Here is a 57,116-nt window from a genome sequence, read left to right as displayed (position 1 = left end):
GGGACGTTCATCGGAGATCATTGGCCCGGTGAGCGCTATTAACAGCGGCAGTCAGCCCGAGGAGCTGTATCGGCTGATGAATGAGGCGGCGCTCATCACAACAGCTGTCGGCCCGAATGTGCTGAAGCTGATTGCTCCATCTATCGCAGAAGGTTTAAGACGGAGAAACACTGCAGACACACTGAATATCATTGCCTGCGAAAATATGATTGGCGGAAGCAGCTTCTTAAAGAAAGAGATATACAGCCATTTAACGGAAGCAGAGCAGAAATCCGTCAGTGAAACGGTAGGTTTTCCGAATTCTGCCGTTGACCGGATCGTCCCGATTCAGCATCATGAAGACCCGCTGAAAGTATCGGTTGAACCATTTTTCGAATGGGTCATTGATGAATCAGGCTTTAAAGGGAAAACACCAGTCATAAACGGCGCACTGTTTGTTGATGATTTAACGCCGTACATTGAACGGAAGCTGTTTACGGTCAATACCGGACACGCGGTGACAGCGTATGTCGGCTATCAGCGCGGACTCAAGACGGTCAAAGAAGCAATCGATCATCCTGAAATCCGCCGTGTCGTTCATTCGGCGCTGCTTGAAACTGGTGACTATCTCGTCAAATCGTATGGCTTTAAGCAAACTGAACACGAACAATATATCAAAAAAATCATCGGTCGCTTTGAAAATCCTTTCATTTCGGACGATGTGACCCGCGTAGCGAGGTCACCTCTCAGAAAACTGGGAGAAAATGATAGACTTGTAGGTCCGGCAAAGAAAATAAAAGAACCGAATGCACTGGCAGAAGGAATTGCCGCAGCACTGCGCTTCGATTTCACCGGTGACCCTGAAGCGGTTGAACTGCAAGCGCTGATCGAAGAAAAAGGATACAGCGGCGTACTTCAAGAGGTGTGCGGCATTCAGTCCCATGAACCGTTGCACGCCATCATTTTAAAGAAACTTAATCAATAACCGATCACCCGTGACACAATGTCACGGGCTTTTTTTACTATCTCGCAATCTAGTATAATAGAAAGCGCTTACGAAAACAGGGGAAGGAGAATGACAATGAAACAATTCGAGATTGCGGCAATACCGGGAGACGGTGTAGGAAAAGAGGTTGTAGCGGCTGCTGAGAAAGTGCTTCATACAGCGGCTGAGGTACACGGAGGTTTGTCATTCTCATTCACGGCTTTTCCATGGAGCTGTGATTATTACTTGGAGCACGGCAAAATGATGCCCGAAGATGGAATACATACGCTTACTCAATTTGAAGCGGTTTTTTTGGGAGCCGTCGGAAATCCGAAGCTGGTTCCCGATCATATATCGTTATGGGGACTGCTGCTGAAAATCCGGAGGGAGCTTGAGCTTTCCATTAATATGAGACCCGCCAAACAAATGGCAGGCATTACGTCGCCGCTTCTGCATCCAAATGATTTTGACTTCGTGGTGATTCGCGAGAACAGTGAAGGTGAATACAGTGAAGTCGGCGGGCGCATTCACAGAGGCGATGATGAAATCGCCATCCAGAATGCCGTGTTTACGAGAAAAGCGACAGAACGTGTCATGCGCTTTGCCTTCGAATTGGCGAAAAAACGGCGCAGCCATGTGACAAGCGCCACAAAGTCTAACGGCATTTATCATGCGATGCCGTTTTGGGATGAAGTCTTTCAGCAGACAGCCGCTGATTATAGCGGAATCGAAACATCATCTCAGCATATTGATGCGCTGGCCGCTTTTTTTGTGACGCGTCCGGAAACGTTTGATGTCATTGTGGCGAGCAACTTGTTCGGTGATATTTTAACCGACATCAGCTCAAGCCTGATGGGAAGCATCGGCATTGCGCCTTCTGCGAACATCAATCCATCCGGCAAATATCCGTCCATGTTTGAACCGGTTCACGGCTCAGCTCCTGACATTGCCGGACAGGGCCTTGCCAATCCGATTGGCCAGATTTGGACAGCGAAGCTGATGCTCGACCACTTCGGAGAGGAAGAGCTGGGGGCGAAAATTCTGGATGTAATGGAGCAAGTGACTGCCGACGGCATCAAAACACGCGACATTGGGGGACAAAGCACAACGGCTGAGGTCACTGATGAAATCTGTTCGCGCTTAAGAAAGCTCTGATGAATCAGGCCGGGGCAGATGGCTGCCCGGGCCTGTCCATTTCCTTACGAAAATTTCCACGAAAGTCTAACCAAGCAGATCCAAATGCTGTATAATAATTTGGAATTCTTAGGAAAGCATCGGGTGAAGGAAGTTGAATGCAAAAACAATCACGTTAAAGAAAAAAAGAAAAATCACAACGATCGTTATACTCAGTATCATTATGATCGCAGCTCTCATTTTTACGATCAGATTGGTGTTTTACAAGCCTTTTCTTATTGAAGGATCATCAATGGCCCCAACGCTTAAAGACTCAGAAAGAATACTGGTTGATAAAGCAGTCAAATGGACTGGCGGGTTTCACAGAGGCGACATCATAGTCATTCATGACAAAAAGAGCGGCCGCTCTTTTGTCAAACGTTTAATCGGTTTGCCTGGTGACAGCATTAAAATGAAAAATGATCAGCTATACATAAATGATAAAAAGGTGGAAGAACCATACTTAAAGGAATATAAACAGGAGGTCAAAGAGTCGGGTGTAACCTTAACGGGTGACTTCGAGGTTGAGGTTCCTACCGGTAAATATTTTGTGATGGGAGATAACCGTCTCAATTCACTGGATAGCAGAAACGGAATGGGCATGCCTTCTGAGGACGATATCATCGGTACTGAATCTCTCGTCTTTTATCCATTCGGTGAGATGAGACAGGCAAAATAAAACTCAGTGCAACAAAGAACATGGGACGTAAGGAACCAAAACACGCGATAATAAAGCGCTGTAAGCGATTAAAAAATTTCTGATGAAACAGGGCGGAGCCGTTTTTCCGCCCCGTTTTTTATGATAGAGAGCGTTTTGAAGAAAAGGGCCCTGTTGAAATAAACAGAATCAGGATTGGCGAAGCCGTGAAGCGCATCGAATTGATAAATCTCAAGATGGGTATGCTGTTTTTCCCGCAGTTTTTTGATAAGAAGCGCTACGTCAAACGACGGCTCATAATTAGGGAAAAACAATAGGACCGGGCAGGCTGGCACGTGATGAAGAGAGTCGCGTATCCGGGAACCGTAATAACAAACCGATCCGCTCACCTCAGGCATACTGCTGCATTTCCATGCGATAGTAGCCCCCACGCTGAATCCAATCACAAAGATGTGCCGTCCGGCGTTTTGTCTGATCAAATTCTGGATGATGGTTTCTCCCGTTTTCAGCCGTTCGTGTTTTGTAAATTGTTCGTATGCCGTTTTTTCTTCTTGCAGTGTGTAGACTTCATCCTCGCCGAGCAGGTTGGGCGTCAACACATCATATCCAGCCATTTTGATCAGCCGGCCCATCTTTTTCATATGGCTGTTTACACCGTATATTTCGTGTACGAGAATGACAAGCGGTTTTGGGGACATAACGGCCTCCTTTTGTGTTTTTTCCATTATATCCTATCGTTTCACTTTAGGCTGAGATATAATGGTCAAAAAAAGGAGATATAAAATGAACTCATTATCTTTGCCTCACCGCTATCCATTTTTGTTTATTGATGGCGTGACGGATAGCGAGCCCGGCAAACATGCGGCAGCTTATAAGCTGATTAGTGTGAACGACTGGTTTATCACTGATACGCAAACAGAAATGCCGTTTTCACTTGTGATTGAAGCGCTTGCGCAAACCGCGGCTTTTACAGGAATTACAGATGAGAACAGCTTGGGATTATTGTCTTCGGTGAAGAAAGCGGAAAAGCTGGGAGAAGCTGTGCCTGGTGACCGGCTTGATCTTACGTTTGAAGTCACGCGCAATCGGCGCGGGTTTGTGTTCGGACATGCCAAGGCGTCAGTTGGAGAGCAGCCTGTTGCTGAAGCTGAAATCGGCATCTATATTGAAAAATGAAAAAAACCCTTCACAACATTTTGTGAGGGGTTCTATTTTGTGTCGTAATCCCGTTCGCTTTGAGAGTTATCTCTTTGCTGGCGTTTGTGTTTTTCATCATTCATATTTTCCTTCAGCTCTTCATTAGGAATCGGATCGGTTAAGTCGTTGTGCTCGGGGTTTTCATTTGGTTTGTTTTGCTGTTTTTTTTCTGTCATGTTTGATCACCTCACCGTTTGTTTTCCTCTTATCCATTCTCCTCAAACATAGGAAATCGCTTTTTTGTCCCGCTGGGTATAATGTATTAGAATAGAGAGAAGCACAACAAAAAGATAAAGAGAGGTACATATATGTCTGTTCAAAGAGAAGATGTAGATATCAAGCTGATCGCAATTGATATGGATGGTACACTGCTGAACGACGAGCAGCTGATCTCGGATGAAAACCGCAAAGCCATTCGTGAAGCGGAGGATAAAGGTGTGTATGTGGTGATCAGCACGGGCCGGACGCTGATGACGTGCAGGGAGCTGGCGGAATCGCTAAAGCTGTCATCCTTTCTAATCACGGCAAACGGCAGTGAAATTTGGGATTCGAATTTTAATTTGGTGGAACGGAAGCTGCTTCATACGGACCATATTCAAATGATGTGGGATTTGCGGAATAAGCACAACACCAATTTCTGGGCTTCTACGGTGAATAAAGTATGGAGAGGCGAGTTTCCGGAAAACATTACGGATCATGAATGGCTCAAATTCGGCTTTGACATTGAGGATGACGATATCCGAAACGAAGTGCTAGAGGAGCTGAGAAAAAACAAAGAGCTCGAAATCACAAATTCAAGTCCGACAAACATTGAAGTCAACGCGCTTGGCATCAACAAAGCTGCAGCCCTTGCCAAGGTTACGGAAAAACTCGGCTTTACAATGGAGAATGTGATGGCGATGGGCGACAGCCTTAATGACATTGCGATGATCAAAGAAGCGGGTCTTGGCGTCGCAATGGGCAATGCGCAAGACATCGTAAAAGAAACGGCTGATTATATCACGGATACAAATATTGAGGATGGTGTCGCTAAAGCGATTCGCCATTGGGTACTATAAAAAAAGAGAGTCCTAAGATGGACTCTCTTTTTTAGTTTGGCAGGTTTTCTTCTGGGACCATGGTAGGTTTTCTGACAAAAGTATTTCACAAACTGATATGATTCACTTATAATGAAATAAAGTTCAAAAATTCGGAATAGTCGTTCCGAATTTCGGGACAATAAATGACATAAAGCATATCGTTTGCTTTGGCAGGAGGGATTCTGTGTTTCAGATTGATTTAAACTGTGATTTAGGAGAAAGCTTCGGATCCTACAAGATAGGTCTTGACCAAGATATTTTAGAGTATGTGACATCAGCGAATATCGCATGCGGATTTCATGCAGGAGATCCTAGTGTTATGCGAAAAACCGTCGCGCTTGCAGCGGAAAAAGGCGTAAAAATCGGTGCGCATCCGGGCTTGCCGGATTTACTCGGTTTTGGGCGCCGCAATATGGCGATTTCTCCTGAGGAAGCGTATGATCTTGTCGTTTATCAAATTGGCGCGCTCTCTGGCTTTCTAAAAGCAGAGGGACTTCACATGCAGCACGTCAAGCCGCATGGCGCTTTATACAATATGGCGGCAGTCGATCAAAAACTGTCGGATGCTATCGCGAAAGCTGTCTATAAGATTGATCCAGGCCTGATTCTTTTCGGTCTTGCTGAGAGTGAGCTTGTAAAAGCGGGAGAACGGATCGGACTTCAGACCGCAAATGAAGTGTTCGCCGACAGAACATACCAATCGGACGGCACGCTGACACCGCGCTCCCAGCCGGACGCACTCATTGAAAGTGATGATGCCGCCGTCACCCAGGTCATCAAAATGGTGAAAGAAGGGGCGGTCAAATCTCAGCAAGGACATGATGTGTCATTAAAAGCAGATACAGTCTGCATTCATGGAGATGGAGCCCATGCGCTGACATTTGCGCAAAAAATCAGAAAACAGCTCAAAGCGGCTGAAATTGAAGTGACAGCTATTTCAGAACAGAAGTCAACATAAAGGAGGAACAATAGATGGAGCAGCAGAAAAAGACAGCAGGAAAAAAAGCGGGCAGCTGGTCATTGCTGATGGGCGCCGCCTTTTTAATGGCGACATCAGCAATCGGGCCGGGTTTCCTCACCCAAACCGCAACATTCACAAACACACTCGCAGCAAGCTTCGGTTTTGTCATCTTAATTTCTATTATTTTAGATATTTTCGCCCAAACCAATGTGTGGCGCATCATCGCAGTTTCTGGAAAACGAGGTCAGGAAATTGCGAATATGGTGCTTCCCGGACTGGGGTATTTCATCGCCATTCTCGTCGTGCTTGGCGGACTAGCTTTTAATATTGGGAATATCGGAGGGGCCGGGCTGGGACTTCAGGTGCTGTTCGGCATTACACCTGAAACAGGCGCTTTAATCAGTGCCGTTATCGCCATTTTGATTTTTGTCATCAAGGAAGCAGGAAAAGCGATGGACCGTTTTACGCAAATCGCGGGGTTCGTGATGATTATTTTAACGGTCTACGTTGCGGCGACGACAGCTCCTCCGGTCGGACAGGCAGTCGCAAATACATTCGTCCCGGAACACATCAGCATATTTGCCATTGTCACCCTAGTGGGCGGAACCGTCGGCGGTTATATCACATTTGCCGGAGGACACCGTTTGCTTGATGCCGGAATTAAAGGAAAGGAATCCATTCCGCAGGTGACAAAGAGCTCGGTTGTCGGCATTTTAATTACATCTGTCATGCGTATCGCTCTTTTTCTTGCGGTTCTAGGCGTTGTATCGAAAGGCCTGCACATTGATGAAAGCAACCCGGCGGCCTCTGTCTTCAAACTGGCTGCAGGAAATGTCGGTTATAAAATTTTCGGATTGATCATGTGGTCTGCGGCGATTACGTCTGTTATTGGAGCAGCCTATACATCTGTTTCGTTTTTCAAAACCTTTTCTCCAAAAATTGAAAAGAATTCACGCGGTATTATTATCGGATTTATTGTGATTTCTACGTTAGCTTTTATCACAATCGGCCAGCCTGCGAAGATCCTCGTCCTTGTCGGTTCACTGAACGGCTTAATTCTGCCGATTGCACTCGGAACGCTGCTTGTTGCCGCCTACAAGAAAAACATTGTCGGTGATTATAAGCATCCGCTTTGGCTGACAAGCACAGGCGCGCTTGTAGTGATTGTAATGGCAGTTATGGGAATCTACACGTTAATTACACAACTTCCTCAATTGTGGAGCTGATATAAGTGGAGCAATTAAACAAAATGGCGCCAAAGGATGTACGCGCCCTGATACGAGAGGGGAAAATAAACGGGCCGACCGCAGGCATGTCCGGCGGCTACGCCCAAGCGAATCTTGTGGTTTTGAAAAAGGACCTTGCGTTTGACTTTCTGCTGTTTTGCCAGCGAAATCAAAAGCCCTGCCCCGTGCTGGATGTGACTGAAGCAGGTTCGCCTGTGCCGTCTCTGGCTGCGCCTGATGCTGATATCAGAACGGACTTTCCGAAATACCATATTTACAGGCACGGTATCTTAACGGAAGAAGTATCTGATATTACGCCATACTGGGAGGACGATTTTGTCGGCTTTCTGATCGGATGCAGTTTCTCCTTTGAACAGGCACTGATCAATAATGGGATAGCTGTCCGGCATATTGATGAGGGGACAAACGTCTCGATGTATAAAACGAATATCGATTGTGTTCCGGCGGGGGCGTTTCACGGACAGATGGTTGTCAGCATGAGGCCGGTTCCTGAACGGCTGGCTGTACGTGCCGCACAAGTGACCTCGCGTTTTCCGGCTGTGCACGGAGGGCCGATGCATATCGGTAATCCGGGAGCAATCGGGATTCGCGATCTCGGGAAACCGGATTTCGGAGATGCCGTTTCCATTCGTGACGGCGAGGTTCCTGTTTTTTGGGCATGCGGGGTGACCCCGCAAGCCGTGGCTATGAATGTAAAGCCTGAAATGGTCATCACACATGCGCCGGGGCATATGCTCATCACAGATATTCGAGACGAGTCGCTTGCGGTGCTGTAACCTCTCGTCATCCTGATGAACGAGAAATAAAAGAGGTGAGAAAGATGACTGTACGATATCAAATCGAACAGCTCGGTGATTCTGCAATGATGATCCGATTCGGAGAAGAAATCAATGAACAGGTTAACGGCATTGTCCATGCCGCGGCCGCTTATATAGAAGAACAGCCATTTCCGGGATTCATTGAATGTATCCCGGCTTTTACAAGTCTAACCGTATTTTATGATATGTATGAAGTGTACAAGCATTTGCCTCAAGGCATAAGCTCACCTTTTGAGAAGGTCAAGCGCGATGTCGAAGAGCGGCTGGTAGAAATAGCCGAAGACTATGAGGTCAACCGCCGCATTGTAGAAATTCCCGTTTGCTATGGCGGTGAATTCGGTCCGGATTTAGAAGAGGTGGCGAAGATCAATCAACTGTCACCGGAGGAAGTAATCGACATTCATACAAACGGTGAATATGTGGTGTATATGCTTGGCTTCGCGCCCGGTTTTCCTTTTCTAGGCGGGATGTCAAAACGCATTGCAGCTCCGAGAAAATCATCGCCAAGACCGTCGATTCCCGCAGGTTCGGTCGGTATTGCGGGATTGCAGACAGGCGTTTATCCGATTTCAACGCCGGGCGGCTGGCAGCTGATCGGCAAAACGCCGCTGGCTCTTTTCCGGCCGCAGGAAAACCCGCCGACATTGCTGCGGGCGGGAGATATTGTGAAATTCGTTCGCATCTCAGAAAAAGACTATCACGCCTATAAGGAGGAGTCCAATTGAGCATGAAAGTATTAAAGCCCGGACTGCTCACAACGGTTCAGGATATAGGCAGAACGGGTTACCAAAAATACGGCGTTCTGGCCAGCGGCGCTATGGACACGGTTTCACTGCGCATTGCCAATCTGTTGATAGGAAACGGCGAAAATGAAGCAGGTCTCGAAATAACGATGATGGGGCCCGGTCCGTCGTTTCATTTTTCAAAACAGACACTGATTGCTGTGACAGGGGCGGACTTCACGCTGTGTATTAATGACGAGGAAGCGCCTTTATGGAAGCCTGTGCTCATCAAGGAAAACAGCACGGTCAGCTTTGGCCCCTGCAAACTCGGCAGCCGTGCTTATTTGGCGGCAGCTGGCGGCATTGAGGTGCCTGCCGTCATGGAAAGTAAAAGCACATACGTCAGAGGAAGCATTGGCGGACTTCATGGCAGAGCGCTTCAAAAAGAAGATGAACTGAACATTGGAGAGATGTCGGCTCTTTCGCAAACCATCCTTTCCCGCTTAAGTTCGCAGCTTGGAAAACAGGGATTTGCAGCACCGAAGTGGTCAGTCAGCCGCGGCAGATTTCTGCCATTGAAGAAGAATCCTGTCATTCGGGTGCTGGAAGGAAAGCAATTTGCCTTTTTCACAGAAGAATCAAAAACGCGTTTTTATGAAGAAGCATTTCGTGTCACACCGCAGTCCGACCGTATGGGCTACAGGCTCAAAGGAGAACCGCTCGAACTGAAGGCCCCGCTTGAGATGGTGTCGGAAGCGGTTTCATTCGGAACAGTTCAGGTGCCTCCTGACGGCAACCCGATTATCCTGCTTGCAGACCGGCAGACGACTGGCGGCTATCCGAGGATCGCGCACATCATATCCGTTGATCTTCCGATTGTTTCCCAAATCATGCCGGGCGAGCACGTTCAGTTTGAGCCTGTGTCCCTTCAGGAGGCAGAAGCGCTTGCGGTAGAACGGGAACAGCATATAAAAGAACTGAAAACGAGAATGAAGATGGAATGGCTGACATAGCAAAGGGGATGAATGATGCAGAATAAAAATAAAACCGTAGTCAAATCTATGGCGCTGCTTAATTTGTTTTTGCATAAACCAAGCCTAACCTTAAGTGAACTGGTGTCGCTGACGGGAATGCCGAAGACCTCTGTTCACCGGATGGTCAGCTCTTTGGAGGAAATGGGGTTCCTCAGTCGGGATGCGTCCGGCGCTTATTCGCTGGGATTGGTGTTTTTGGAATTCGGACAGCTTGTCGCTGACAGGCTGGATATCAGAAAAATAGCGAAACCGGTGATGGAAGAGCTGTGCCGGGAAGTGGATGAGGCCGTGCAGTTGATCATGAGGGACGGCAATGAAGCGATATACGTTGAGAAAATAGAAGGGACACAGACTGTGCGGCTGTATACGGCGATCGGCAGGCGTTCCCCCCTATACGCGGGAGCGTGCGCCAGAAGCATTCTGTCTTTTCTTCCCCGTGAAGAAATCGAAGCATACATCAAACAAACCGAGCTCATTTCGATTGGCTCCGGAACGATTACCGATCCCGAAAAACTGCTTCAGGAGATTGATGCCTCTGTGCAAAATGGCTATACTGTCAGCTATTCAGAGCTCGAAAACTATACGGCGGCGATCGGCGCCCCGATCTTTAACCATGAGCGCCAGGTGGCAGCCGGCATTAGCATTGCAGGCTTTGAAGCGAGATTTACAGAAGACAGGCTGCCCTATTTAACAGAAAAGGTGAAGGACGCCGCTTTACAGATTTCAAGAAAAATAGGATATACATAAGTAGCCAATCTTTTCTCTGCTGCGTACATTAACGTATCGACGTTCAAGAGTGGAGGAAAGAACATGGTGCTTCGATATACAGCTCTGGGCGATTCCTTGACGACAGGGAGAGGCTCCGGGCTGTTTTCACCCGGCTTCGTCCAGCGTTTTGGGGACATGATGGAAGCTGACTTGAAAACAAGAACGGCAATAAACATATTTGCCAGATCAGGCCTGAATACAGAAGAGATTTTGGGACTCCTGTCATATCCCTATGTGCAAAAATGCATTCAAGATGCTGATATGATAACGATCACAGGGTGCGGAAACGATCTCATCGATTCGGTCTTAGCCTACCAAACCTCTAAGGATGAAACGATTTTCAGCCGTGTATCCGCCCATTGCCATGAGAATTTTGAAAAGATGATTGCCAAAATCGCCGAGATTAAAGGAGAAAAACCTTCCCCGTACGCCATCCGAGTGTTCAACTTATACAATCCGTTTCCCGGCATTGAAATCGCCGGCAAATGGATCACATCCTTTAATTCACATTTAGAAACACTTGCATCAGCACCCCATGTCAAAATCGCGGATGCCTATAGCATCTTCAAAGGCAAGGAGCGGGAATATCTGTCCTTTGACGGTGTCCATCCGAACTGCAAAGGCTATCAAGCGATGGCTGAAGCCGTTCACAAGCTAGGCTATAAAGAACTATCAGTTTCATAAAAAACGCGCCTCATGACAGGCGCGTTTTTTATGTGTGATCGAAATATTAAAAGAAACTTAAAATTCTCTGTCTTCTGTTCTACAGACAAACAAAGTGCGCTAGAATAATGGAGGACGTAGGCAAATATAGCCATAACGTTCAATATTTCGTATATAAGGAAGGATGGTCCTTTTGTTTCGGATTTTTAAAATGTCTTTTGCGGTTATCATTATTATACTGGCGCTTATTGCTTTTAACTATACGGAACACACCTCTGTTATCCAATCGGTCATGCTCGTCTTTCTTGGCGCGGTCATGTTTATGCAGGGGCTTGAAGAACGCAAAAAAGAAAATGACGGCTCAGGCGCTTTTAATATTTATACCGCCGTTTTTGTATGGTCTGTCTCCCTTATCGGTTTTACACTTCATATTATATAAATCTATTACACATCCTGAAAATGCTCGACCGTCGGGAACGGGGTATAGAATCGATGAAGCAAGGCTTTCCACTCTTGATACTCTGAAGAACCGCGAAAGCCTTCCGTATGGTTCTCAAGTGTTTCCCACTCCACAAGAAGCAGATATTTATGCGTTTCCTCCATGCATTTTGATAACGAGTGAGTGATATAGCCCTTCATGCCGGAAATAATCGGCGCCGCTTGCCGGAATGCATCCTCAAACTCTTGTTCAAGGCCTTCTTTAATGTGAAGCATTGCTGCCTCTCTGACCATGCTATCCCTTCTTTCTGTCTTTTCAAATAGTCTACAGCAAACGATAGGAGATTTCTGCAAAATCGGTGAACTTTTCCTTCATTTTCAAAAAAATCTTGCACGCACCAATTCAATTAAGAGAAAATAACAAGTGGAAGGCAGGAGAAAGTCATGTTAAAAAAGTGTATTCTACTAGTATTTCTATGCGTCGGATTGATTGGGTTAATCGGATGCTCCAAAACAGATTCACCACAGGATCGCATGGAAGCATTCGTGAAACAGTGGAACGATCAGCAATTCGATGACATGTATCAAAGCCTGACTAAAGATGTCAAAAAAGAAATCTCCAAAAAAGATTTCGTCAACAGGTATAAAGCCATCTATGAGCAGGCCGGCGTAAAAAATTTGAAAGTCACTGCGGGAGAAGTAGATAAGGACGATCAAGACAACAAGACAATGAAACATATCCCGTATAAAGTCAGCATGAACACAAATGCCGGCAAAGTCAGCTTCAAGAATACTGCTGTGCTGAAATTAGAAAAAACAGATGACGAGGAGTCATGGAATATAGATTGGGACCCATCGTTTATTTTCAAGCAGCTGGCTGACGACAAAACCGTGCAAATTATGAGCATTGAACCGAAACGAGGCCAAATTTACGATAAAAATGGAAAAGGTTTAGCTGTCAATACAGATGTTCCGGAAATTGGAATTGTTCCCGGAGAGCTTGGCGATAAAAAAGAGAAAGTTATAAAAGAACTCGCCAAAAAACTTGATTTGACTGAAGACGACATCAAGAAAAAGCTGGATCAAGGCTGGGTAAAAGACGATTCGTTTGTGCCGCTCAAAAAGGTCAAGCCTGACCAGGAGAAGTTAGTTTCAGAAGCGACGTCATTACAAGGCGTAACAAGAACGAATGTCAGCTCCCGCTACTATCCGTATGGCGAAAAGACAGCCCATTTAACAGGCTATGTCCGCGCCATTACAGCGGAAGAACTGAAGAAAAAGAAAGAAGGAACGTACAGCGATACGTCTAACATCGGTATCGCCGGACTTGAAAATGTGTATGAAGACAAGCTAAGAGGCACAACTGGCTGGAAAATCTACGTGCCGCAAACCGGGGAAGTCATCGCTGAAAAGAAAGCAAAGGACGGCGAGGATCTTCACCTCACAATTGATATCAAAACGCAAACGAAGCTGTATGATGAACTGAAGGATGACAGCGGGGCGGCAGTCGCGCTGCAGCCGAAGACAGGCGAAACACTCGCCCTTGTCAGCGCGCCTTCCTACGATCCAAACGGATTTATTTTCGGCTGGAGCGATAAGGAATGGAAAAAGCTAAACAAAGATAAAAACAATCCGTTTTCAGCGAAATTCAATAAGACATACGCGCCAGGTTCTACCATTAAACCGATTGCGGCTGCTATTGGAATCAAAAACGGCGCCCTTAAAGCCGATGAGAAGAAAACAATCAAAGGCAAGGAGTGGCAAAAAGATTCGAGCTGGGGCGGCTATTCAGTGACACGTGTGTCTGAGAGACTTCAACAAGTCGATTTGGAAAACGCCCTTATTACGTCAGACAATATTTATTTTGCCCAGAATGCGCTTGATATGGGAGCGGACACCTTCACAAAAGGCTTGAAGACATTCGGTTTTTCAGAGGACGTTCCGTACGAATTCCCGATCCAGAAATCGTCTATTGCAAATGACAAGCTTGATTCAGACATTTTGCTTGCGGATACAGGCTACGGACAAGGGCAAATGCAAATGTCTCCGCTTCACTTGGCAACTGCTTACACGCCATTTGTTGACAATGGAGACCTTGTCAAACCGACGCTGATCAAAAAAGATTCACAAACAGCTGATGTTTGGCACAAGCAAGTGGTCACCAAGGAAGGAGCAGCAGACATTACAAAAGGTCTGAAAGGCGTTGTGGAAGATGAGCGCGGATCAGCGTATCAGCCTGTCGTGAAAGGAATCACAGTGGCCGGGAAAACAGGAACAGCCGAGCTGAAAACATCAAAAGATGATAAAGACGGCACGGAAAATGGCTGGTTTGTCGGCTACGATTACAAAAACAAAGACCTGCTTGTCGCCATGATGATCCAAAATGTGCAGGACCGCGGCGGCAGCCACTATGTCGTTGAGAAAGCGAAAAAGCAATTTCAATCGAATTAAAATGTCTTTTTAAAAGGAGCGAAAGGAAAAAGGGGATCTGAGGCCGAATGAACTAGTAAGGGGCAAAACCCGGTTTATACAAAGAAAAGAGGGATTTTGCATGCAGCGTATTCAATTGGCGGAGGATCTTCAATTTTCAAGAGTCATACACGGGCTTTGGCGGCTGAATGAATGGAACTATTCAGATGCTGAACTTCTGAGCCTCATTGAATGGTGTATCGATCACGGCATCACGACCTTTGATCATGCGGATATTTATGGAGGCTATACGTGCGAAAAGCTGTTTGGAAACGCCCTTGCCCTTTCGCCTGGATTAAGAGAAAACATAGAGCTGGTCACAAAATGCGGTATCGTTCTTGAATCGCCTGAACGGCCAGCTCACAGATCGCATCATTATAACACAAGCAAATCGCATATTTTGGCATCCGTTGAGCAATCGCTTATGAACCTTAGGACGGATTATATCGATGTGCTGTTGATTCACAGACCGGACCCGCTCATGGATCCGGAGGGGGTAGCAGAGGCGTTTCAGGCCTTGAAATGCTCTGGCAAGGTCAGGTACTTTGGCGTTTCAAATTTTAAAGATCACCAGTATCGGATGCTGGAATCATATTTGCCTGAGCAGCTCGTAACCAACCAGATTGAGCTTTCCGCATACGAATTAGAAAATATGCTCGACGGCACTTTGAACCTGTGCCAGGAAAAACGGATTCCGCCGATGGCTTGGTCGCCTCTGGCAGGCGGCAAAGTATTCACTGGAAACACGGATAAAGACCAGCGTGTCCGCACGGCGCTTGAATCCGTCCAAGGGGAAATCGGCGTTGCTTCATTGGACGAGGTCATGTACGCATGGCTGTTCACGCATCCGGCCGGCATCATGCCGATTGTCGGAAGCGGAAAGCGTGAGCGGATTTCCGCCGCGATAAATGCGTTGTCATACAAGCTTGACCAGGATCAATGGTTCCGCATTTTTACAGCCGTACAGGGTTACGATATTCCATAAAAAGCATCAGCTTACCAGCTGATGCTTTTTCAATATTGTCACACCGCATAGTGCCAAATTACCATTTATAAGTGATTGATTCTTGCTTGAAAGCGTTTTATATTAAAAGGAAACCTCTCTATATCCTCTACTGCATCTCCTTGCGACTTCATCCGCACATCAAGATAGTCTAGGAGGTCTTTTTTATGTATATGACTGCCAGAGAACAAAAGCTGTTAAAGCACTTATTATTACAAAACAGATATATAACCGTAACTGAGCTTGCTGAGCTGATGCAAGTCAGCACGAGAACCATTCACAGGGAACTCAAATCAATTAAACCGCTGATGGAAACCGTGGGGCTTACGTTAGATAAACAGCCCGGTAAAGGGTTGAAAGCAGTGGGAAGTCCCGAAGATAAACAAAAGCTGCTTACTGATTTATCATATGAACAGCATGAATACAGCGCCGACGAACGGAAACTGCTCATTCTTTGTTCGTTATTAGAGTCTCAGGAGCCAGTCAAACTGTACACGCTTGCTCATGATCTCCAGGTGACGAATGCCACGGTCAGCTATGACTTAGATGAGCTCGAGAAGTGGATTTCTCCCTTCGGACTGACACTGATCCGCAAAAGAGGTTTTGGCATCCAGCTTATAGGGCCGGAGAATGCGAAACGGAAAATTGTCGGCAACTTGATTGTGAACCGTCTCGACATCCAAATGTTTTTGGAAGCGGTTGAATTAAACATCAAAGGAAAAACCGATTCTTCAGAGAAAATGTTCGGGGTTGTCAGCAAAGGTGAGCTGTTAAAAATGGAGCGCATCTTATTTCAGCTCAAAGAAAAAATCGCTTTTTCATTGTCCGACAGCTCCTATATAGCGCTCGTCGTCCATCTGACGTATGCGATCGAACGAATTAAGCTTGGGGAAACCATCACCATGGAGCAAAATGAGCTTGAGGAACTGATGAATGCGAAAGAATACAGTTCCGCTCTTGAAATCGCGGGCGAGCTTGAACGTGCCTTCGGCGTGACGATTCCAGAGGCGGAGGTCGGCTATATTACAATCCATCTTCGAAGCGCCAATCGAAAATACAAAACAGAATACAAAGCGCAGGAAATTGAGCTGGAAACAGCCCTGCAAACAAAGCGGCTCATTGCTTTTATTTCAGACAAAATCAGAATGGATCTGACGAAAAACTACTCTTTATATGAAGGCTTGATTGCCCATTTGGAGCCGGCCGTCAGCCGCATAAAAGAAAATATTGAGATATACAATCCGATGAAGGAACAGATCAAGCGCGATTATTTTCTGCTTTATATGGCGATCGAAGAAGGCGTCGAAAAGTATTTTCCGGGCATGTCCTTTTCTGATGATGAAATCGCTTTTATCGTTCTTCACTTTGGCTCGGCTCTTGAAATCAAAAAAGAAGAAGCAAAAGTGAAAGCGCTTGTCGTCTGCTCAAGCGGGATCGGCTCCTCGAAAATGCTTGCCTCCAGACTGAAAAAAGAGCTGCCGGAAATTGAATCGTTTGATATGTCATCCCTGATCGAGCTAAAGGGGAAGGATGTTCAAGCCTATGATATGATTGTGTCCACTGTACCGATTCCTTATGAAAACATTGATTACATCATGGTCAGCCCACTATTAAATGAGGAAGACGCAAACCAGGTCAAGCAGTATATCAAGCGGAAGATTCCCCTTATTCTTAACAAAAAAAGAAGCCCGAAGGAAGAGGCGCAGCAAGCTGATGTACCTGACATGCTAGAGGCGGCGGAAAGCATAGGGCGGTATATGGAGGTTATCCAAGATGTTCTGCGCCATTTTACGCTAGCTCCACTCAAAACAAACCCGGACCATAGCATGCTTCTGCTAGAGCTTTTTCAACAGCTGAAGAAGGATGGCCTGATCCGTAATCCGGAAAAAGCCGCGGTTTGCCTGGCTGAGCGGGAGAAACAAGGGGGATTGGGAATCCCCGGAACAAACATGGCGCTTTATCATCTCAAAAATGATGAAATCGTCCTGCCTTTTTTCAAAATGTTTGATCTCAGCACCTCCTATGAAGTGGATGGCATGGACGGAAATACCCTCAGGATGACACGCATTCTCGTCATGATGGCGCCTAACTCATTATCTGCTGAAGGCTCGGAGATTTTAAGCGCGATCAGCTCGGCAATTATCGAGAGCGGAGAAAGCATGGCGGGGTTTCAAGAAGAAGGAGAACAAGAATTGTATCAGCGGTTAAACCGCATATTTTTCACATGGATGAAAGAAAAAAACATACTGTAAACCTGCATGGCACACGTCAAAAATTTGGCGTGTGTTTTTCTGTGGATGGGGAACAAAATAAGAAAATGTGGGACTATTTTATCATTCAGTATTGGAATAATTCCAAAATGAAATAGTTTTACAAGTTATCTTTTTTGGGTTAAAATGGGTGAGGTAAGGAAGAAAATCTAACAAATTATTGAAGATTCAAGAGAATATAGGAGATGACGATATGGAAACATTACAGCATCTGATTCTGCATGACATGCCGAATAGCGAAGATATAGAGGCTGTAAAAAGCGGAGACCATACACTGACATATAAAGGTTACCGTAAACGGATTAATCAGCTGGCGAATGCCATGCTTCAAAAAGGAATTCAAAAGGGCGACCGTGTTGCATTGCTTTGCAAAAACGGCCATCCCGCCTCAACTGTTATGTTCGCCGCACTTGAAATAGGTGCTGTTGTCGTACCTGTCAGCTGGCAGCTGAAACCATATGAAATGACAGGCATTTTAAAAGCAAGTGAACCGAAAGCAATGTTTTACGGAGCGGAGTTTAAAGAGACACTAGATGAAGTTCTTCCTGAATTGTCCTCACTGTGTGTAACAATGGAAACAGGAACAGCTTACGAAACATCTGCTGAATTTGAAGCGCTGTTTGCAGGTCCTGATCATTTGCCAGAGACGGAAATGGTTTCCCCTGATGATACAGCACTTCTGATGTTTACATCTGGAACAACGGGAAACCCGAAAAGATGCATGATTACACATGGCGGCATATACAGATATGTTAAAAAATCCAACAGCTCAATAGCACGTATGAAGGGTCTTCGCTTTCTCGCGTGCCATCCGATTTATCATACGAGTGCGCTCATTTGCATCATGCTTGGAACGTTTGCAGAAACAACCTTTGTGTTTACAAAGGATCAAGATCCTGTTCACATGCTGAAGGTCATTGAAGAAGAGAAAATTCAGACAGTGATGGCTCTTCCTGTGTTCTACACGTATTTGCTTGAGGCGTGGGAAACGCACCAAACTGACTTATCTTCGCTTGTTATTTTAATGACAGGCGGAACAAAAGTGCCGAGCAGCCTAATCCGCCGCTATCTTGATATTGGCATTCCGCTTGCGCATGGCTATGGAAGTACTGAGGCTTGGGGCATCAGCACATGGACGCCTGATATGGGAATGGATAAAGCGGCATCTGCAGGAAAACCTGTGGCAGGTGTTAAAGTCAAAGTGGAAGATCCTCTGACCGGAGAAGAACTTCCTCAAGGAGAAATCGGCGAAATCGTTGTTCATACTCCATTCTTATTTAAAGGCTATGAAGACAATCCTGAAGCAACAGCGAAAGTGCTGCAAAATGGATGGTTTAGAACCGGAGATTCAGGATATGTAGATGAAGATGGCTTTATTTTCATCACGGGACGCTACAAGGATGTCATTATTTACGGAGGCGATAACGTATATCCTGATCAGGTTGAAGAAGTTATCCAGCAGATCCCGGGAATCCTTGAAACGGCTGTGGTCGGTATTCCAGACCCGCTTTACGGTGAAAAACCGAAAGCTTTTATCGTGAAAAATGGCGGCCAGCGCATCACGGAAGAGGATGTCATCGCATTTTGTAAAGAACGCCTGTCCGCTTACAAAATACCTGAAGTTGAATTTGTTAACGAACTGCCGAAAAACAACCTTGGCAAGGTGAAAAAAGACGTCCTGCGCAATCAGGCTGTACATTCATAAAAGAAGAAGCCCGTCCACTTTATGTGGCGGGCTTCTTTGCAGTTGCACAGACGGAAAGCTCAGGCTTAATGTTCTTAAATTGTATATCAATGTCTTCGAAGCCGGCTGCTTTAAAGTCAGCAATCATCTGTCTTCCAAATGATTTGGTTTTTTCAGGACTGGCATCCGCTTCCCGCGGCTGCATCGTAATGGCTGCTTTGCCGCCTGGCTTTAATGCCCGATAAATCTGTTTCATGCCTTTTGTTTGGTCATTCCAAATGGTGTAGTTATTAACGGAAATCACTTTATCATAAAACGAGGCGGGGAGAGGAAATGTCTCGATGCTTCCTTGTATCAGGCGTACGCCCTTTGGTTTCACTCTGCGGGCGGCCAGCTTCAGCATGGCCTCTGACACATCAATCCCATGGAGATGAACATCCTTCTCGCGTTTCAGCATCTGCTGCATGCAGTATCCCGGGCCAAACCCGACTTCTAAAATGCTGTCCCCGCGCGTGATACCCAGCTGATTGATTGTCCACTGATTCAGTGTTTGATTTTCAGCAGCCATGATGTACCCGGCAATCATGCCGATGACGCCCTTTGGCCTGCTGAATCTTCTAGAAAGCATGTTAATCATTCAGCAACCAACCCCCTTTTTGAGTTAATTTCCTCCCAGCGTTCCATGTGAAACATTTTTCTGATAAAGCAATGCGAAGGTGCCAAGCCATGTTTATCCAAAGAGTGTGTGAGGTACACAACAAATAGACATGAAAACAAAGGAGGAGAATCATCATGGAAAATTATCCAAAAGAACTGCCGGCACAAACTCAAAGTCGCCAGCCGGGAATTGAAAGCGAAATGAATCCGAGTCCGGTGTATGAGTACGAGGATTATAAAGGAGCAGACAAATTAAAAGGAAAAGTAGCTCTTATTACAGGCGGCGACAGCGGGATCGGACGCGCGGTTTCCGTCGCTTACGCAAAGGAAGGCGCTGACATCGCCATTGTGTATAAGGATGAGCATGAAGACGCTGAGAAGACGAAGAAACGTGTTGAACAAGAAGGCGTAAAATGCCTGCTGATTGCTGGTGACGTAGGTGAAGAGGAATTCTGCAATGAAGCGGTTGAAAAAACGGTCAAGGAACTAGGCGGCCTTGACATCCTTGTCAACAATGCAGGTGAACAGCATCCGAAGGAAAGCATCAAAGATATTACGAGCGAACAGCTTCACCGCACATTCAAAACAAACTTTTATTCTCAATTTTATTTGACTAAAAAAGCAATTGATTACCTGAAACCGGGCAGCGCCATCATCAATACGACATCCATCAACCCGTACGTAGGGAACCCGACACTGATTGATTATACAGCGACAAAAGGGGCGATCAACGCCTTTACAAGAACAATGGCGCAGGCGCTTGTTAAAGATGGCATCCGTGTAAATGCAGTCGCGCCGGGTCCAATCTGGACGCCACTAATCCCAGCTACGTTCCCTGAAGAAACAGTTGCTCAATTTGGGCAAGATACGCCGATGGGCCGTCCTGGACAGCCTGTTGAGCACGTCGGCTGTTATGTGCTCCTGGCATCAGATGAGTCCTCTTACATGACAGGACAGACCCTGCATGTCAACGGCGGAAACTTTGTGACGACATAAGAGGGAGTGAGACATATGGGCATCACGAAAGAAGAAGTGAACAGCTACTATCAAAAAGCAGGGATTGTATTAACGGACGAGGAAGTAGACCAAATCCAGCTGATGGATTACGGCTTAGGAAAAGAAAGAAAAGTCGGGCTCCAGCTCTTCGTCTACGTCAATACAGACCGTTATTGTTCAAAGGAATTGGTGCTGTTTCCGGGACAGACTTGCCCGGAACACCGCCATCCGCCGGTCGACGGCCAGGAAGGCAAGCAGGAGACCTTCCGCTGCCGCTACGGAAAAGTGTATCTTTACGTAGAAGGAGAAAAAACGCCGCTTCCAAAGGTTCTCCCTCCTCAGGAAGACAGAGAACACTATACGGTCTGGCACGAAATTGAGCTAGAACCGGGCGGGCAATACACGATTCCACCAAACACAAAGCATTGGTTCCAGGCCGGGGAAGAAGGTGCCGTCGTGACGGAGATGTCATCGACGAGCACGGATAAACATGATATCTTTACCGATCCAAGAATATAAGGATGGGCTTAACAGCCCATCCTTTTTGTATTGAAAAAAACAGAATCATCGCTATAATGGGTAAAAAAGGAAAGAGGGCGAGGCAATGTTCACTTGCAAGGTAAATGAGCACATCACCATCCGATTATTGGAGCCGAAGGATGCGGAGCGGCTGGCCGAACTCATTATCCAAAATCAGCAGCGGCTTGGCAAGTGGCTGTTTTTTGCGGAAAATCCAAGCAGCGCTGAAACGTACCGAGAAACAATCATTCCAGATTGGCGGCGCCAGTATGCCGACCTGAACGGCATTGAGGCGGGGCTCCTTTATGACGGCAGCCTATGCGGCATGATCAGCCTGCATAACCTTGATCAAGTGAATCGTAAGGCGGAAATCGGATATTGGATTGCCAAAGAATTTGAAGGGAAAGGCATTATTACAGCTGCCTGCCGAAAACTCATTACGTATGCTTTTGAAGAGCTTGAGCTGAATCGTGTGGCGATCTGTGCGGCTGTCGGAAACGAAAAAAGCAGAGCGGTTCCGGAGCGGCTCGGGTTTCTAGAGGAAGGCAGGGCACGGGACGGCTTATACGTAAATGGCATGCATCACGACCTCGTCTACTACAGTCTGTTAAAGCGTGAATGGGAAGGCGAAAAATAAAGAGCACACTTTCTTGTTTAAATCTTCCCCGGATGTGGAAAAGTAACAGCGGAGACGTTAAAAAGGAGTGATTCGAGATGAATCAGCAAGACATTAAACAAAAAGTGCTTGATGTTCTAGATCACCATAAAGTAGGTTCGCTCGCAACAGTTCAAAAGGGCAAACCGCATTCCCGCTACATGACTTTTTTCCATGACGGGCTGACGATTTACACACCGACAAGCAAGGAAACTCATAAAGCGGAAGAAATTGAGAACAACCCCAATGTCCACATTTTATTAGGCTATGATTGTGAAGGGTTTGGCGACGCATATGTCGAAGTTGCCGGAAAAGCCAAAATTAACAATTCGGCAGAACTCAAGGACAAAATATGGAGTTCCAAATTAGAGCGCTGGTTTGACGGCAAGGATGATCCGAATCTGGTGATTCTTGAAATTGAACCGGAGGATATCAGATTAATGAATGCCGGGGAGAAAACACCGGTCTCACTAGACCTGTAAATAATAATTGTGTTTTCAGGGGCGATATGTTATTATGAATAGCTAGTAAGAAAAATAAGCAAATAAAAAAGAAAGTAAACTTCTTTTTTCTGTTTTGAGAGAGAAGCTTACCGCTTCCCAAGCAGCATAACCAGCTGCCCTTATTCTTTTCCTTCATAACAAATCGCCCCTAACGATGAGATGGAAAAAAGACTTTTTTGTTTTACAATTCACACCGGCGCGGCTTCGGAGCCGCAGTGACGATTGAGAGGTAGGGCTTTCGTTGTCTTGTGTTCAAGAAATTTCCATGGTGTTTACTTTCCAGAATGATTCTTCGGAACAATGCTTTATGAATCTAACCCGCCTGACTTGGCGGATGATATAATCTTTATTTGCGTATAGAAAAGAATAAGACAAACCGCCCGGCGTACGCCGGACGGTTTTTTTATTGCAAAAAACACATCGTACTGAAACCTCCTTGTCTTCTTTCCAGTCTTATCTCTAGGATGAAATTGGAGGAAGAATAACGTGCATGTCATTACAACACAAGTACTTTTTATTTTTTGTTTTTTATTGCTGATTCACTCGATAGAAACCTTAGCCTATGCTACAAGGCTTTCCGGGGCCCGCGTTGGATTTATTGCGTCCGCGCTTTCTCTGTTTAATGTCATGGTCATCGTATCCAGAATGTCGAACATGGTGCAGCAGCCCTTTACCGGGCATTTAATTGATGATGCTGGAAAAAACGCACTGGCGATTGTAGGGGAGCAGTTCCGCTTTTTAATTTTCGGATCGACAGTCGGCACCATTTTGGGCATTATCCTGCTCCCGTCTTTTGTCGCTCTTTTTTCACGGGCGATTATTCACTTGGCGGGCGGCGGCGGCTCCGTTTTTCAAGTTTTCCGAAAGGGATTCTCGAAACAAGGATTCAAAAATGCCCTTTCCTATTTGCGTCTGCCGTCTATTTCATATGTAAAAGGATTTCATATGCGCTTGATTCCGAAGCGTTTGTTTGTCATCAACATGCTGATCACATCGATTTATACGATTGGCGTGCTTTCGGCTTTATACGCAGGCCTTCTGGCGCCGGAGCGCAGTACGACAGCCGTCATGGCTTCGGGTTTGATCAACGGAATTGCGACGATGCTGCTGGCCATTTTTGTTGATCCTAAAGTATCCGTTCTAGCTGATGATGTGGCAAAAGGAAAACGAAGCTATCTCTATTTAAAATGGACCTCTGTCACAATGGTCACATCAAGGGTGGCGGGCACACTCCTCGCCCAGCTCATGTTTATTCCGGGGGCCTACTATATCGCGTGGCTGACAAAGTGGTTTTAATAAATAAGGCTGGATCATAAAAATCCAGCCTTTTTTGCGTTCCCTTATTTATATTTCCTTAATCCGCGGTCGTACAAAAAATTTCCGAATGGGACGAAAGCGGCGATGAAGCCGGCAGCTGACCATTTCAGCGGCCATTTGACAGAGAAGGTTGCATAAGCCAAGACAAGCAAATACAAAATGAACAACCCGCCGTGAACCGAACCGACAATTGTCACCGCAAGCGGAAGGCCTGCCCAATATTTAAGCGGCATAGCGATGAACAACAGGATTAAGAGTGACATTCCTTCAATAAAACCCATCGTGCGAAATCTTCCAATCGGCGTGTGCAGCATAAATCGCCCTCCTTGTGGACACGTTTTCATTTTATACTATAAACAATCCGGAGGGGCATATGACAGCTTTCAAAAAATGTTCGGAAAACATTCATTTTTACATGCCTTTTCTAGGGAACTGTACTTGTCATTTACAAAAATACCCGAGATAATGTGTACAAAATCAAAAAAGAAGGATGTTGAAATGAAACTTGACCAGATTGATCTGAATATCATTGAGGAGCTGAAGAAGGACAGCCGTTTGTCGATGAGGGAATTAGGCAGAAAAATTAAGCTGTCGCCTCCATCTGTGACAGAACGGGTAAGGCAGCTTGAATCGTTTGGCATCATCAAGCAATACACGCTGGAGGTCGACCAGAAAAAACTGGGGCTTCCCGTTTCCTGCATTGTGGAAGCAACCGTTAAAAACGCGGATTACGAGCGGTTCAAAAGCTATATTCAAACATTGCCGAATATTGAATTTTGCTACCGGATTGCGGGTGCAGCCTGCTATATGCTGAAAATTAATGCCGAAAGCCTCGAAGCGGTAGAAGATTTCATTAACAAAACATCGCCCTACGCGCAAACCGTCACTCACGTCATTTTCTCAGAAATTGACACGAAAAACGGGCGCGGTTAGAGAGTGCCGCGTGAAGTCTGTTATAATAACAGGATGAGCGCGAAAGAAAGAGAAGTGATCAAGCATGTCAAAAACAGTTGTATTAGCTGAAAAACCTTCAGTCGGCCGGGATTTAGCCCGGGTGCTGAAGTGCCATAAAAAAGGAAACGGTTATCTCGAAGGCGATCAATATATTGTGACCTGGGCTTTAGGCCATTTGGTGACGCTTGCTGATCCAGAAGGCTACGGAAAAGAATTTCAATCATGGCGCCTAGAGGATCTGCCGATTATCCCAGAACCCTTAAAGCTTGTGGTAATAAAAAAAACCGGAAAGCAGTTCAATGCAGTCAAATCCCAGCTTACCCGTAAAGACGTCAATCAGATTGTCATCGCGACTGACGCAGGCCGGGAAGGTGAGCTTGTTGCGCGCTGGATCATTGAGAAAGTGAATGTCCGAAAACCAATCAAGCGGCTGTGGATTTCATCTGTGACGGATAAAGCGATCAAGGAAGGTTTTCAGAAGCTGCGCAGCGGCAAAGAATATGAAAACCTGTACCATTCTGCCGTTGCCAGAGCGGAAGCGGATTGGATTGTGGGGATCAACGCCACCCGTGCACTTACCACAAAATTCAATGCCCAGCTCTCATGCGGTCGTGTGCAGACTCCGACGCTAGCCATGATTGCAAAGCGCGAGGCAGACATTCAGGCGTTTACGCCCGTTCCTTATTACGGTATACGTGCTGCAGTCGACGGCATGACGCTGACGTGGCAGGATAAGAAATCCAAGCAGACGAGAACGTTCAATCAAGATGTAACAAGCCGTTTGCTAAAAAACCTCGACGGAAAGCAAGCGGTCGTAGCTGAGCTGAAAAAAACAGCGAAAAAAAGCTTTGCGCCTGCGCTTTATGATTTAACGGAGCTCCAGCGTGACGCTCACAAGCGCTTCGGTTTTTCTGCCAAAGAAACGCTTTCTGTCCTGCAGAAGCTATATGAGCAGCATAAGCTCGTCACATATCCGCGGACGGACTCTAGATTTTTATCCAGTGACATCGTCCCGACGTTAAAAGACCGTCTGGAAGGCATGGAAGTAAAACCGTATGCCCAATATGTCAGCCAAATTAAAAAACGCGGCATTAAATCTCATAAAGGATATGTCAATGACGCGAAGGTGTCAGACCACCACGCGATTATCCCGACCGAAGAGCCGCTCGTTCTCAGCAGTCTGAGTGATAAAGAACGAAAGCTGTATGACCTGATTGCGAAACGTTTCCTGGCTGTATTAATGCCTGCATTCGAATATGAGGAAACAAAGGTCATCGCAGAAATCGGCGGAGAAACCTTTACGGCAAAAGGCAAAACCGTGCAGTCGCAAGGGTGGAAAGCCGTTTATGATATGGCGGATGAGGATGATGAGCAGGAGGATGACAGAGACCAGACCCTTCCTGCGCTTCAAAAAGGCGACACACTTGCCGTCCGCACGTTAACGGAAACAAGCGGCCAAACGAAGCCGCCTGCCCGCTTTAACGAAGGGACCTTGCTGTCAGCGATGGAAAACCCAAGCGCATTTATGCAGGGAGAAGAAAAAGACCTCGTCAAAACGCTTGGAGAAACAGGCGGCCTCGGCACGGTGGCAACGCGTGCCGACATTATTGAAAAACTGTTCAACAGCTTTTTAATCGAGAAAAAAGGCCAAGATATTTTTATCACGTCTAAAGGAAAACAGCTCCTGCAGCTTGTTCCGGAGGATCTGAAATCACCGGCCTTAACAGCAGAATGGGAGCAAAAGCTGTCTGCGATCGCGGCCGGCAAATTGAAATCGGCTGTTTTTATTAAAGATATGAAGGCTTACGCTCACCAAACGGTAAAAGAAATCAAAAACAGCAGCCAAACCTTCCGACATGACAACATTACGGGAACGGCATGTCCGGAATGCGGCAAAATGATGCTGAAAGTAAACGGCAAACGCGGGACGATGCTCGTGTGCCAAGATCGTGAATGCGGAAGCAGAAAAACGATTGCCCGAAAAACAAACGCACGCTGCCCGAACTGCCAGAAAAGAATGGAGCTTCGCGGCCAAGGCGAGGGCCAAACCTTTGCGTGTGTGTGCGGTCACCGTGAAAAGCTCTCTGTATTTGAAAAACGAAAAAACAAAGACAAAGCGCGTGCTACCAAACGGGACGTATCCTCTTATATGAAAAAACAAAATAAAGATGAGCCGATTAACAACGCGCTGGCAGAACAGCTGAAAAAACTCGGTTTGGATAAATAATAAAAAAACCTGTGCCTATCGCACAGGTTTTTCTATTGGACTTAGGTCCTGTTTTCTTAATGTTCAAAAAGGGAAAAAAAAGCTAGCAATCTGCATTTTTTTCTTTTATAGTAAATGTACTTTGTAACGTGGCAGTCATATTTTCGTCTATAACTATTTGTGAGCGTCTGATTTGCTTCAGGCGACAAAGGGGGATTTGCCTGTGAGGCATGTACTAATTGCTGTCATCTTATTCTTCTTATCTATCGGACTTTCCGCAGGGTGTGCTGAAGCTGGAAACAAGACCCAAAATCAGTCGGCAACAGAAGTGAATGCCAGCCCGCTCCAGCCGGCGGAATATTTCATCTATCACAATTTAATGAATGACCAAGGGCTGATCAAAACCGATTTTTCAGACCAGCCTTCTTACTTGTCGGAATCTCTCGGCCTGTGGATGGAGTTTCTGCTCAGCAAAAATGACGCACCGCATTTCCAGGATCAATATCAGCATCTGACTGATTCATTTCTGCTGAGCAATCACTTGGTGACGTGGAAGATTCAAAATGGCCAAGCGAGCGGGACGAATGCGCTGATAGATGATATGAGAATTATGCTGTCTCTTGACCAAGCCGCCGCAAAATGGGGCCGCAGCGACTACGCGCAAACGGCTAGGGATATCGGCACGTCTTTGAAGACATACAATATGAACAATGGGTTATTTACAGACTATTACGACTCACAGGCCGCTTCAAAGGATGTGACGCTTTCATACGTCATGCCTGACGCCTTAGCTGTCTTAAAGAAGAATGGAATCATAGACGAAGACACAGAACAGCGGAATGCCAATGTTCTCTATTCAGCTCCTTTAAAAAATGGCTTTCTGCCGAAAACATACAGCTCGGAGACGAAGGAATACACATACGACAGTGAAATCAACCTGATTGATCAGCTTTACACTGCTTGGCATTTGCCGGAAGGGGATGAAAAAGCATCTGTTTTAGCGGACTGGATCAAGCAGGAATTTCAGAAAAACGGAAAGCTGTACGGGCGGTATTCGGCAGATACGAAGGAGCCTGCCGTCCAATATGAGTCTCCATCCGTATATGCATTAGCCGTATTGTTTTTGACAAAACAGCATGAAAACAGTTCTGTCATCAAAGCCATATATGACAGAATGAATGACTTTGAAATTCATGATCCGGTGAAATCGTATTATGGAGGCTATATGAGCGGCACTCAGACGCATTCATTTGACAATCTGCTGCCGCTGTTAGCCGAAAGGAAGCTTTTTAATGAAAATATCATTCAGTGAATCACAAAAATTATTTGCTTATTTTTCAGGGCTCATCGCGGCCCTGTCTCTGTTTATTTATTATGTGTCAGCCCAGCAATCGGAAGGTGCTCTGATCCTTTGCATCACATTTGTCGTCATCGCCGCAGGCATCTGGTTCGGCCCGATTTACGCGCTGGCAGTGACCTTAATCGTACTCTTTGTTCTCGGCACCTTAATGATGTTTTTCCAGACTGGACAGACATCGCTCTTTCCGGCTGAGGAAGGGCTGCGAATGCTTGTCGTGTGGGGAATCGCGCTTTTGCTGTTTTCTTTTATTTCTGGACGAATCCACGATATTACGGCAGAGCTTCGGCGCTCAATGACACGGCTTCAATCCGAAATCAAAAGCTTTGTTGCTGTTGACAGAGTGACCGGTTTTGATAACAAGCAAAGGATGAAGCTGGAACTTTCAGAAGAAATCAAGCGGGCGGAGCGCTATGGCAATTCTTTTGTGTTTTTGCTGCTCCATATGCATTATTTCAAAGAGTTTAAGTCTTTGTACGGTGAAAAAGAAACGGACCGCCTCTTCCAATATGTCGGTCAGCAAATCAGGACAAGCGTTCGGGAAACGGATAAGAAATTCCGTCCCTCTGACGAGCGTATCGGGATCGTGCTGACGCACACGCCTGCTGAACATATGCCGGCCGTTCTGACCAAGCTGAAGAAACAATTGGATACATATCAGCTGGAAAATGGAAAGTATGTGTCGCTTACGTTCCACGTTTGCTATTTGCCCTACCGCAACGATATCAAAACAGCTGATCAATTTTTAGAAGAACTGGAAAACGAGATGATGATGAATGAACTATAAAGGAATCACATTGCTATGCGTCATGATGCTTCTATTTTCAGCTATTGCGTCTTTTCCCGTTTCTGCGCAAGCGAAAGATCAGGATGCCGGCATTCTCATCATCTACTCAACCTTGGACGGCAAAGAGTCGTCACAAGTCAAAATGCTCGATTTGCTTGCGGGTCACTTTACATCCCATGTGACAGTCAAAAAAGATTCAGACGTTGAAGCGTCGGATTTCAAAGGGAAAGACCATGTGATTTATTACGGCCAAACGAAAAGAAAGCTCAGCAAAAAATTGCTGTCTCTTATCAGCGGCGTAAAAAACCCGGTTGTCGCCATTGGCTATAACGCAGGCCAAATCAACCAATTTTCCGGGCTTTCATTAGCCCGCAAAGAAAATGTGTTTCAGGTTCACAGCAGGTCGGAAAAGGCCGATGTGTCTCTGGAAAGCGGGCTTAACGTGCTGAGCATATCAGGCCTGAAAGGAACGGCGCTTTACACCTTCAAAGCTGATGACGGCACAACGCATTCTTTTATATGGAAAACAAAAAAAGGGAATGTGTACATTGGATTAACAAATTTGTTAAATGACAATTTGATCGTGGCGAAACAGCTCAGAGAAGCTTTCGGAGAGAAGGCGGGGACGACGTTATTGTATTTGCGTCTCGAGGATATCAGCCCGATGTCTGATGAAAAACTGCTGCTTCAAGCCGGTACATACCTGCATAAGCGGCATATTCCTTTTATCCTGGCGGTCATTCCGGTTTACTTGAATCCGGAAACAGGCGACAAAGTGTATTTGTCTGATAAACCGAAGATGGTCAAGGTGCTGAAAAAGCTGCAAAGCATGGGCGGCAGTATCATTGTTCACGGCTATACTCACGCTTATCGCTACAGTGAAACAGGAGAGGGTTTTGAATTTTGGGATGCAAAGGCGGATCAGCCGATTACATCCGGAAATGCCGAAGACCCCCCATCCATTTTGGAGAAAGAACAGGACTTCCCGAACGAACAAGCCTATCACAGCTATCTTGAACCATTTCGGGAAAAGGAAGAAACGTATACAAAACAAAAACTGACGCGTGCCATTGAGGATTTGACATCATCGGGTCTTTACCCGCTGGCGTTTGAAGCGCCGCATTACACGATGTCCGAATATGGCTATCAAATCGCCTCGCAGTATTTTACAAGCATTTTCGGCCAGGTCCAGCTCAGCAGCACAACATGGAAAACATCCGGTGCACCTCCGTTTGTGACTGCTCCTTCGATGTTGCACGGAATGACGCTTTATCCGGAAACGATCGGCTTTGTCGACACATCAAAGCAAAACCCGCTCGGTGAGATGGAGGAGCGCATCTCCCAGATGATTGATTTTGAAGGCGGAGTAGCCGGAGGATTTTATCACCCGTACCTTGGGATGAAATATCTGCCTGAGCTGGTTGATCAGATGGAACGCATTCCAGACAGTGAATGGCTTGATTTAAAGAAAACGAAACAAACCGTCAAAACAGACAAAGTGGAAATTCATACAAGCGGTGACGGAACGATTCAGGTGAAAAACGGTGTAAGCCCCATTGACGAGTTTTTCGATCATCACCGGCAAACCCCTCTGGAAAAGGCGTTATGGATTCTCTCCGCTGTTGTGCTCTTATTTGTCATCATGTTTGTCAGTTATACGTTTTACTTGAGAGCCACATTGAAAAAACGAATTTTTAAGGAGAGAAGAAGCCTTGGGTAATACGCTGTTCTTTATCTCGCTAAGTTTAATATGGGTTATGCTTCTCTACCACATGTTCCTCATGCAGGGCGGGTTTCGCCACTATATGACCTTCGAACGGAATATCCCAAAGTGGAGAGAAAACATGAAGGAACTGCCGAAGGTCAGCGTCCTTATCCCGGCGCATAACGAAGAGGTTGTGATTCGGCAGACGCTGAAGGCCATGGTCAACCTTTATTATCCGAAGGACCGGCTGGAGATTATCGTCGTTAACGATAATTCATCAGACCGGACGGGTGATATCGTCAATGAATTTTCCGAGAAATACGATTTTATCAAAATGGTGATTACGAAGCCGCCAAATGCAGGAAAAGGAAAATCCTCTGCACTTAACTCAGGTTTTGCCGAATCAAACGGCGATGTGATCTGTGTGTATGACGCCGACAACACGCCTGAGAAAATGGCCGTGTATTACCTCGTGCTCGGCCTGATGAATGACGAAAAGGCAGGCGCCGTGGTAGGGAAATTCCGCGTCATCAATGCAGCGAAGACGCTGCTGACGAGGTTTATTAATATCGAAACGATCTGTTTTCAGTGGATGGCCCAGGGAGGCAGATGGAAGTGGTTCAAAATCGCCACGATCCCAGGCACCAACTTCGCGATCCGCAGAAGCATTATCGAAAAGCTCGGAGGCTGGGATGACAAAGCGCTCGCTGAGGACACTGAACTGACCATCCGGGTGTATAATCTCGGCTATCACATCCGCTTTTTCCCTGCCGCCATCACGTGGGAGCAGGAACCTGAAACATGGAAGGTATGGTGGCGCCAGCGCACCCGATGGGCGCGCGGCAATCAATATGTCGTGCTCAAATTTTTGGCGCAGTTTTTTAAGCTGAAACGAAAACGGATTATCTTTGATTTGTTTTATTTTTTCTTTACGTACTTCCTGTTTTTCTTTGGCGTGATCATGTCGAATACGATTTTTGTTGTGAATTTGTTTTATGATTTGCATTTATCGGTTGGATTTTTGGCAATGATTCTCTGGATTTTGGCATTTTTCTTATTTATGACAGAGGTCATGATTACGTTGAGCATTGAAAAAACAGAAATGAACAAGCAAAACTTTTTTATCGTATTTCTCATGTACTTCACATACTCGCAGGCATGGATTGTGCTTGTTATCTACTCTTTATTTGTAGAAATCAAGCACCGTTTATTCAAGCAAGAGGTCAAATGGTACAAGACAGAACGATACAATCAACATAAAAGCGGGTGACCTTTTTGAAACAAATAATGATTTTTCTCACAAGCTTCATGCTGCTGGCGATGACTGGACAAACGGCTCTTGCCAAAGACGTACAGGTCAGTGGTTCGCTCCTCGGGAAAAGCAGCCAAGAACAAGCCAAACAGCAGGTGCTTACAAGCGAGCTGATTACACTGTATGGATCAAAAGACAGCGCAGAGCTGACGTATCAGATCCCGGCAGGCGCTTCTTCGGGCAATCAGCAATTGGTAATCGAATACGAGGCATCAAATCTTTTAATTTCTCCATCATCGTTAACGGCTGTCATTGATGATGAACCGGTCAAGACGTTAAAGCTTGATGGTGATTCCAAACGGAAAACAGTGAAGCTGAATCTGAATAAAAGCCAGTCTGCGCAAGGCTATCACAACGTATCGTTGAAATTCTACGGCGTAATGAAAGAGGGCGTGTGCGTCAGACAGGATACATCAGGCAACTGGATCAAAATTTATCCGGACAGCCGGCTGACACTTGCTGACAGCAGTGAAGCGAAGGGAACGTCGCTGGACCATTATCCGTATCCTTTCGCCCAATCTGGAAATACAGCGGAAGAAACAGCCATCGTCATTCCGGATCACCCAAGTTCAGCAGAAATAGAAGCTGCTGTTAAAACAGAAGGCTATTTGAAAACGGTGGACAGCAGTGTCAGTATTGCGTATGTCACGGAATCTGAACTGAAAAAAATCGATAAGCCGACGATTGTTATCGGCGTGGACAAGCATTGGAACGGCAAAGTGAAAAAACTGTTGAAACAAGCCGGGCTACAGGCAAAAGGAGAAAACCTTCTGCTTGCGGAGCGGGTGTTGAAAGCAGAGGGCAAGCAGCAGCCGGTTCTGTTTGCGCAAGCAGCGTCCGATGACGCGCTCACTAAAAAAATCAGCGTGATGACAGATCAGACATACACAGGCCAGCTCAGCGGCGATACACTTTCAATCAGCAAGCTTCAGCAGACTGAAAAAAAAGAAAGTGATAAGCTGACCCTTGAGAATTTTGGAGCGGGCGATATCACAATTGGAGCCGACAAAACATCTTCAGCACATTATTTTTATCCGGCTTCGGCTGTTTTAGATGAAAACCAATTGGCGAAGCTGTCGCTTAAACTGAAAAAGTCTGAAACGATTCAAGCCTCAACGGCTGAAAAAGAATCAGTCTCTCAGGCTGCAGAACTGAAAGTGATGATCAACGGCCAGCCGCACTCAGTCCGGCTTGATGAATTAGGAAAAGAAGATAAAAACGGATTCTATCATGTCACGGTGAAAGTGGACCCTAAGCTGCTGCAAAAAAACCGCTACATTGATATTCAGTTCGTCACGACCGGTTTAAAGGAAAACAACCCTTGCAACACCACTGATGAGGAAAAGTGGGTTTTTATCGATAAAAACAGTACATTATCATACGCCATCAAAGGCATGTCTCCTTCAGCGGATTTTCAAGAGTGGCCGCTACCTTACGCCGGAAACCAGGATCAAACAACGTTAATCGTGCTTCCTGACACCGTAAGCCAATCGAAGCTAGAGGAGCTTTCTCTCGTAACGGAATCCTTTGGCAGCGAAGCACAGCATTCATATACGGTAAAGAAATCATCTGACGTTACAGCAAAGGATGCGAAAGGACGAAACCTCATTTTCATAGGGGGGATCAATCAATTTTCTCTTCTGAAGGAGAAATCATCAGATCTGCTTGTACCGCAGGAAAAGAACGGCTCATTTGATGTATCTGGTTTCGAGATGCTGAATGAGACAACAAAACAAGTGGTATTTACCCAAGCATCGGTTTGGGATTCACGCTATACAATGGCTGTCTTTGCACCGTCAAAAGGAGATGGCACGGCTGTCACAAAAGAGATCATCAGTTATCTGAACAGCAACGATGAGTCGGCAACCGTCCTTAATGAAACAAACAGCCAGCAGGTGTTTACAAACCACCAGCAGCTCAAATCGGAAACAAACAGTTCCGATGCAGAACAACCAACACAAGATCATAGCCAGAAATGGATGTATATTGGTGTGCTGGCACTCATTATGGTGGTTGCGGCAGTGTTCATTTGGATTGCCGTAAGACGCAGAAAAAGAAAGACAGATACAGAATAAAACAGAGGCGATTTTAGCCTCTGTTTTTTTATTTTTGGTAAGTAAATTCCATTTGTGGAACCTGTCATTTTATTTTTTTCTCTCAGCCAATAAGCCTCTTTACAACGTGCGGGAACGGGAGTATGATCTCTTTTAGAAAACAAATCGCTTAATCTGAAATCAGAGCGGGGGACCCAATAGAACGGCTTTTTGCCGTTGGGGTGAATCCTTTTTAGGTAGGGCTAACTCTCATATGCCCGAATCCGTCAGCTAACCTCGTAAGCGTTCGTGAGAGGAGATGAATGAAACCTGTGTTCGATGTTATGGCACAGGGGCATCCGTTTGCCTCTGTGTTTTTTGTTGTTCATTTTTGAATGCAAATCGCATACAGAGACATCATAGCAGAAAGGACTATCAACAACATGTGAGAGCAAGACACTGATGTTTTATTGTTTTAATTGAAAAATGAGAAATTAAAAGGGGAAGACATCGATGTATCATTCAATCAAACGTTTTTTGATTGGGAAACCACTAAAATCCCAAGCAGCTGGAGAGCAAAAACTGACGAAATTAAAAGCCTTGGCTATGCTTTCCTCAGATGCGCTGTCATCTGTTGCATATGGGACAGAACAAATTCTAATCATTTTGGCAACAATCAGTGCTGCCGCATTTTGGTACTCCATTCCGATTGCGGTTGGCGTTCTCATATTACTGCTCGCACTGATTCTTTCATACAGGCAAATTATTTACGCTTATCCGCAGGGCGGCGGGGCGTATGTCGTTTCTAAAGAAAATCTCGGTGAAAAACCGGGATTGATTGCGGGCGGTTCATTGCTTGTTGATTATATTTTAACAGTAGCGGTAAGTATTTCCGCAGGCACGGACGCCATCACGTCAGCCTTTCCTGCATTGCATGATTATCATGTGCCGATCGCTATTTTTCTCGTGTTAGTGATTATGATTTTGAACCTGCGCGGTCTTTCGGAATCGGCATCCATTCTTGCCTACCCGGTTTATCTGTTTGTGGTGGCGCTTTTGGTTCTCATTGCAGTCGGGTTGTTTAAACTCATGACAGGACAAATAGACCAGCCAGCCCATCATACACCGCTGGGCACACCTGTAGCCGGCATTACGCTGTTTTTGCTGCTTAAGGCTTTTTCCTCCGGATGCTCAGCGTTGACCGGGGTTGAGGCCATTTCTAATGCGATTCCTGCATTCAAAAACCCGCCTGCGCGAAACGCGGCAAGAACGCTTGCGATGATGGGGATTTTGCTGGCAATCTTGTTTTCCGGCATCACGGTGCTCGCGTACGGGTATGGTACGGCGCCGAAGCCTGATGAAACAGTGGTTTCACAAATTGCATCCGAAACCTTCGGGCGGAATGTGTTCTACTATGTCATCCAAGGTGTCACATCGCTTATTTTGGTTCTTGCGGCAAATACGGGATTTTCAGCCTTCCCGCAGCTTGCCTTCAACCTGGCGAGAGACCAGTATATGCCGCGAATGTTTACAGTCAGGGGCGACCGCTTAGGCTTCTCAAATGGGATTATCTTTTTAGGCTTTGCCTCCATTGTTCTCATTATCTTATTCGGAGGACAGACGGAGCACTTAATCCCGTTATATGCTGTGGGCGTATTTATTCCATTTACGCTTTCACAAACCGGCATGTGCATGAAATGGATCAGGCAAAAACCAAAAGGCTGGATCGGAAAAATGCTGATCAACTCCTGCGGCGCACTGATATCGTTTATGGTTCTATCCATCCTGTTTGTGACGAAGTTTAATGTTGTATGGCCTGTGTTAATCTTTATGCCTATAGTGGTTTTGCTGTTTTTTGCGATTAAAAATCACTATACAGCGGTTGGTGAACAGCTTCGCATCGTAGACAAAGAGCCGGAAGAAATCAAAGGCACCGTTGTGATTGTGCCTGTGGCCGGTGTCACCACCGTCGTGCAAAAATCGATTCACTATGCGAAATCACTGTCCGATCAAGTGATCGCCGTTCACGTGTCATTTGACAGAGAACAGGAAAAGAAATTCGAAAAACGCTGGGAAGAGCTTAATAACGGCGTGCGTCTCGTTACGCTTCACTCCTCGTACAGAAGCCTTGTCCATCCGTTTGATAAGTTTTTGGAAACAGTTGAGGCAAAAGCGAAGAAGGAGCAGTTTTCCGTTATGGTGCTGTTTCCGCAATTTATAACGAAAAAACGCTGGCACACCATCCTTCACAACCAATCGGCCTTCCTCCTCAGAGTCCGGCTGTTCTGGAAAAAGGACATAATGGTTGCCACACTGCCGTATCATTTTAAAAAGTAAAGCTCTAGGACCAAGGGAATCACCTTGGTCCTTTTTTGCGAGAAAAGGAGGTATGGCGGTGTATACACAAGGTGCTTTTGTGATCGTATTGAACGAAAGTCAGCAAATTCTGCTGGTGAAACGAAAAGATGTCCCTCTATGGGATTTGCCGGGCGGCAGGGTTGATCCCGGGGAATCGGCTGAGGAAGCGGCAGTGCGGGAGGTATTGGAAGAAACGGGATACAATGCAGCGCTTTCTGCGAAAATAGGTGTTTACCAAAGGCCAAAGTTTCAAGATGAACAGCATCTGTTTTTCGGAAGCATAACAGGCGGACAAGCAGTGGCTGACGGCACAGAGACAGCGGGATTAAAGTGGGTTTCCCCGGGGCGTTTACCGCTTTTTATGGTGCCGAATCGAAAAAGGCAGATCAATGATTTCAAGAACGGCGCTCAAGATGTAAATGTCACCGTCAAGGATAGAGGGTTGCTCGCGGCGATCGACCTGTTGAAAAGAAGACTTGGCAAGCGATTCAGGTCTCCGGGTTTTAAAGCCTTTCTCCTGTGGTATTGAAAAAAGGAAAAAGGAGGATACGTTATGGCACATAAAACTGCAGGACAAGTAATGACAGAGCTGCTTGAGCAATGGGGAGTTGATCATGTATACGGCATCCCCGGAGACAGTATAAATGAGTTTATTGAAGAATTAAGACACGAAAGAAATCAACTGAAGTTCATTCAAACCCGCCACGAAGAGGTAGCGGCACTGGCAGCCGCAGCTGAAGCAAAACTCACCGGCAAGATCGGAGTCTGTCTGTCAATCGCAGGGCCGGGAGCGGTGCACTTATTAAATGGTTTATATGATGCAAAAGCGGACGGCGCCCCTGTGCTGGCGATTGCAGGACAGGTTTCTTCTGGCGAAGTCGGACGGGACTATTTCCAGGAGATTAAGCTGGAGCAAATGTTTGAGGACGTGGCTGTGTTCAACAGAGAGGTACATAGCGCAGAATCACTTCCGGATCTCTTAAATCAGGCGATCAGGACCGCCTACAGCAAAAAAGGCGTTGCGGTATTGAGCGTGTCAGATGATTTGTTTGCGGAGAAAATCAAACGGGAGCCCGTGTATACTTCACCGGTGTATATTGAAGGGAACCTTGAACCGAAAAAAGAACAGCTCGTCACCTGCGCCCAATATATTAATAACGCTAAGAAACCGATTATCCTGGCAGGGCAGGGAATGAAAAAGGCGAAACGGGAGCTCTTAGAATTTGCGGACAAAGCCGCCGCTCCGATCGTTGTTACACTCCCGGCAAAAGGTGTCGTTCCCGATAAGCACCCGCATTTTCTCGGCAACCTCGGGCAGATCGGAACAAAGCCGGCTTACGAGGCAATGGAGGAATGTGATTTATTAATCATGCTCGGAACATCATTCCCGTACCGTGATTATTTGCCAGATGACACGCCGGCGATACAGCTCGATTCAGACCCGGCAAAAATCGGAAAACGGTATCCGGTGACAGCGGGCCTTGTCTGCGATTCGGCTCTCGGTCTGCGCGAATTGACAGAGTATATTGAACGCAAGGAAGACAGAAGATTCCTGAATGCCTGCACAGAACATATGCAGCATTGGTGGAACGAAATTGAAAAAGATGAGACAGAGGCAACAACACCGCTTAAACCTCAGCAGGTCGTGGCCCGTCTTCAGGAAGCGGCAGCCGATGATGCGGTGCTCTCTGTCGATGTCGGCACTGTGACAGTCTGGATGGCGCGTCATTTCAAAATGAACGCGAACCAGGATTTCATCGTCTCCAGCTGGCTTGCGACAATGGGTTGCGGCCTGCCGGGAGCGATCGCCGCAAGCTTGTCCGAACCGGAACGCCAGGCGATCGCCGTCTGTGGTGACGGGGGATTTTCCATGGTCATGCAGGATCTTCCGACCGCTGTCAAATATAAGCTCCCGATCACAGTCGTCATTTTAAACAACGAAAATCTTGGCATGATTGAGTACGAGCAGCAGGTCAAAGGCAATATCGACTATGTCACAAAACTTCAAAATGTCGACTATGCCGCATTTGCAGAAAGCTGCGGAGCAAAGGGCATCAAAGTGACTAAAGCGGAAGAGCTTGCGCCGGCATTCCATGAGGCGCTGCACTCTGACCAACCTGTTGTTGTGGATGTCATGATTGGAAACGAACCGCCGCTGCCTGGCAAAATCACCTACGGGCAGGCGAAAGGCTTTAGCAAGTACATGCTGAAAAACTTCTTCGAAAACCAAAAATTTGAAATGCCGTCACTGAAGAAAAGTTTGAAACGGTTATTCTAAAAAAACAGAGGCCCCAAAAGGCCTCTGTTTTTTGTTGGAAACAAACGTATTTTCAGCTATAACATGTTTGAATTCATAAAATGATCGGTGTATGTATTAGGAACTGATTTCGCCATACTCGAAACAGACAAAAGGGCAAATGCATCTTGTTTCAAAGGAAGATGCATTTGCCCTTGCATGCTTATTCTTATCAAATCTTACAGAACTCTTCTCATTATAAGCTTATTTCTCTTTTTTCTTCAGCCCGAAAAAGAAAGGAAAAGCAGAACCGACCAAGAAGGTGCCGAATAAAAACATGCCGCCGATAAACACGTGGAAATTTGTGTGTCCGGCCGTAAACGCCGTGATTAAGGAAATGATACTGAGCACGATCATGGCAATGCCGGGCGCGACTCTCATTTTCCCCTTGGATTTATAGGCAGCGACAGAACATATAATGCCGATAACAATAGGAACAATCCACAAATAAAACAAAATAAATACTGACATCATCAAAACTCCGATTTTTCTTCTATCATAACAAATTTCTGTCAAAAAGGGTATCAATGAGCTTTTGCGAAAAAATAAAAACCGGCTTTAGGAGCCGGATTTTTTATCGAAACGTATCTACAATTAAAAACACATTCAAAGCAACGATCAATACAGCAATCAGCCAAGACACCACTGTGACCCATTTGGCGTTGATCAGAGATCCCATGATCCGTTTATTGCTTGTAAACATAATAAGCGGAATGAGGGCAAAGGCGATCCCGAAGGACAGCACGACTTGGCTCAGTACGAGAGCGGTCGTCGGATTAACACCTGACGCGATGATCAAGATCGGCGGAATGATCGTGATAAAACGCCGTACATACAGCGGAATGCGGTAGTTGATAAATCCTTGCATAATCACGTCGCCTGAAAGTGTGCCGACAGACGAACTGGATAGACCGGCAACGAGCAGCCCGATCCCGAATAAAGCCGCAGACATAGGGCTGACAAGATGTCCGAATTGCTGAAATGCGACGTCAAGATCCTCAACAAACAGGCCGTTTTTGAAGAATAATGCAGCAGCCACAATCAGCATACTTGCATTAATAGCCCCTGCAATCAGCATCGCTATTAAAATATCAATAAATTCAAACCTAAAGATTTTTTTTCGTTCTGCATCAGTTTTGCCAACCACCCGCCGCTGTGTAAGGGCAGAGTGTAAATAAATGGCGTGCGGCATAACAGTTGCGCCAAGAATACCCGCTGCAAGAAGCACACTGTCGGTGCCATGAAACGCCGGGACAAAAAGGCCCTTCATCACTGACACGGCATCAGGTTTTGCGAAAAAGGTCTGCAGCGCAAAGGCGATCACGACCACAAACAGCATACCGGCAATACCGGCTTCAAGTGAGCGATAACCGCGGCGCTGAAGCTCCAATATCGCGAAAGAACCGATCGCAGCTATAATAGACGCTTCAAGCATCGGAATGCCGAACAGCAAATACAGTCCCAGAGCCGCTCCGATAAATTCCGCCAGATCAGTTGCGATAATGACCAGCTCGCCTTGAATCCATAATCCGATCGAGACAGGCTTCGGGAATTCTTCACGGGCAACCTCAGGCAAATTTTTGCCTGTCGCAATACCGAGTTTGGCGGATAGGGATTGAATTAAAAGGGCCATGATATTAGAAAATAAGATCACCCATAAGAGCATATATCCGTATTTAGAACCCGCCGAAATATTCGTTGCGAAGTTGCCGGGATCAATATAGGCAATGGCTGCTATAAATGCAGGGCCGAGAAAAGGGAGCAGCCCTCTGAATCCTCTGATTTTCCCGTCAAGCGCATCTTGGACGGCTTTGGAACGGGGAGATTGTGCTGTGATGTCCTTGTTCATCATGTCTCACCTGAATTCTGTTTGTTTTTGCCGTACAACAAAGAGTTTCCTTAAGGCAAATTATTTTATCTACATCATATGACCATCCCGGTTTCTTGTCAACCGAAAATGTTCAAAATACACTTCTGAATTTTTCCCTGTTATGTAACATGATATGTAGGGATTCGGGATAAGGTCCCATATAAAAAGACATCGTTTCAGTTCGAAACGATGCCTTCTGTATCTAATGAGTCTAGGCTTCCTTCCGCAGCCCGCGGAATATAAGGCCCAGCAAGAATACGAAGATGGCTGCCCCGATGATGGCGGGGAAAATAGCAAAGCCGGCGAGGCTCGGTCCCCATGTGCCAAGAAGTCCGTGCCCGATCCAAGCGCCGATCAGCCCGGCAATCATAGAGCCGAAAATTCCTCCCGGCAGCCGGTTTCCTACAATGGCGCTCCCAATTAATCCGATAACAATAGCAACAACTAATGAAACCAAAAAGCTAAGCATCATGATCACCTCTCATAAATGATTTACCAATCAATAACCGCTTCTGATCATTTCGAAACACCTAAAAGCATATTCCTTTATGACCCTGTTTTAATCTTTCTCTGCACACTGCCGTCAGCTAAATGAACAATGACCTCAGTGCCTTTATGCGCCGCGATTTCCTTTGCCCGTTCAATCGCTTCTTTCTTTGTATCCTTGATTTCAGACACGCGTTTGGCGCCCTCGGCTTTGACTGCCCAGCCTTTTTTATGCTTAATAACATGTTCTGCTTTGTTCATGAGCTCGGGCCCGCTGCCACTGCTTGGATCAGCATCGCGTTCTGTCTCATCATCATGCGTCAGGAAATCATCAATTTCATCTGTAGAGGCGTTTTCCGCCCATTCCTTCGCTTTGCTTGTCGCAATTGGAATCGCGCGCCCTTCCTCATAGCCTTCATCAATCATCGCATTCGCAATGTCTATCGCCTTTTTTCTCACCGGCTTCTCAAGATTTTTTAATGAAGCAGGATAATCCTTCATCGACCAAGGCATGTCCATCACTCCTTTTCCTTTTATAAAAATGGTACCCACAGGTGAAAAATAAAAACGCATCCGAAAAAATGAAGGTATACTATATAGTAGAAAAAACGGAAGGGAAGTGCGGGTTGGGTGCCAACAGAACGAAAAGAAGACTTACATCAGCAATTAAAAGAGATAGAGAAATGGGAAAAAGATCAGCAAAAAGTCTGGTTTTGGGAAAAGCTCAGCCGTCTCCCGTTTCAACTGCTGGACAAGCTGACACCAGAATTCATCCAGAAAAAGATCGGCAAGCTCTTGGATGAGGTCGGCAGCTTTGTTCAAACAGGCGGACAGTACCTGACATCTGAAAAACAGATTATCAGGATGTTTCAAAAGAAACTGCCGGGGGAGATCTTTGAATCGCTGGAGGACATCCGGAAAGCTCCTCTTCCTGTCATGGATGAAATTGCGGAAGGAATGGGCAAAAACAGAACCAACGCAGCAACCGTTCAAGGCGCGACAACCGGTGTGGGCGGCGTGTTTACGCTGGCGGCAGACATTCCGGCAGTGCTTGGCTTATCACTAAAAACATTACAGGATATCGCAGTCGCATACGGCTATGACCCAAAGGAGAAAAAAGAACGCGTCTTCATTGTGAAATGCCTGCAGCTGACGTCGGCTGATGTTGTCGGCAAAAGATCGATTTTGCAAGAATTAAAACACTACGATCAAGACCGTACATATAAGAATGTCGCTTCTCAAATCCAAGGCTGGCGAGAAGTTGTTTTAGGCTATCGAGACACGTTTGGCTGGAAAAAACTTTTCCAGATGGTGCCGGTTGCCGGAATGGTTTTTGGCGCCGCTGCCAATCGCTCAACATTAAACGACATTACCGAGACAGGCATGATGCTGTACAAAAAGAGGCGCATTCTTGAACGACTGAAAGAAACAGAACGAGAGATGGAATAGCAGAAAGCAGACGGACACCGCGATCCGCCTGCTTTTTTTAGTGGAAACATACCCAATGTGTTTTGTTTGTTTAAAAGAATTGTGAGCGGGAATACAACAACCAACACCAATTAAAGGAGGAATTCAAAATGGCAGACAATAACAAAATGAGCAGAGAAGAAGCAGGTAGAAAAGGCGGAGAAACAACAAGCAAGAACCATGACAAAGAATTCTATCAAGAGATTGGTCAAAAAGGCGGAGAAGCCACTAGCAAAAACCATGACAAAGAATTCTATCAAGAAATCGGCGAAAAAGGCGGAGAAGCCACTAGCAAGAACCATGACAAAGAGTTCTATCAAGAAATCGGTGAAAAAGGCGGAGAAGCCACTAGCGAAAATCATGATAAAGAATTCTATCAAGAAATCGGCCGAAAAGGCGGAGAGGCAACAAGCAAAAATCATGATAAAGAATTCTACCAAGAAATCGGCTCAAAAGGCGGAAACGCCCGCAACAACGACTAATCAAAAGCATAAAGGCAGACAACCTGTAAATAAAAAAGCGATCCGGCACATCAGCTGGATCGCTTTTTTTGGAATCTTCTCAATTTATGCCGCTATTGCGATACAATAAGTGAAAAAGGGGTTTTCGCTAATGTCCAAGATGCAAAACTTGCTCGCCATCGCAAATGAAGTCAAAGAAAAGCACGCCAATTTTTCAATCTCAGAGGTCAACGACCACTGCGTGCGCCTTGCGGTGTTTACGGGAGAATATGACTGGCACCATCACCCTGACTCAGACGAATTGTTTATTGTTCTTGAAGGGGAGCTGCTGATCGATTTTAAGGACAAAGAAACCGCGGTGCTCAAAGCAAATGACAGCCTGCTGATCCCGAAAGGCACGGTTCACCGCACACGCTCTTACGTCAGAACGGTAAATCTCTGTGTGGAGCATAAACAAGCCGAAACCGTCATCATAGAGGAGCAGCCATGCTAATCAAAAAGATGATATGTGAAGTAGATGCTGCAAACGCTGAAGCATTTGCAAAAGCGCAGTCACAGTGGGAAGCGTTATCGCATATAAGCGGCTTTATCAAACAGGCCGGCGGCTGGCGAAAAACGATAGACGAGCCGCTCACCGCAGAAATCATCAGTGTATGGGAAAACAGAGAAGCCTATGATCATTTTATGGAGAACGAACATGACAGCATATACGAGGAAAACGATCAGAAGGCTGTAATTCTTTCGATAGAGGTGACGGTGTACGAAGAGGATAAACCGTTCGTTCACGATCTGTTACATAACCCCGATATCCGGTACGAACCAAACTGGACGGTTCTGAAGGCATAATCAAAGCCCAAAACATCATGTTTTGGGCTTGTCTCTTTACTCGCGTCCCGGAAGTGTATTATGAACAAAAGGCGGTGCTGGTTTTAACTCCGGTTTTTCTCCAAACGTTTTTGCTTCTTTCACATATTCAAAGGCTTCTCCGTCCGGCGCTTTTTCATTCAGCCAGTTTTGCTCGGCGCTTACTTCGCCTTCAGAGAAATTGATAAGCTGATGTGAGAACTCTTGTTTTTCGAGCGCTTTCGGGAATGTACCCGGCACAACCGGACCTTCCTGTGCTTCTAATTCTTTAATGGCGGCGAGCCATTGGTTCTGGTGCATCGTGTCACGCGCCAGCAGGAAGCTGAGCATATCTTTGACGCCTTTGTCATCCGTCATTTCAAACAGGCGTGCGACCTGCAGACGGCCCTGAGATTCCGCATTCAGGTTGGCGCGGAAGTCTGCCAGCAGGTTTCCGCTTGCTACGATATAACCGCCGCTCCAAGGTACGCCTGTACTGCTTTCCGGCATGGCGCCAAGTCCTGATACAATCGCATGGTGAGGGTTCATGCCGCCTAGGATGGAGCCGATGACCGGATCTTCAGCAGCTTTTTCCTGCTGATCAAGAGGGGCATCCTCAAGAAGTCTGGCAATCATCGTTGCAATCATTTCAACATGCCCGAGCTCCTCAGTTGCCGTATCCATCAGCAAGTCCTTGTATTTTTCATTTCCTCTTGTGTTCCAGCCTTGAAATAAGTACTGCATGGCAACTGAAATTTCTCCGAATTGCCCGCCTAAAATTTCTTGCATTTTTTTAGCGAATAATGGATCTGGACGATCTGGTTTAGCAGGATGCTGCAGCATTTTTGTGTGCTTAAACATGTACCCATCTCCTTTTTCGTTTATCTCTTTTTATATTTCCGATCGATAGAAAGATAAACGAAAAACAGCGTATCGAGATGGGAACTATGAATCTTTTCGCAGCTCCAACAGTTCCCGGATCAGCTCCCGGCCAAAGATGGGCTCATACTGCCGGTAAACAGGGTCAAGACGCTTCATCCATTCTTGTTTCTCTTTATCTGACAGCTCATAAATATGTATAGCAGAATTCTTTTTGATTTCTTCCAGCTGCTCCTTGTTCATTTGTTCGGCATACGTTTCATTCCACTCCGTTGTCTCCTTCATCGCTTCAGTCAAAATGCGTCTTGTTTCTGGTGTTTGCGCCTTCCAGAAGTGTTCATCAGTCATGACAGCGTAGCCGAGATAACCGTGGCTGCTTATTGTCAAATAGTCCTGAACATTATAAAATTTTTTAGAATAGATGTTTGAAATTGTATTTTCTTCGCCATCGACTACATTGTTTTCTAACAGCTGAAAGGTAGAATTGAAGGATTCCTGATGAGGTGTTGCGCCAAGCAGCTTGAACTGATCCTCAATCACATCGCTTTGCATAATGCGCAGATCCTGCCCTTTTAAGTCATCCGGTGTTTTGACCGGCCCTTGATTTGTTGTGATTTGCTTAAAGCCGTTCGTCCAATAGGCCAATCCTTTCAATTGGTTTTTCTTTAGAGAATCAAACAGCTGTGTGCCGATGCTTCCGTTCAGCCCTTTTTTGACGGCGTTGTAATCTGTAAATGCATACGGCAGATCCAGCACTCCCCATTCAGGCGAGAGCATGCCGAGCTTCGATGTGGAGGGGGCGATAAATTGAACATCGCCGTTTTGCAATGCTTCAATTTCTTCAATGTCCGAGTACAGGCTTCCATTCGGAAATACTTCTATTTTTATTTTTCCGCCTGATTTTTCGTTCACCAGATCAGCGAATTTATTGGCGGCCAGCCCTTTTGGCGTATTTTCAGCAACCACGTGGCTGAATTTAAACACGATTTGATCCTGCAGGCCTTCCTGGTCGTCATCATAAACAATCTTTTTATTGCCGGTATGATCATGGAATCCGATAAATAAAGCGGTTGCAATTCCAGCGATCATCAGTGCGAGACATGCAAGCAAACTCTTCATGAAAAGCCCTCCCCTATGTTAAGGATAATGGGGGCTATGACATTCGTAAAGACCTGAAAGGAGAAGCTGATGAACAAAAAGAAGCTCTCAATCCGTTGGAAAATCACGATCTTATCCTATATACTCGTCATTTTCTCCTTTTTGATCGGCGGCATTGTGCTCATCGGCAACATTCAGCATACAGAGGAGCGGGAGCTGAAAAAGCGGTTGATGAATACGGCCCGGACGGTGTCAGAGATGACAGAAGTGAAAGAAGCCTTGGCGCGAAAAAAACAAACAGAAGCGGTTCGCCATGCGGTTGAAGAAATCAGGATGATTAATGAAGCAGACTATATTGTCGTCATGGATATGAATCACATCCGATATACGCATCCTGTCAGCACAAGCATTGGCAAGAAATCAGAAGGTGCAGACGAGGAGGCAGCTTTTGCGGAGCACATTTATTTCTCTGAAGCAAAGGGCGAGATCGGCACGGCGGTTCGCGCTTTTTATCCGGTAAAGGATCAAGACCTGAACCAAATAGGCGTGGTGCTTGTCGGAAAAACGCTGCCGGGGATCGCTGACATCCTGCTTCATTTAAAGCGTGATATCGCCTTCATCGTTGTGCTGACACTCGGCTTTGGCCTTGCTGGTTCCTTTTTGCTGGCCCGCCATATCAAAAAACAAATGTTTCAGCTTGAACCCCATGAGATTGTCCGAATGTATGAAGAACGGACAGCGACGTTTCACTCGATGAATGAAGGGGTGATCGCTATTGACAATCGTCTCGTCATTACGATCTTCAATGAAAAAGCGAAACAGATCTTTGAAGTGCAGGGGGATCTAATCGGCAAGGTGATTTGGGAGGTTCTCAAGGATTCGCGCCTGCCCGAAATCGTGGAGCGGAACAAAGCGGTTTATAATGAAGAAATTCGTGTCAGCGGTAAGGTGATCATGAGCAGCAGAATTCCGATCGTCATGAAGAAAAAAGTGATCGGCGCCGTTGCGATTTTTCAGGACAGAACGGAAGCGGCCAAGATGGCAGAGGAATTGACTGGTGTCAGAAACTTTGTGGAGGCGCTCCGTGTCCAAAACCATGAGCATATGAATAAGCTGCACACGATCGCCGGTCTCATCCAGCTGGGGAAATCTGAAAAAGCCTTGCAGCTTGCATTCCAGGCGTCAACTGAGCAGGAAAATGTGACTGAATTTCTGCACCGCTCGATTCAAAATGACGCTGCGGCAGGCCTTCTATTAAGTAAAATCAGAAGGGGAAGAGAGCTCGGCATTGCTGTTCATATAGATGAAAACAGCAGTCTTCAGCAATTTCCCGAGCATGTTGATCAGCATGATATTGTCGTGCTTTTGGGGAATCTGATTGAAAATGCCTTCGGCTCATTTGAAACCGTTCAATCTGAAGACAAACGAATTGACATTAGTATCGAACAAACAGATGATATCCTTGCTATTTTAATAGAAGATAACGGCTGCGGAATTGAACCGACACATATGCCTCGCCTTTATGACAAAGGTTTTACGGTCAATAAAACTGGCGGCACAGGCTATGGCCTGTATTTAGTGAAACAAATCATAGACAAAGGATCGGGCACGATAGAAGTTGATTCACATGCGGGGCAGGGGACATCTTTTTCTATCGTTTTTCCAATGAAGGGGGAGGAAGCACAGCATGGCTCGTAAAGAATGGAAGGTTCTGCTCATTGAAGACGATCCGATGGTTCAAGAGGTCAATAAGGATTTCATTACAACTGTTAAAGGCGTTACTGTCTGTGCAACGGCAGGAAACGGAGAGGAAGGCATGAAGCTGATTAAAGAAGAACAGCCGGATCTCGTCATTCTCGATGTGTACATGCCGAAAAAAGACGGCATCAAGACCTTGCAGGAGATCAGAAAGCAAAAGCTTGAAGTGGATGTCATTGTCGTCTCGGCTGCAAAAGACAAGGAAACGATCTCACTCATGCTGCAAAACGGGGCGGTTGACTATATCTTAAAGCCGTTTAAGCTTGAGCGAATGAGACAGGCACTCGAAAAGTACAAGCAATATAAACAAAAAATCGAAGCGAATGATACGCTGTCCCAGGAACAGCTCGATGCGATCCTGAATATTCCGCAGCAGGCCGTACAGGATCTGCCGAAAGGATTAAATCACTTCACGATGAATGAAGTCACTGCTTTTTTGAAACAGCAAACCGCATCCCTTTCTGCTGAAGAGGTTGCCAAGGCGCTCGGCATCGCCAGAGTGACAGCCAGACGATATCTTGATTACTTAGAAAAAACCGGGATCATCAAATTGGACGTTCAATACGGCGGAGTCGGCCGGCCGGTCAACCGCTACGTGTTAAAAGGATAAACCTGAGACCAAAAAGACCAAAATGTCCGTTATGATCATAAACTTCCCCAGACTGTATGAAAACGCTATCATTCTAGTAAGAAAGACACAAAAGGCGAATAGGACAGGGGGATGAAGGATATGAAACTGTTTAAAAATTTAACAGTTCAGGTCATAACCGCGGTCATCATCGGGGTCATTGTCGGGCTGGTCTGGCCGAATGTCGGCAAAGAAATGAAACCGCTTGGCGATACATTTATCAACGCTGTTAAAATGGTGATCGCACCAATCATTTTCTTCACAATCGTTCTCGGGATTGCAAAAATGGGCGATATGAAGAAGGTTGGAAAAGTAGGGGGAAAAGCGTTTATCTATTTCGAGGTTGTCACCACCCTCGCACTCATTATCGGTTTATTTGTCGTCAATATTATGAAGCCGGGTGCGGGTCTTGATTACAGTAAGCTTGAAAAAGGAGATGTATCACAATACACGCAAAATGGCGGTCAGGGAATCGACTGGATTGAATTTATTACACACATTGTTCCGTCCAACATGGTTGATGCCTTCGCAAAAGGGGACATTTTGCAGGTCTTATTCTTTTCTATTCTTTTCGGAGTGGGTCTTGCGGCATTAGGCGAAAAAGGGAAAAGCGTCATTGATTTCTTCGACAAGGTTTCTCACGTTTTTTTCAAAATTATCGGCTACATTATGCGTGCCGCGCCAATCGGGGCATTCGGGGCGATGGCGTATACAATCGGACACTTCGGGCTCGATTCCATCAAACCGCTGGCAAGCTTAATGATGTCTGTTTATATTACGATGTTCCTGTTCGTATTTGTTGCTTTAAATATCATCTGCAAGCTTTACGGATTCAGCCTGTGGAATTACCTTCGCTTCATTAAGGATGAGCTTTTGATCGTGCTTGGCACAAGCTCTTCCGAATCGGTGCTTCCGCGTATGATGGATAAAATGGAGCGCTACGGCTGTTCCAAATCAGTTGTCGGGCTAGTTATTCCGACGGGCTATTCGTTTAACCTCGACGGCACATCCATTTATTTATCAATGGCGACTGTCTTTTTGGCACAGGTGTTTGGAGTAGACCTCAGCATCGGCCAGCAAATTACGATTATCCTCGTTCTGATGCTGACATCGAAGGGAGCGGCAGGTGTGACGGGAAGCGGATTTATCGTCCTTGCCTCAACGCTGTCAGCGCTGCAGGTCATTCCGCTGGAGGGGCTTGCACTCCTGCTCGGGGTCGACCGTTTCATGAGTGAAGGAAGAGCCATTGTGAACCTGATCGGAAACGGAATCGCCACGATCATTGTTGCCAAAAGCGAAAATGAATTTGATGAAGCAAAAAGCGTAGAGGCTGTTGAAGGCATGAAAAAAATGAAAACAGCAGTCTGAAAAAAAACGGCCCATCCATGGGCCGTTTTTTTAATTGTTTAAGAATTATTAAGGTAAGGACAGAGACCTCAGCATTTTTTTGTTATATAATTTACAAATGGATACTATATTGAATGAAGGACGTTTGTCCTAACAGGAGTGTATAAATGGCCGCTTTAGTTAAATTTTTTCAGCACCCGGGAGTAAGGCGTTTCTCCATCTTTGTCGTGTTAACTGGTGTGTTATATCTATTTAAGAGCATGATCAACTTAATATTGCTTACCTTCATTTTCACATTTCTAATGGATCGTTTGGAGCTTGTCGTGCGGCAGTTTGTAAGCCAGTTCTTCCGCGTGAGCCAGCGGGTTGTCATTACGTTTCTTTACATGTTGCTGGCTGTGCTGCTCACAGTCGGGGGCTTTGTGTTTTATCCGGTCGTCGCGGCGCAGATCCAGCAGCTGGTAAAGCAGATTAAACATATTGCGTATCATCCTGACAGCATCCCTTTCTTTGATGAGATCACCAGTGTCTTCGGAGATATTAACATCAGTTCATATGTCAAAGAGGGCTTCAATGTAGTGTATACGTATCTGGCCGATATCAGCACATTCGGCTTGCAGGTCGTGATGGCGCTCATTCTTAGCATGTTTTTCTTATTTGAGAAAAAACGGCTTTCTGAATTCATGGCGAAATTTAAAACGAGCAAACTGAGGGTCTTTTATGAGGAAATTGCTTTTTTCGGAAGCAAATTTGCAAGAACGTTCGGCAAGGTGCTCGAGGCTCAATTTATCATTGCGCTCGTCAACTGTATTCTGACGTTTATCGCGCTTTGGATTATGCATTTTCCGCAGCTGTTTGGGCTTTCGATTATGGTGTTCTTCCTTGGGTTGATCCCTGTAGCAGGCGTCGTCATTTCCCTGATTCCGCTCAGCATTATCGCCTACAGCACTGGCGGCGGAATGTATGTGCTCTACATTGTCCTTGTCATATTCGCCATTCATGCGATCGAAACATATTTCTTAAATCCGAAGCTGATGTCGGCGAAAACAGAGCTGCCAATCTTTTTCACCTTCACAGTACTCATTTTCTCTGAACACTTCTTCGGCATTTGGGGTTTAATTATCGGGATTCCGATCTTTGTGTTTCTCCTTGATATTCTGGATGTCACCAACAAGGAAGATAGGTCTAAAGGACCCCGAGAGAATAGCGATAAAAAGTAGTTTAAAATCGAATAATGAGTGTGCCTCGATCTGCCGGCCTGCCTGTTCGGGGCATGGAATTAAGACTCGGAATCGGAGCTTGGCATTGCTTCGCACAGTGGTGAACACAACAGGTGACAATGCCTGTCATCATTACAGAAACTGAAAAGAACAAACAGTCGGAGCAAACGCTCATCATCGGTTTAACCAAACATTTGGAAGCAACAAATGCTATAATACAAACAGTGCCTAATGTTAGGCACTGTTTATTTTTTGTCGAAAAAGGAGGAAGGCTTTATGGCTGAGCCGATTTTACATATTGAAGGCCTCGATAAAAAGATTGGGTCTAAACAGATTTTAAAACAGATCAGCATGGACGTCATGGAGGGTGAAATCATCGGCCTTCTCGGTCCGAATGGTTCCGGAAAAACAACACTCATCCGTATCATCGTCGGGCTGCTGAAGCAAAACAGCGGAAGCGTGACAATCAGCGGATTCCAGCATGATACAGAGTTTGAAAAAGCGATGGAAGCGGTTGGAGCGATTGTTGAGAACCCTGAGTTCTATCCGTACCTGACAGGCTGGGAAAACCTCAAGCACTTTGCGAATATGCACAAAAAAATAGCGGATGAACGGCTTGATGAAGTGGTGGAACGTGTCGGGCTGACGTCAGCGATTCATGATAATGTGAAAACCTATTCCCTTGGGATGCGCCAGCGTCTTGGAATCGCCCAGGCAATTCTTCACCGGCCGAAGCTTCTTATTCTAGATGAACCGACAAACGGCCTCGATCCTGCGGGGATGAAGGATTTTCGCGATCATATTAAGGAGCTCGCAGAAATGGAAGGAACAGCTGTCCTGTTCGCCACTCATTTATTGCGCGAGGTTGAAGACTTGTGCGACCGTGTCATCATCATTCAAAAAGGTGAGATCAAAGCGGAAGTCAGCTTACAAGGAACTGATCAAACCACAGAAAAAGCAATTATAGAAGTGCAGCCGCAAGAAAAAGCGCTCAAATGGCTGACAGGCAATCAATATCAAGCTGAGAGCCAAGACGGGACGATTGTAGTTGATGTGGCAAAAGAAAACATACCGGAGCTGAACCGATCACTTGTCGGACAAGATCTGAATGTATTTTCCATTACGCCTTACACGCAATCACTGGAAGACGAATTTATAAAAGCGACGACCGCTCATCAAGAGGAGGGAGAAGAGCTTGTCTAAATTAATTTGGAATGAACATATGAAACTTTTTAATCGGAAGGTCACTTTGGTTTCCCTTATCCTGATGGCTGTCTTTCAATTCTTCATGGCTTTGATCATTAAACGGATTGTCATCAGTGCCGGAACAGATGAAAACTTCATCGGCTATTTATCGTATACACCGAGCCTGAACATTTTGCTGCAGGCTTTAACGATCGTAATTGCAGCAACAATTGTTTCGATGGAATTTGATAAAAAGACGATCAAATTTTTGCTCATTCGTCCGGTTAAACGCCAAAAGGTCTTTTGGTCAAAATTAATCACAGTCGTGATGGTCAGCTTCTATTTGTATCTGGCATACTACATTCTGGCATTATTATTCGGTCTTGTGTTTTTTGGCACATCGGTGACTGCGGAATCAAAGACATTGCTGGTCAACACCTTGGCGCTGATCGGGTCAAACTGGCTTGAAGCTGTAATGATGGGATTATTCGGGCTGCTTTGTTCTTCGCTGTTCCGCAACAGCGCGGTAGCAGTTGTTGTTTCTTTTGTCGTTTTATACGGAGCGAGTACACTTGTTCAGCTCATGAAGTTGTTTGAAAACAAGTGGGGCAGCTTTTTGCTTTTTGCGAACACTGACTTTACGCAATACAGAAGCGGAGAGACAGCGTTGTTTTCAGGCATGACGCCATTGTTTTCAATTGGAATTCTCATCATACATGCCATATTCTTCATCGTTGTTGGCTGGTGGTGCTTCTGTAAACGGGATGTTCGGGTCTAAAGGCAAGGAATGACATTTTTGTGAAAAAGCTCACGTAAATCAATATCATTTGATATTTTGGTTTATACTAAAGGTACTGACGGAGGTGTCTCGATTGAGGAACTTTATTACCGCTTTACCGATCGTATTGCTGCTTGGATTCTCATTTGTGTCATTCATGTTTCAGTTTGAACATCTTGTTTATTTCAGGCTCGCGCTTGGGTTGTTTTCTCTCGTGGGACTGTACATGATATATAAAATGAAGACGGGCATCCGCTATTTTATCATCTATCTGTATGCCAGCTGGATTGTGTTGGCCGCAGTGACCGCTTTTGAAGAGCCGATTTTCTCAAGCTTTTTCTTTGGCGGCCTGGTGATGACGATGGGTTACCTGACATATATGCTGATTTATCTCGGCATGAAACAAGACCGGGATGCAAATCCTGTGTAATCGCGCTGTTCCCTTGGGGAACGGCGTGTTTTTCTATACTGGGCAAAAGGTTAACAGTTGCGGAAAAATGGCAGGAAATCTATAATACATATTAAATTTATCGGAATTAAAACTGGGGGGCTGCCGGATGTCATTATTTATACAAAACGATCAACAGCGGCAATGGATGGAGAAAATCGGACGGATTGCGGATGAATTTCAGCAAACAGCTGCTGAAGATGACGAACAGGGACGTTTTCCTGCAGAGAAAATACAAAAACTGCGTGATGCTGGGTATACAGCATTAACATTGCCGGCATCTCATGGCGGAGGGGGCATTTCTGTTTACGATATGCTCCTGTTTCAAGAACGGCTTGCACGGGGAGATGCTCCGACGGCTCTTAGCATCGGCTGGCATTTGAGCGTGATCGGGGAGCTTGGAGAAGGCAACAGCTGGGATGAAGACGTATTTGCATTTGTTGCCAAGGAAGTCCAAAACGGAGCCGTCATTAACAGGGCGGCGACTGAAGCGAAAACCGGAAGCCCGACAAGAGGAGGGCGTCCCGGTACACACGCCGTCAAAAAGGATGGCAAATGGGCAGTGAACGGGAGAAAAACCTTTACGACGATGTCACAAGCTCTGGATTATTTTTTAGTAACCGCATGGATTGAAGACAAACAAACAACAGGCGTGTTTCTCATTCATAAAGATGATCCCGGCTTGTCGATTGAAGAAACGTGGGATATGATGGCGATGCGGGCGACTGGGAGCCATGACCTTGTACTGAACGAAGTAATGCTTGATGAGAATAAGCTGGTGGAACTGCTTCAAGGGCCTCGTGGAGCTAAGCCGAATGGCTGGCTGCTTCACATTCCTGCGATTTATCTTGGTGTGGCTCAAGCTGCTCGTGACTATGCAGTGCAATTTGCATCTGAGTATTCTCCAAACAGCTTGAATGGACCGATCAAGAATGTCCCGGCCGTACAGCAAAGAACAGGCGAAATGGAGCTTGAACTGCTCAATGCCAGACACTTTCTTTTCCATATCGCTCAATTGTATGACGATCCGGAGCGGCGTCCACACTTGACAAGCGAGCTCGGTGCGGCGAAGCATATCGTCACAAACGCTGCGCTGTCTGTTGTTGATAAAGCGATGAGAATTGTCGGGGCCAAAAGCCTGGAACGAACCAACCCGCTTCAGCGCTATTACCGTGATGTGCGCGCCGGTCTTCACAACCCGCCGATGGATGACGCCGTGATACACAAGCTGGCAGCTGAAGCATTTGAGTCATAAAAAAAGAGCCTTACCGGCTCTTTTTATGTATTGTTTTGCTCTTGCAGATTTTTTTGATGCTTGCGGTCGATCCTGTCATAAATAACGTTCATCAGCTTTGGATTGCCCATAATCGCCTCTTTGTTTTCCTGGATCAGCTGTTGGTAAGTTTTCACTTTACGCTTCGGCATGCTCCGGCGCCCTCCTGACATGTTTGTATTCACTTTCTAACTCCGTCAGCGACAATTCATACAGATGACGCTTTGACTTTTTGTATATACCATTCTGTATTAACAGATGAATGAGCTGTTTTTTTCTGATTTCTGCAGACTGAGGTGTCATTGTGTCACCAACCTCCAATCAAACGATATTGATAATCATTATCAATTAGCTTCAGTATACAATGTCCGCAATAGCCTGTAAAGATGAAAAGAGTCCTATTCTTTCTCCAATTTACAAACATTCAACAAATCGACAAAAAGTTTCCCGGGCAATATTTGCTGTCGAAATATTCCGCTTCATTGAACGCACCCTGCTATTTTTCATGTTTTGAACCATACTATGTAATAGAATGGAGGCTGGTATTCAATGGAGCGGACAGAAAATCTGAAAAAGGGAGAAAAAGGGGCGCTCCTCAATATTTTTGCATATGTCATCCTTGCTGTTGTAAAGCTAGTTATCGGGATTCTATATCATTCTGAAGCGCTGAGAGCAGACGGGTTAAATAATGGAACAGATATTGTTGCGTCAGTAGCAGTGCTGATAGGATTGCGGATTTCTCAAAGACCGGCTGACAGCGATCATCCATACGGCCATTATCGGGCTGAAACAATTTCGTCTCTTGTTGCGTCTTTTATTATGATGGCAGTCGGCATTGAAGTGTTAATCGGCGGAGGAAAAGCGATTGCGGGCGGCACAACGGAAACGCCAAATCTTATCGCGGCATGGACGGCGTTAGGCAGTGCTGTGTTTATGTATGGCATCTATTTATATAACAAAAGGCTGGCAGCGTCCATTAAAAGCTCTGCCCTGATGGCAGCGGCAAAGGACAGCAGGTCAGACGCTTTTGTAAGTGCCGGCGCGTTTATCGGAGTTTTTTCGTCCCAGCTGAAGCTGCCGTGGATTGATCCGGTAACGGCTTTTATCATCGGCATCATCATTTGCAAAACAGCGTGGGATATCTTTAAAGACGCTTCACATTCCTTAACAGACGGCTTCCATTTAAAAGATCTTGAGCCTTACAAACAGACCGTCGGCAGGATCGAAAATGTGCATCGCCTAAAGGATGTGAAAGCGAGGTATTTAGGCAGTACAGTTCATATCGAGATGGTCATTACGGTTGATCCGAAGCTTACAGTAGAAGAAGGCCATGGAGTGGCGGATGAAGTAGAAGACAAAATAAAACATGAACACGATGTCACTCATGTTCATGTTCATGTAGAGCCTGACGACATAAAATAAGGCTGTTTAACGAATTAGCTTATATGTTCAGATAAAAATTCAGTCACTTCTTCAGGCGTTTTGGCATTGGCGCTGTGAAGGTGAGCTGTTTTTTCACCGTTCTTGAAAATAAGCAGGCTGGGAATGCCCATTACTTGGTATTTTTCAGCCAGGTCAGGAAGCTCGTCCTTATTCAGCTCATACCAATCGTTTTGATTGTATTCTTCCAAAATATCGCCGATGAACATATTCATGCGTGTGCAGTCTGGGCACCAATCAGCATAAAACTTTACAATGATTTCTTTATCGGATTGAATCAGTTCATTAAATTGTTCGTTTGTTGTGATTTTTTTCATATGTCACATCTCCTTTTCAATGCCATTTTAATATAAAATAAAAAGGAATTACATACAAATGCATTCAACATCAGCATGCCCAAAAATAATTAGATCATTTTCCGGTGAAAATGATAAGATAGTAAAGATGAATTGTAGTGGGGGGAGTATCCATTGAAAACAAGTCTAGGATTAGTGTACGGAGGAAAGTCGGCAGAACATAATGTTTCCCTGCAGACGGCTCTGGCTGTAATCAAAGCGCTAAATACTGAGAAGTTTGATATACATCCGATTTATATAACAGAAAAAGGCGAATGGGTTAGAGGCGCCCGTTTAACTGAGCCTGTTTCAAACGTGAAAATGCTTCAATTTGAGCAAGGAGGCAATGCTTTTTCTCCAGCTGCCCTGAACCAGGAGATGTTTCCGCAGGAAGCGTCACAGCAAAATGAAGCCATCGACGTCGTATTCCCGCTCCTCCACGGACCGAACGGAGAAGACGGTACGATCCAGGGAATGCTCGAGCTGTTGAACATTCCTTATGTCGGCAACGGAGTGCTTGCTTCCTCAGCTGGCATGGATAAAGTTGTCATGAAACATTTATTTGCTCAGGCCGGCCTTGCTCAGGCTAAATACGCAGCTTTCCTTAAGAAAGACTGGACTCGTTCTCCGAAAGAAAGCTGTGAGCAGGTTGAACAGGAATTAGGCTACCCTTGCTTCGTAAAACCGGCGAACCTCGGCTCAAGTGTCGGAATCAGCAAATGCCGAAACCGTGAAGAACTGCAAAAAGCATTTGAGCTTGCTTTCCAATATGATCGCAAAGTCGTCGTTGAAGAAGG

Annotated in this window: 61 protein-coding genes and 1 riboswitch (2 of these 62 cut by a window edge); of the genes, 46 read left to right on the top strand and 15 right to left on the bottom strand. The window is 45.8% G+C overall.

Going from position 1 to position 57,116, the window contains the following annotated elements; genetic code table 11:
• The 3 genes from FB592_RS10985 to sipU form a co-directional block, all read left to right on the top strand.
• Positions 1-964, top strand: the 3' portion of a protein-coding gene (locus tag FB592_RS10985; RefSeq protein ID WP_095252666.1) for a mannitol-1-phosphate 5-dehydrogenase. Its footprint begins 158 nt before the window's first position; only the last 964 of its 1,122 coding nucleotides appear in the window; its start codon lies beyond the left edge, outside the window; it ends in the stop codon at positions 962-964.
• A gap of 90 nt (positions 965-1,054) precedes the next feature.
• The gene (locus tag FB592_RS10980; protein WP_003234436.1) at positions 1,055-2,119 is read left to right on the top strand and encodes a tartrate dehydrogenase; all 1,065 of its coding nucleotides are present in this window, start codon (positions 1,055-1,057) and stop codon (positions 2,117-2,119) included.
• Positions 2,120-2,252: 133 nt separating this feature from the next.
• Positions 2,253-2,816: a signal peptidase I sipU gene (sipU, locus tag FB592_RS10975; protein ID WP_021481743.1), complete on the top strand. Its 564-nt coding sequence runs from the start codon at positions 2,253-2,255 to the stop codon at positions 2,814-2,816.
• Positions 2,817-2,884: 68 nt separating this feature from the next.
• On the opposite strand, the gene FB592_RS10970 is transcribed toward sipU, so the two are convergent.
• Positions 2,885-3,493, bottom strand: a complete 609-nt coding sequence (locus FB592_RS10970) for a dienelactone hydrolase family protein (protein ID WP_031315645.1) — start codon at positions 3,491-3,493, stop codon at positions 2,885-2,887.
• Between the two features lie 85 nt (positions 3,494-3,578).
• Between FB592_RS10970 and FB592_RS10965 the strand changes: the two genes are divergently transcribed.
• Positions 3,579-3,971, top strand: coding sequence for a 3-hydroxyacyl-ACP dehydratase FabZ family protein (locus tag FB592_RS10965; RefSeq protein ID WP_017696166.1), 393 nt, complete (start codon positions 3,579-3,581; stop codon positions 3,969-3,971).
• A 32-nt stretch (positions 3,972-4,003) separates the two neighbouring features.
• On the opposite strand, the gene FB592_RS10960 is transcribed toward FB592_RS10965, so the two are convergent.
• On the bottom strand, positions 4,004-4,168 hold the full coding sequence (locus FB592_RS10960; protein ID WP_003234425.1) for a hypothetical protein: 165 nt from the start codon (positions 4,166-4,168) through the stop codon (positions 4,004-4,006).
• Positions 4,169-4,300: 132 nt separating this feature from the next.
• Here FB592_RS10960 and FB592_RS10955 point away from each other — a divergent pair, with 132 nt between their 5' ends.
• From FB592_RS10955 to FB592_RS10915, 9 genes are all read left to right on the top strand, one after another.
• A complete protein-coding gene (locus tag FB592_RS10955; protein WP_003234424.1) occupies positions 4,301-5,050 on the top strand; it encodes a phosphoglycolate phosphatase in 750 nt (249 codons plus the stop codon).
• A gap of 205 nt (positions 5,051-5,255) precedes the next feature.
• Positions 5,256-6,029: a 5-oxoprolinase subunit PpxA gene (gene pxpA, locus FB592_RS10950; protein ID WP_038829070.1), complete on the top strand. Its 774-nt coding sequence runs from the start codon at positions 5,256-5,258 to the stop codon at positions 6,027-6,029.
• Between the two features lie 14 nt (positions 6,030-6,043).
• Positions 6,044-7,258, top strand: a complete 1,215-nt coding sequence (locus FB592_RS10945) for an NRAMP family divalent metal transporter (protein WP_024573240.1) — start codon at positions 6,044-6,046, stop codon at positions 7,256-7,258.
• 23 nt (positions 7,259-7,281) lie between these two features.
• Positions 7,282-8,055, top strand: coding sequence for a putative hydro-lyase (locus FB592_RS10940; protein ID WP_141949550.1), 774 nt, complete (start codon positions 7,282-7,284; stop codon positions 8,053-8,055).
• A gap of 44 nt (positions 8,056-8,099) precedes the next feature.
• Positions 8,100-8,822 (top strand): 5-oxoprolinase subunit PxpB, encoded by a 723-nt coding sequence (gene pxpB, locus FB592_RS10935; RefSeq protein WP_087614299.1) that lies wholly within the window; start codon positions 8,100-8,102, stop codon positions 8,820-8,822.
• Between the two features lie 2 nt (positions 8,823-8,824).
• Entirely contained in the window at positions 8,825-9,832 is a 1,008-nt protein-coding gene (gene pxpC / locus FB592_RS10930) for a 5-oxoprolinase subunit PxpC (protein WP_141949549.1), read from the top strand.
• 15 nt (positions 9,833-9,847) lie between these two features.
• Complete coding sequence (locus FB592_RS10925) at positions 9,848-10,600, top strand: IclR family transcriptional regulator (protein ID WP_003246517.1); 753 nt, start codon at positions 9,848-9,850, stop codon at positions 10,598-10,600.
• Positions 10,601-10,663: 63 nt separating this feature from the next.
• Complete coding sequence (lipC, locus tag FB592_RS10920) at positions 10,664-11,305, top strand: spore germination lipase LipC (RefSeq protein WP_072175522.1); 642 nt, start codon at positions 10,664-10,666, stop codon at positions 11,303-11,305.
• 172 nt (positions 11,306-11,477) lie between these two features.
• Positions 11,478-11,723 carry a YczI family protein gene (locus FB592_RS10915; protein ID WP_003240256.1) on the top strand — a complete coding sequence of 82 codons (246 nt, stop codon included), beginning with the start codon at positions 11,478-11,480 and terminating at the stop codon, positions 11,721-11,723.
• A gap of 5 nt (positions 11,724-11,728) precedes the next feature.
• Here the strand turns inward: FB592_RS10915 and FB592_RS10910 are convergent, their stop codons facing one another.
• Positions 11,729-12,016, bottom strand: coding sequence for an antibiotic biosynthesis monooxygenase family protein (locus tag FB592_RS10910; RefSeq protein ID WP_014478859.1), 288 nt, complete (start codon positions 12,014-12,016; stop codon positions 11,729-11,731).
• 150 nt (positions 12,017-12,166) lie between these two features.
• Here FB592_RS10910 and pbpC point away from each other — a divergent pair, with 150 nt between their 5' ends.
• From pbpC to FB592_RS10890, 4 genes are all read left to right on the top strand, one after another.
• The gene (gene pbpC / locus FB592_RS10905) at positions 12,167-14,173 is read left to right on the top strand and encodes a penicillin-binding protein 3 (protein ID WP_103803489.1); all 2,007 of its coding nucleotides are present in this window, start codon (positions 12,167-12,169) and stop codon (positions 14,171-14,173) included.
• A gap of 100 nt (positions 14,174-14,273) precedes the next feature.
• On the top strand, positions 14,274-15,176 hold the full coding sequence (locus FB592_RS10900; RefSeq protein ID WP_103803488.1) for an aldo/keto reductase: 903 nt from the start codon (positions 14,274-14,276) through the stop codon (positions 15,174-15,176).
• A 185-nt stretch (positions 15,177-15,361) separates the two neighbouring features.
• A complete protein-coding gene (gene mtlR, locus FB592_RS10895) occupies positions 15,362-17,446 on the top strand; it encodes a mannitol operon transcriptional activator MtlR (RefSeq protein WP_103803487.1) in 2,085 nt (694 codons plus the stop codon).
• 211 nt (positions 17,447-17,657) lie between these two features.
• Positions 17,658-19,169 carry a class I adenylate-forming enzyme family protein gene (locus FB592_RS10890; RefSeq protein WP_032726504.1) on the top strand — a complete coding sequence of 504 codons (1,512 nt, stop codon included), beginning with the start codon at positions 17,658-17,660 and terminating at the stop codon, positions 19,167-19,169.
• Positions 19,170-19,188: 19 nt separating this feature from the next.
• Here FB592_RS10890 and FB592_RS10885 read toward each other — a convergent pair whose 3' ends face one another.
• Positions 19,189-19,785, bottom strand: a complete 597-nt coding sequence (locus tag FB592_RS10885) for a class I SAM-dependent methyltransferase (protein WP_172850795.1) — start codon at positions 19,783-19,785, stop codon at positions 19,189-19,191.
• A gap of 155 nt (positions 19,786-19,940) precedes the next feature.
• Between FB592_RS10885 and FB592_RS10880 the strand changes: the two genes are divergently transcribed.
• The 5 genes from FB592_RS10880 (at position 19,941) to amj (ending at position 23,774) form a co-directional block, all read left to right on the top strand.
• A complete protein-coding gene (locus FB592_RS10880) occupies positions 19,941-20,801 on the top strand; it encodes an SDR family oxidoreductase (RefSeq protein WP_032726502.1) in 861 nt (286 codons plus the stop codon).
• A 15-nt stretch (positions 20,802-20,816) separates the two neighbouring features.
• Positions 20,817-21,320, top strand: a complete 504-nt coding sequence (lyxE, locus tag FB592_RS10875; RefSeq protein WP_003234400.1) for a D-lyxose ketol-isomerase — start codon at positions 20,817-20,819, stop codon at positions 21,318-21,320.
• A gap of 85 nt (positions 21,321-21,405) precedes the next feature.
• A complete protein-coding gene (locus FB592_RS10870) occupies positions 21,406-21,957 on the top strand; it encodes a GNAT family N-acetyltransferase (RefSeq protein ID WP_003234398.1) in 552 nt (183 codons plus the stop codon).
• A gap of 77 nt (positions 21,958-22,034) precedes the next feature.
• Complete coding sequence (locus FB592_RS10865) at positions 22,035-22,457, top strand: pyridoxamine 5'-phosphate oxidase family protein (protein WP_014475844.1); 423 nt, start codon at positions 22,035-22,037, stop codon at positions 22,455-22,457.
• Positions 22,458-22,964: 507 nt separating this feature from the next.
• Positions 22,965-23,774 (top strand): lipid II flippase Amj, encoded by an 810-nt coding sequence (gene amj / locus FB592_RS10860; RefSeq protein WP_015715258.1) that lies wholly within the window; start codon positions 22,965-22,967, stop codon positions 23,772-23,774.
• A 44-nt stretch (positions 23,775-23,818) separates the two neighbouring features.
• Here the strand turns inward: amj and FB592_RS10855 are convergent, their stop codons facing one another.
• Complete coding sequence (locus FB592_RS10855; RefSeq protein WP_141949508.1) at positions 23,819-24,109, bottom strand: DUF3817 domain-containing protein; 291 nt, start codon at positions 24,107-24,109, stop codon at positions 23,819-23,821.
• A gap of 184 nt (positions 24,110-24,293) precedes the next feature.
• Between FB592_RS10855 and lrpC the strand changes: the two genes are divergently transcribed.
• From lrpC to FB592_RS10805, 10 genes are all read left to right on the top strand, one after another.
• Entirely contained in the window at positions 24,294-24,728 is a 435-nt protein-coding gene (gene lrpC, locus FB592_RS10850; protein ID WP_003246585.1) for a transcriptional regulator LrpC, read from the top strand.
• 64 nt (positions 24,729-24,792) lie between these two features.
• Positions 24,793-26,976 (top strand): DNA topoisomerase III, encoded by a 2,184-nt coding sequence (locus FB592_RS10845; protein ID WP_141949507.1) that lies wholly within the window; start codon positions 24,793-24,795, stop codon positions 26,974-26,976.
• 202 nt (positions 26,977-27,178) lie between these two features.
• Positions 27,179-28,267 carry a hypothetical protein gene (locus FB592_RS10840; RefSeq protein ID WP_021481724.1) on the top strand — a complete coding sequence of 363 codons (1,089 nt, stop codon included), beginning with the start codon at positions 27,179-27,181 and terminating at the stop codon, positions 28,265-28,267.
• Positions 28,248-29,099 carry a cyclic-di-GMP receptor EpsK gene (gene epsK, locus FB592_RS10835; RefSeq protein WP_021481723.1) on the top strand — a complete coding sequence of 284 codons (852 nt, stop codon included), beginning with the start codon at positions 28,248-28,250 and terminating at the stop codon, positions 29,097-29,099. Before FB592_RS10840 ends, epsK begins: the two co-directional genes overlap by 20 nt.
• 10 nt (positions 29,100-29,109) lie before the next feature.
• Complete coding sequence (locus FB592_RS10830; protein WP_134991919.1) at positions 29,110-30,819, top strand: DUF2334 domain-containing protein; 1,710 nt, start codon at positions 29,110-29,112, stop codon at positions 30,817-30,819.
• Entirely contained in the window at positions 30,812-32,074 is a 1,263-nt protein-coding gene (locus FB592_RS10825; protein ID WP_014475851.1) for a glycosyltransferase family 2 protein, read from the top strand. Before FB592_RS10830 ends, FB592_RS10825 begins: the two co-directional genes overlap by 8 nt.
• A gap of 5 nt (positions 32,075-32,079) precedes the next feature.
• On the top strand, positions 32,080-34,191 hold the full coding sequence (locus FB592_RS10820) for a cellulose biosynthesis cyclic di-GMP-binding regulatory protein BcsB (protein WP_141949506.1): 2,112 nt from the start codon (positions 32,080-32,082) through the stop codon (positions 34,189-34,191).
• 135 nt (positions 34,192-34,326) lie between these two features.
• Positions 34,327-34,470, top strand: a riboswitch (cyclic di-AMP (ydaO/yuaA leader).
• 192 nt (positions 34,471-34,662) lie between these two features.
• Positions 34,663-36,486, top strand: coding sequence for a potassium transporter KimA (gene kimA, locus FB592_RS10815; protein WP_072175528.1), 1,824 nt, complete (start codon positions 34,663-34,665; stop codon positions 36,484-36,486).
• A 58-nt stretch (positions 36,487-36,544) separates the two neighbouring features.
• The gene (locus FB592_RS10810) at positions 36,545-37,036 is read left to right on the top strand and encodes an NUDIX hydrolase (protein ID WP_141949505.1); all 492 of its coding nucleotides are present in this window, start codon (positions 36,545-36,547) and stop codon (positions 37,034-37,036) included.
• A gap of 24 nt (positions 37,037-37,060) precedes the next feature.
• Positions 37,061-38,785 (top strand): pyruvate oxidase, encoded by a 1,725-nt coding sequence (locus FB592_RS10805; RefSeq protein ID WP_021481718.1) that lies wholly within the window; start codon positions 37,061-37,063, stop codon positions 38,783-38,785.
• A 56-nt stretch (positions 38,786-38,841) separates the two neighbouring features.
• Here the strand turns inward: FB592_RS10805 and FB592_RS10800 are convergent, their stop codons facing one another.
• The 5 genes from FB592_RS10800 to FB592_RS10780 all read right to left on the bottom strand — a co-directional run bounded on the left by FB592_RS10800 (position 38,842) and on the right by FB592_RS10780 (position 41,672).
• The gene (locus FB592_RS10800; RefSeq protein ID WP_064671965.1) at positions 38,842-38,979 is read right to left on the bottom strand and encodes a hypothetical protein; all 138 of its coding nucleotides are present in this window, start codon (positions 38,977-38,979) and stop codon (positions 38,842-38,844) included.
• Between the two features lie 28 nt (positions 38,980-39,007).
• Positions 39,008-39,274 carry a hypothetical protein gene (locus tag FB592_RS10795; RefSeq protein WP_038827757.1) on the bottom strand — a complete coding sequence of 89 codons (267 nt, stop codon included), beginning with the start codon at positions 39,272-39,274 and terminating at the stop codon, positions 39,008-39,010.
• 103 nt (positions 39,275-39,377) lie between these two features.
• A complete protein-coding gene (locus tag FB592_RS10790) occupies positions 39,378-40,655 on the bottom strand; it encodes an Nramp family divalent metal transporter (protein WP_032680356.1) in 1,278 nt (425 codons plus the stop codon).
• Positions 40,656-40,884: 229 nt separating this feature from the next.
• Positions 40,885-41,142 (bottom strand): GlsB/YeaQ/YmgE family stress response membrane protein, encoded by a 258-nt coding sequence (locus tag FB592_RS10785; RefSeq protein WP_003246519.1) that lies wholly within the window; start codon positions 41,140-41,142, stop codon positions 40,885-40,887.
• Positions 41,143-41,219: 77 nt separating this feature from the next.
• The gene (locus FB592_RS10780; protein WP_003246574.1) at positions 41,220-41,672 is read right to left on the bottom strand and encodes a DUF2188 domain-containing protein; all 453 of its coding nucleotides are present in this window, start codon (positions 41,670-41,672) and stop codon (positions 41,220-41,222) included.
• 117 nt (positions 41,673-41,789) lie between these two features.
• Between FB592_RS10780 and FB592_RS10775 the strand changes: the two genes are divergently transcribed.
• The 4 genes from FB592_RS10775 to FB592_RS10760 all read left to right on the top strand — a co-directional run bounded on the left by FB592_RS10775 (position 41,790) and on the right by FB592_RS10760 (position 43,933).
• Entirely contained in the window at positions 41,790-42,608 is an 819-nt protein-coding gene (locus tag FB592_RS10775) for an EcsC family protein (RefSeq protein WP_015715265.1), read from the top strand.
• A gap of 128 nt (positions 42,609-42,736) precedes the next feature.
• The gene (gsiB, locus tag FB592_RS10770; RefSeq protein ID WP_003246542.1) at positions 42,737-43,108 is read left to right on the top strand and encodes a glucose starvation-inducible protein GsiB; all 372 of its coding nucleotides are present in this window, start codon (positions 42,737-42,739) and stop codon (positions 43,106-43,108) included.
• 130 nt (positions 43,109-43,238) lie between these two features.
• Entirely contained in the window at positions 43,239-43,580 is a 342-nt protein-coding gene (locus tag FB592_RS10765; RefSeq protein ID WP_003246564.1) for a cupin domain-containing protein, read from the top strand.
• On the top strand, positions 43,574-43,933 hold the full coding sequence (locus FB592_RS10760; protein WP_003246730.1) for a YdbC family protein: 360 nt from the start codon (positions 43,574-43,576) through the stop codon (positions 43,931-43,933). Before FB592_RS10765 ends, FB592_RS10760 begins: the two co-directional genes overlap by 7 nt.
• A 36-nt stretch (positions 43,934-43,969) precedes the next feature.
• Here the strand turns inward: FB592_RS10760 and FB592_RS10755 are convergent, their stop codons facing one another.
• Entirely contained in the window at positions 43,970-44,791 is an 822-nt protein-coding gene (locus FB592_RS10755; protein ID WP_003234352.1) for a manganese catalase, read from the bottom strand.
• An 84-nt stretch (positions 44,792-44,875) separates the two neighbouring features.
• On the bottom strand, positions 44,876-45,928 hold the full coding sequence (gene dctB / locus FB592_RS10750; RefSeq protein WP_003234350.1) for a C4-dicarboxylate TRAP transporter substrate-binding protein DctB: 1,053 nt from the start codon (positions 45,926-45,928) through the stop codon (positions 44,876-44,878).
• Between the two features lie 69 nt (positions 45,929-45,997).
• Between dctB and dctS the strand changes: the two genes are divergently transcribed.
• The 8 genes from dctS to FB592_RS10710 all read left to right on the top strand — a co-directional run bounded on the left by dctS (position 45,998) and on the right by FB592_RS10710 (position 54,526).
• Complete coding sequence (gene dctS / locus FB592_RS10745) at positions 45,998-47,605, top strand: two-component system sensor histidine kinase DctS (RefSeq protein WP_003234348.1); 1,608 nt, start codon at positions 45,998-46,000, stop codon at positions 47,603-47,605.
• Positions 47,595-48,275 carry a two-component system response regulator DctR gene (dctR, locus tag FB592_RS10740; RefSeq protein WP_003234347.1) on the top strand — a complete coding sequence of 227 codons (681 nt, stop codon included), beginning with the start codon at positions 47,595-47,597 and terminating at the stop codon, positions 48,273-48,275. The genes dctS and dctR overlap by 11 nt, the downstream gene beginning before the upstream one ends.
• Positions 48,276-48,395: 120 nt before the next feature.
• Positions 48,396-49,661 (top strand): C4-dicarboxylate transporter DctP, encoded by a 1,266-nt coding sequence (gene dctP / locus FB592_RS10735; protein ID WP_064671969.1) that lies wholly within the window; start codon positions 48,396-48,398, stop codon positions 49,659-49,661.
• Positions 49,662-49,807: 146 nt separating this feature from the next.
• Positions 49,808-50,860 carry an AI-2E family transporter gene (locus FB592_RS10730; RefSeq protein WP_003246523.1) on the top strand — a complete coding sequence of 351 codons (1,053 nt, stop codon included), beginning with the start codon at positions 49,808-49,810 and terminating at the stop codon, positions 50,858-50,860.
• 276 nt (positions 50,861-51,136) lie between these two features.
• The gene (locus FB592_RS10725; RefSeq protein WP_141949504.1) at positions 51,137-52,063 is read left to right on the top strand and encodes an ABC transporter ATP-binding protein; all 927 of its coding nucleotides are present in this window, start codon (positions 51,137-51,139) and stop codon (positions 52,061-52,063) included.
• A complete protein-coding gene (locus FB592_RS10720) occupies positions 52,056-52,823 on the top strand; it encodes an ABC transporter permease (RefSeq protein ID WP_015715273.1) in 768 nt (255 codons plus the stop codon). Before FB592_RS10725 ends, FB592_RS10720 begins: the two co-directional genes overlap by 8 nt.
• A 94-nt stretch (positions 52,824-52,917) precedes the next feature.
• Complete coding sequence (locus FB592_RS10715; RefSeq protein ID WP_003225151.1) at positions 52,918-53,253, top strand: hypothetical protein; 336 nt, start codon at positions 52,918-52,920, stop codon at positions 53,251-53,253.
• 127 nt (positions 53,254-53,380) lie between these two features.
• Positions 53,381-54,526 (top strand): acyl-CoA dehydrogenase family protein, encoded by a 1,146-nt coding sequence (locus FB592_RS10710; RefSeq protein ID WP_015715274.1) that lies wholly within the window; start codon positions 53,381-53,383, stop codon positions 54,524-54,526.
• Between the two features lie 23 nt (positions 54,527-54,549).
• Here FB592_RS10710 and fbpB read toward each other — a convergent pair whose 3' ends face one another.
• Both fbpB and FB592_RS10700 read right to left on the bottom strand, forming a co-directional pair.
• Complete coding sequence (fbpB, locus tag FB592_RS10705; protein WP_010886410.1) at positions 54,550-54,729, bottom strand: Fur-regulated basic protein FbpB; 180 nt, start codon at positions 54,727-54,729, stop codon at positions 54,550-54,552.
• Positions 54,683-54,847, bottom strand: a complete 165-nt coding sequence (locus tag FB592_RS10700; RefSeq protein ID WP_003225157.1) for a Fur-regulated basic protein FbpA — start codon at positions 54,845-54,847, stop codon at positions 54,683-54,685. Before FB592_RS10700 ends, fbpB begins: the two co-directional genes overlap by 47 nt.
• A gap of 246 nt (positions 54,848-55,093) precedes the next feature.
• Here FB592_RS10700 and FB592_RS10695 point away from each other — a divergent pair, with 246 nt between their 5' ends.
• Positions 55,094-55,966, top strand: a complete 873-nt coding sequence (locus FB592_RS10695) for a cation diffusion facilitator family transporter (RefSeq protein ID WP_014475869.1) — start codon at positions 55,094-55,096, stop codon at positions 55,964-55,966.
• Between the two features lie 14 nt (positions 55,967-55,980).
• Here the strand turns inward: FB592_RS10695 and FB592_RS10690 are convergent, their stop codons facing one another.
• The gene (locus FB592_RS10690; RefSeq protein WP_003234326.1) at positions 55,981-56,301 is read right to left on the bottom strand and encodes a thioredoxin family protein; all 321 of its coding nucleotides are present in this window, start codon (positions 56,299-56,301) and stop codon (positions 55,981-55,983) included.
• A 153-nt stretch (positions 56,302-56,454) separates the two neighbouring features.
• Here FB592_RS10690 and FB592_RS10685 point away from each other — a divergent pair, with 153 nt between their 5' ends.
• Positions 56,455-57,116: the 5' portion of a D-alanine--D-alanine ligase gene (locus FB592_RS10685; protein ID WP_141949503.1), read on the top strand. Its footprint extends 424 nt past the window's final position; the window shows 662 of its 1,086 coding nt (coding positions 1-662); its start codon is at positions 56,455-56,457; its stop codon lies beyond the right edge, outside the window.

This window comes from Bacillus sp. SJZ110 (genome assembly GCF_006715455.1).
GTDB lineage: Bacteria > Bacillota > Bacilli > Bacillales > Bacillaceae > Bacillus > Bacillus subtilis.
The sequence above is the reverse complement of the archived record's forward strand: the minus strand, read 5'-3'. Positions and strand labels throughout refer to the sequence as shown.

Bases quoted from the DNA above. Each gene is read 5' to 3' on its own strand.
- FB592_RS10695 (WP_014475869.1), top strand. From the start codon at position 55,094: ATGGAGCGGACAGAAAATCTGAAAAAGGGAGAAAAAGGGGCGCTCCTC.
- pbpC (WP_103803489.1), top strand. From the start codon at position 12,167: ATGTTAAAAAAGTGTATTCTACTAGTATTTCTATGCGTCGGATTGATT.
- lrpC (WP_003246585.1), top strand. From the start codon at position 24,294: ATGAAACTTGACCAGATTGATCTGAATATCATTGAGGAGCTGAAGAAG.
- FB592_RS10765 (WP_003246564.1), top strand. From the start codon at position 43,239: ATGTCCAAGATGCAAAACTTGCTCGCCATCGCAAATGAAGTCAAAGAA.
- FB592_RS10730 (WP_003246523.1), top strand. From the start codon at position 49,808: ATGGCCGCTTTAGTTAAATTTTTTCAGCACCCGGGAGTAAGGCGTTTC.
- FB592_RS10980 (WP_003234436.1), top strand. From the start codon at position 1,055: ATGACAATGAAACAATTCGAGATTGCGGCAATACCGGGAGACGGTGTA.
- lyxE (WP_003234400.1), top strand. From the start codon at position 20,817: ATGGGCATCACGAAAGAAGAAGTGAACAGCTACTATCAAAAAGCAGGG.
- FB592_RS10900 (WP_103803488.1), top strand. From the start codon at position 14,274: ATGCAGCGTATTCAATTGGCGGAGGATCTTCAATTTTCAAGAGTCATA.
- FB592_RS10870 (WP_003234398.1), top strand. From the start codon at position 21,406: ATGTTCACTTGCAAGGTAAATGAGCACATCACCATCCGATTATTGGAG.
- FB592_RS10910 (WP_014478859.1), bottom strand. From the start codon at position 12,016: ATGGTCAGAGAGGCAGCAATGCTTCACATTAAAGAAGGCCTTGAACAA.
- pxpB (WP_087614299.1), top strand. From the start codon at position 8,100: ATGACTGTACGATATCAAATCGAACAGCTCGGTGATTCTGCAATGATG.
- FB592_RS10960 (WP_003234425.1), bottom strand. From the start codon at position 4,168: ATGACAGAAAAAAAACAGCAAAACAAACCAAATGAAAACCCCGAGCAC.
- FB592_RS10965 (WP_017696166.1), top strand. From the start codon at position 3,579: ATGAACTCATTATCTTTGCCTCACCGCTATCCATTTTTGTTTATTGAT.
- FB592_RS10725 (WP_141949504.1), top strand. From the start codon at position 51,137: ATGGCTGAGCCGATTTTACATATTGAAGGCCTCGATAAAAAGATTGGG.
- FB592_RS10885 (WP_172850795.1), bottom strand. From the start codon at position 19,785: ATGATTAACATGCTTTCTAGAAGATTCAGCAGGCCAAAGGGCGTCATC.
- epsK (WP_021481723.1), top strand. From the start codon at position 28,248: ATGAAAATATCATTCAGTGAATCACAAAAATTATTTGCTTATTTTTCA.
- dctB (WP_003234350.1), bottom strand. From the start codon at position 45,928: ATGAAGAGTTTGCTTGCATGTCTCGCACTGATGATCGCTGGAATTGCA.
- pxpC (WP_141949549.1), top strand. From the start codon at position 8,825: ATGAAAGTATTAAAGCCCGGACTGCTCACAACGGTTCAGGATATAGGC.
- FB592_RS10795 (WP_038827757.1), bottom strand. From the start codon at position 39,274: ATGTCAGTATTTATTTTGTTTTATTTGTGGATTGTTCCTATTGTTATC.
- FB592_RS10855 (WP_141949508.1), bottom strand. From the start codon at position 24,109: ATGCTGCACACGCCGATTGGAAGATTTCGCACGATGGGTTTTATTGAA.
- FB592_RS10865 (WP_014475844.1), top strand. From the start codon at position 22,035: ATGAATCAGCAAGACATTAAACAAAAAGTGCTTGATGTTCTAGATCAC.
- FB592_RS10790 (WP_032680356.1), bottom strand. From the start codon at position 40,655: ATGATGAACAAGGACATCACAGCACAATCTCCCCGTTCCAAAGCCGTC.
- FB592_RS10780 (WP_003246574.1), bottom strand. From the start codon at position 41,672: ATGCCTTGGTCGATGAAGGATTATCCTGCTTCATTAAAAAATCTTGAG.
- FB592_RS10805 (WP_021481718.1), top strand. From the start codon at position 37,061: ATGGCACATAAAACTGCAGGACAAGTAATGACAGAGCTGCTTGAGCAA.
- dctP (WP_064671969.1), top strand. From the start codon at position 48,396: ATGAAACTGTTTAAAAATTTAACAGTTCAGGTCATAACCGCGGTCATC.
- FB592_RS10700 (WP_003225157.1), bottom strand. From the start codon at position 54,847: ATGACACCTCAGTCTGCAGAAATCAGAAAAAAACAGCTCATTCATCTG.
- FB592_RS10880 (WP_032726502.1), top strand. From the start codon at position 19,941: ATGGAAAATTATCCAAAAGAACTGCCGGCACAAACTCAAAGTCGCCAG.
- FB592_RS10945 (WP_024573240.1), top strand. From the start codon at position 6,044: ATGGAGCAGCAGAAAAAGACAGCAGGAAAAAAAGCGGGCAGCTGGTCA.
- FB592_RS10845 (WP_141949507.1), top strand. From the start codon at position 24,793: ATGTCAAAAACAGTTGTATTAGCTGAAAAACCTTCAGTCGGCCGGGAT.
- FB592_RS10760 (WP_003246730.1), top strand. From the start codon at position 43,574: ATGCTAATCAAAAAGATGATATGTGAAGTAGATGCTGCAAACGCTGAA.
- gsiB (WP_003246542.1), top strand. From the start codon at position 42,737: ATGGCAGACAATAACAAAATGAGCAGAGAAGAAGCAGGTAGAAAAGGC.
- dctR (WP_003234347.1), top strand. From the start codon at position 47,595: ATGGCTCGTAAAGAATGGAAGGTTCTGCTCATTGAAGACGATCCGATG.
- FB592_RS10690 (WP_003234326.1), bottom strand. From the start codon at position 56,301: ATGAAAAAAATCACAACAAACGAACAATTTAATGAACTGATTCAATCC.
- FB592_RS10955 (WP_003234424.1), top strand. From the start codon at position 4,301: ATGTCTGTTCAAAGAGAAGATGTAGATATCAAGCTGATCGCAATTGAT.
- dctS (WP_003234348.1), top strand. From the start codon at position 45,998: ATGAACAAAAAGAAGCTCTCAATCCGTTGGAAAATCACGATCTTATCC.
- FB592_RS10925 (WP_003246517.1), top strand. From the start codon at position 9,848: ATGCAGAATAAAAATAAAACCGTAGTCAAATCTATGGCGCTGCTTAAT.
- mtlR (WP_103803487.1), top strand. From the start codon at position 15,362: ATGTATATGACTGCCAGAGAACAAAAGCTGTTAAAGCACTTATTATTA.
- FB592_RS10710 (WP_015715274.1), top strand. From the start codon at position 53,381: ATGTCATTATTTATACAAAACGATCAACAGCGGCAATGGATGGAGAAA.
- kimA (WP_072175528.1), top strand. From the start codon at position 34,663: ATGTATCATTCAATCAAACGTTTTTTGATTGGGAAACCACTAAAATCC.
- FB592_RS10785 (WP_003246519.1), bottom strand. From the start codon at position 41,142: ATGCTTAGCTTTTTGGTTTCATTAGTTGTTGCTATTGTTATCGGATTA.
- FB592_RS10755 (WP_003234352.1), bottom strand. From the start codon at position 44,791: ATGTTTAAGCACACAAAAATGCTGCAGCATCCTGCTAAACCAGATCGT.
- FB592_RS10890 (WP_032726504.1), top strand. From the start codon at position 17,658: ATGGAAACATTACAGCATCTGATTCTGCATGACATGCCGAATAGCGAA.
- FB592_RS10970 (WP_031315645.1), bottom strand. From the start codon at position 3,493: ATGTCCCCAAAACCGCTTGTCATTCTCGTACACGAAATATACGGTGTA.
- FB592_RS10940 (WP_141949550.1), top strand. From the start codon at position 7,282: ATGGCGCCAAAGGATGTACGCGCCCTGATACGAGAGGGGAAAATAAAC.
- lipC (WP_072175522.1), top strand. From the start codon at position 10,664: ATGGTGCTTCGATATACAGCTCTGGGCGATTCCTTGACGACAGGGAGA.